This window comes from Actinomadura kijaniata (genome assembly GCF_014138665.1).
Classification (GTDB): Bacteria; Actinomycetota; Actinomycetes; order Streptosporangiales; family Streptosporangiaceae; genus Spirillospora; species Spirillospora kijaniata.
In genome coordinates this window covers 1-55,930 of sequence record NZ_JACJIA010000014.1, presented here as the reverse complement: position 1 = coordinate 55,930, position 55,930 = coordinate 1, and the positions used below count along the sequence as shown (strand labels likewise).

The 55,930-nt window shown below is 73.0% G+C and carries 51 protein-coding genes, 3 pseudogenes and 1 riboswitch (1 of these 55 cut by a window edge); of the genes and pseudogenes, 21 read left to right on the top strand and 33 right to left on the bottom strand.

The features are described from left to right. Positions 1–227: the final stretch of an alpha-amylase family glycosyl hydrolase gene (locus HNR61_RS38025; RefSeq protein ID WP_182847993.1), read on the top strand. It extends 1,894 nt beyond the left edge of the window; only the last 227 of its 2,121 coding nucleotides appear in the window; its start codon lies beyond the left edge, outside the window; the stop codon is at positions 225–227. Here the strand turns inward: HNR61_RS38025 and HNR61_RS38020 are convergent. Further along, complete coding sequence (locus tag HNR61_RS38020; protein ID WP_182847992.1) at positions 217–372, bottom strand: hypothetical protein; 156 nt, start codon at positions 370–372, stop codon at positions 217–219. The genes HNR61_RS38025 and HNR61_RS38020 overlap by 11 nt on opposite strands. Between HNR61_RS38020 and HNR61_RS49610 the strand changes: the two genes are divergently transcribed. Both HNR61_RS49610 and HNR61_RS50585 read left to right on the top strand, forming a co-directional pair. Beyond that, a complete protein-coding gene (locus HNR61_RS49610) occupies positions 371–646 on the top strand; it encodes an FAD-dependent monooxygenase (RefSeq protein ID WP_182847991.1) in 276 nt (91 codons plus the stop codon). The two genes, HNR61_RS38020 and HNR61_RS49610, sit on opposite strands and share 2 nt — an antisense overlap. 186 nt (positions 647–832) lie before the next feature. Then, on the top strand, positions 833–1,069 hold the full coding sequence (locus HNR61_RS50585) for an aromatic-ring hydroxylase C-terminal domain-containing protein (RefSeq protein ID WP_376770300.1): 237 nt from the start codon (positions 833–835) through the stop codon (positions 1,067–1,069). On the opposite strand, the gene HNR61_RS38010 is transcribed toward HNR61_RS50585, so the two are convergent. Both HNR61_RS38010 and metE read right to left on the bottom strand, forming a co-directional pair. Beyond that, entirely contained in the window at positions 1,023–1,832 is an 810-nt protein-coding gene (locus HNR61_RS38010) for a transporter substrate-binding domain-containing protein (RefSeq protein ID WP_182847990.1), read from the bottom strand. The genes HNR61_RS50585 and HNR61_RS38010 overlap by 47 nt on opposite strands. A 105-nt stretch (positions 1,833–1,937) precedes the next feature. Continuing rightward, positions 1,938–3,850 (bottom strand): annotated as a pseudogene (gene metE / locus HNR61_RS38005) (5-methyltetrahydropteroyltriglutamate--homocysteine S-methyltransferase); the annotation flags it as partial. On the opposite strand from metE, the gene HNR61_RS38000 reads away from it, so the two are divergent. Beyond that, the gene (locus tag HNR61_RS38000) at positions 3,839–5,401 is read left to right on the top strand and encodes a recombinase family protein (protein WP_312898299.1); all 1,563 of its coding nucleotides are present in this window, start codon (positions 3,839–3,841) and stop codon (positions 5,399–5,401) included. The pseudogene metE and the gene HNR61_RS38000 sit on opposite strands and share 12 nt — an antisense overlap. A 287-nt stretch (positions 5,402–5,688) precedes the next feature. Here HNR61_RS38000 and HNR61_RS37995 read toward each other — a convergent pair whose 3' ends face one another. From HNR61_RS37995 to HNR61_RS37985, 3 genes are read right to left on the bottom strand one after another with little or no spacing between them, the layout of a single operon-like run. Next, positions 5,689–5,925: a hypothetical protein gene (locus HNR61_RS37995; RefSeq protein ID WP_182847988.1), complete on the bottom strand. Its 237-nt coding sequence runs from the start codon at positions 5,923–5,925 to the stop codon at positions 5,689–5,691. Further along, positions 5,922–6,164 (bottom strand): hypothetical protein, encoded by a 243-nt coding sequence (locus HNR61_RS37990; RefSeq protein WP_182847987.1) that lies wholly within the window; start codon positions 6,162–6,164, stop codon positions 5,922–5,924. Before HNR61_RS37990 ends, HNR61_RS37995 begins: the two co-directional genes overlap by 4 nt. A gap of 33 nt (positions 6,165–6,197) precedes the next feature. Then, positions 6,198–6,407: a hypothetical protein gene (locus tag HNR61_RS37985; protein WP_182848180.1), complete on the bottom strand. Its 210-nt coding sequence runs from the start codon at positions 6,405–6,407 to the stop codon at positions 6,198–6,200. An 89-nt stretch (positions 6,408–6,496) separates the two neighbouring features. Here HNR61_RS37985 and HNR61_RS37980 point away from each other — a divergent pair, with 89 nt between their 5' ends. Next, a complete protein-coding gene (locus HNR61_RS37980; protein ID WP_182847986.1) occupies positions 6,497–7,735 on the top strand; it encodes a helix-turn-helix domain-containing protein in 1,239 nt (412 codons plus the stop codon). 264 nt (positions 7,736–7,999) lie between these two features. Here the strand turns inward: HNR61_RS37980 and HNR61_RS37975 are convergent, their stop codons facing one another. The 3 genes from HNR61_RS37975 to HNR61_RS37965 all read right to left on the bottom strand — a co-directional run bounded on the left by HNR61_RS37975 (position 8,000) and on the right by HNR61_RS37965 (position 14,632). Beyond that, complete coding sequence (locus HNR61_RS37975; protein ID WP_182847985.1) at positions 8,000–8,902, bottom strand: transposase; 903 nt, start codon at positions 8,900–8,902, stop codon at positions 8,000–8,002. A gap of 496 nt (positions 8,903–9,398) precedes the next feature. Further along, the gene (locus HNR61_RS37970; RefSeq protein ID WP_182847984.1) at positions 9,399–14,189 is read right to left on the bottom strand and encodes a tetratricopeptide repeat protein; all 4,791 of its coding nucleotides are present in this window, start codon (positions 14,187–14,189) and stop codon (positions 9,399–9,401) included. After that, on the bottom strand, positions 14,186–14,632 hold the full coding sequence (locus HNR61_RS37965; protein ID WP_182847983.1) for a hypothetical protein: 447 nt from the start codon (positions 14,630–14,632) through the stop codon (positions 14,186–14,188). The genes HNR61_RS37970 and HNR61_RS37965 overlap by 4 nt, the downstream gene beginning before the upstream one ends. A gap of 343 nt (positions 14,633–14,975) precedes the next feature. Between HNR61_RS37965 and HNR61_RS50725 the strand changes: the two are divergent. Beyond that, positions 14,976–15,095, top strand: a pseudogene (locus tag HNR61_RS50725) (IS982 family transposase); the annotation flags it as partial. Here the strand turns inward: HNR61_RS50725 and HNR61_RS37960 are convergent. The 5 genes and pseudogenes from HNR61_RS37960 to HNR61_RS37940 form a co-directional block, all read right to left on the bottom strand. Continuing rightward, a protein-coding gene (locus HNR61_RS37960; protein WP_182847982.1) for an IS5 family transposase occupies positions 15,087–15,984 on the bottom strand; the annotation gives its coding sequence in 2 pieces (ribosomal slippage) (positions 15,087–15,875 and positions 15,877–15,984; 897 coding nt in all). The pseudogene HNR61_RS50725 and the gene HNR61_RS37960 overlap by 9 nt on opposite strands. 333 nt (positions 15,985–16,317) lie before the next feature. After that, positions 16,318–17,682 (bottom strand): annotated as a pseudogene (locus HNR61_RS37955) (replication initiator). 656 nt (positions 17,683–18,338) lie between these two features. Further along, the gene (locus tag HNR61_RS37950) at positions 18,339–18,686 is read right to left on the bottom strand and encodes a uroporphyrinogen decarboxylase/cobalamine-independent methonine synthase family protein (protein WP_182847980.1); all 348 of its coding nucleotides are present in this window, start codon (positions 18,684–18,686) and stop codon (positions 18,339–18,341) included. 119 nt (positions 18,687–18,805) lie between these two features. Beyond that, positions 18,806–19,022, bottom strand: a riboswitch (cobalamin riboswitch). Next, the gene (locus tag HNR61_RS37945; protein ID WP_182847979.1) at positions 19,019–20,311 is read right to left on the bottom strand and encodes an RNA polymerase sigma factor; all 1,293 of its coding nucleotides are present in this window, start codon (positions 20,309–20,311) and stop codon (positions 19,019–19,021) included. It overlaps the preceding riboswitch by 4 nt. A 13-nt stretch (positions 20,312–20,324) precedes the next feature. After that, entirely contained in the window at positions 20,325–20,675 is a 351-nt protein-coding gene (locus HNR61_RS37940) for a YciI family protein (protein WP_182847978.1), read from the bottom strand. Between the two features lie 372 nt (positions 20,676–21,047). Between HNR61_RS37940 and HNR61_RS37935 the strand changes: the two genes are divergently transcribed. The 3 genes from HNR61_RS37935 to HNR61_RS37925 all read left to right on the top strand — a co-directional run bounded on the left by HNR61_RS37935 (position 21,048) and on the right by HNR61_RS37925 (position 24,124). Then, positions 21,048–21,194, top strand: coding sequence for a hypothetical protein (locus HNR61_RS37935; protein WP_182847977.1), 147 nt, complete (start codon positions 21,048–21,050; stop codon positions 21,192–21,194). A gap of 133 nt (positions 21,195–21,327) precedes the next feature. Next, positions 21,328–21,669 (top strand): DUF5713 family protein, encoded by a 342-nt coding sequence (locus HNR61_RS37930; protein ID WP_182847976.1) that lies wholly within the window; start codon positions 21,328–21,330, stop codon positions 21,667–21,669. 301 nt (positions 21,670–21,970) lie between these two features. Beyond that, on the top strand, positions 21,971–24,124 hold the full coding sequence (locus HNR61_RS37925) for a cytochrome P450 (protein WP_182847975.1): 2,154 nt from the start codon (positions 21,971–21,973) through the stop codon (positions 24,122–24,124). On the opposite strand, the gene HNR61_RS37920 is transcribed toward HNR61_RS37925, so the two are convergent. Then, positions 24,038–25,447 (bottom strand): MFS transporter, encoded by a 1,410-nt coding sequence (locus HNR61_RS37920; RefSeq protein ID WP_182847974.1) that lies wholly within the window; start codon positions 25,445–25,447, stop codon positions 24,038–24,040. The genes HNR61_RS37925 and HNR61_RS37920 overlap by 87 nt on opposite strands. A gap of 80 nt (positions 25,448–25,527) precedes the next feature. Here HNR61_RS37920 and HNR61_RS37915 point away from each other — a divergent pair, with 80 nt between their 5' ends. Continuing rightward, positions 25,528–26,142: a TetR/AcrR family transcriptional regulator gene (locus HNR61_RS37915; RefSeq protein WP_220510299.1), complete on the top strand. Its 615-nt coding sequence runs from the start codon at positions 25,528–25,530 to the stop codon at positions 26,140–26,142. On the opposite strand, the gene HNR61_RS37910 is transcribed toward HNR61_RS37915, so the two are convergent. After that, positions 26,132–26,752, bottom strand: a complete 621-nt coding sequence (locus tag HNR61_RS37910; RefSeq protein WP_182847973.1) for a TetR/AcrR family transcriptional regulator — start codon at positions 26,750–26,752, stop codon at positions 26,132–26,134. The two genes, HNR61_RS37915 and HNR61_RS37910, sit on opposite strands and share 11 nt — an antisense overlap. 155 nt (positions 26,753–26,907) lie before the next feature. Here HNR61_RS37910 and abc-f point away from each other — a divergent pair, with 155 nt between their 5' ends. Both abc-f and HNR61_RS37900 read left to right on the top strand, forming a co-directional pair. Further along, a complete protein-coding gene (gene abc-f, locus HNR61_RS37905) occupies positions 26,908–28,515 on the top strand; it encodes a ribosomal protection-like ABC-F family protein (RefSeq protein WP_246444712.1) in 1,608 nt (535 codons plus the stop codon). Further along, on the top strand, positions 28,512–29,393 hold the full coding sequence (locus HNR61_RS37900) for a Vgb family protein (RefSeq protein WP_182847971.1): 882 nt from the start codon (positions 28,512–28,514) through the stop codon (positions 29,391–29,393). Before abc-f ends, HNR61_RS37900 begins: the two co-directional genes overlap by 4 nt. Before the next feature lie 10 nt (positions 29,394–29,403). Here the strand turns inward: HNR61_RS37900 and HNR61_RS37895 are convergent, their stop codons facing one another. Beyond that, positions 29,404–30,717, bottom strand: coding sequence for an MFS transporter (locus HNR61_RS37895; RefSeq protein ID WP_182847970.1), 1,314 nt, complete (start codon positions 30,715–30,717; stop codon positions 29,404–29,406). Positions 30,718–30,918: 201 nt separating this feature from the next. On the opposite strand from HNR61_RS37895, the gene HNR61_RS37890 reads away from it, so the two are divergent. Beyond that, positions 30,919–31,704 carry an RNA ligase family protein gene (locus HNR61_RS37890; RefSeq protein WP_182847969.1) on the top strand — a complete coding sequence of 262 codons (786 nt, stop codon included), beginning with the start codon at positions 30,919–30,921 and terminating at the stop codon, positions 31,702–31,704. Then, a complete protein-coding gene (locus tag HNR61_RS37885; RefSeq protein WP_182847968.1) occupies positions 31,697–32,836 on the top strand; it encodes an AAA family ATPase in 1,140 nt (379 codons plus the stop codon). Before HNR61_RS37890 ends, HNR61_RS37885 begins: the two co-directional genes overlap by 8 nt. A gap of 12 nt (positions 32,837–32,848) precedes the next feature. Here the strand turns inward: HNR61_RS37885 and HNR61_RS37880 are convergent, their stop codons facing one another. From HNR61_RS37880 to HNR61_RS37845, 8 genes are all read right to left on the bottom strand, one after another. After that, positions 32,849–33,664 carry an ABC transporter permease gene (locus HNR61_RS37880; protein ID WP_182847967.1) on the bottom strand — a complete coding sequence of 272 codons (816 nt, stop codon included), beginning with the start codon at positions 33,662–33,664 and terminating at the stop codon, positions 32,849–32,851. Further along, positions 33,661–34,620: an ABC transporter ATP-binding protein gene (locus HNR61_RS37875; RefSeq protein ID WP_182847966.1), complete on the bottom strand. Its 960-nt coding sequence runs from the start codon at positions 34,618–34,620 to the stop codon at positions 33,661–33,663. The genes HNR61_RS37880 and HNR61_RS37875 overlap by 4 nt, the downstream gene beginning before the upstream one ends. A gap of 5 nt (positions 34,621–34,625) precedes the next feature. After that, the gene (locus HNR61_RS37870; protein ID WP_182847965.1) at positions 34,626–35,177 is read right to left on the bottom strand and encodes a MauE/DoxX family redox-associated membrane protein; all 552 of its coding nucleotides are present in this window, start codon (positions 35,175–35,177) and stop codon (positions 34,626–34,628) included. Then, complete coding sequence (locus tag HNR61_RS37865) at positions 35,174–35,608, bottom strand: lasso peptide biosynthesis B2 protein (RefSeq protein WP_182847964.1); 435 nt, start codon at positions 35,606–35,608, stop codon at positions 35,174–35,176. Before HNR61_RS37865 ends, HNR61_RS37870 begins: the two co-directional genes overlap by 4 nt. After that, complete coding sequence (locus HNR61_RS37860; RefSeq protein WP_182847963.1) at positions 35,605–35,856, bottom strand: lasso peptide biosynthesis PqqD family chaperone; 252 nt, start codon at positions 35,854–35,856, stop codon at positions 35,605–35,607. Before HNR61_RS37860 ends, HNR61_RS37865 begins: the two co-directional genes overlap by 4 nt. Before the next feature lie 29 nt (positions 35,857–35,885). Beyond that, on the bottom strand, positions 35,886–37,736 hold the full coding sequence (locus HNR61_RS37855) for an asparagine synthase-related protein (protein ID WP_182847962.1): 1,851 nt from the start codon (positions 37,734–37,736) through the stop codon (positions 35,886–35,888). Between the two features lie 77 nt (positions 37,737–37,813). Next, on the bottom strand, positions 37,814–37,939 hold the full coding sequence (locus HNR61_RS49605) for a lasso RiPP family leader peptide-containing protein (protein WP_182847961.1): 126 nt from the start codon (positions 37,937–37,939) through the stop codon (positions 37,814–37,816). 171 nt (positions 37,940–38,110) lie between these two features. Then, positions 38,111–38,236 (bottom strand): keywimysin-related RiPP, encoded by a 126-nt coding sequence (locus HNR61_RS37845; protein WP_157419907.1) that lies wholly within the window; start codon positions 38,234–38,236, stop codon positions 38,111–38,113. Positions 38,237–38,433: 197 nt separating this feature from the next. On the opposite strand from HNR61_RS37845, the gene HNR61_RS37840 reads away from it, so the two are divergent. Beyond that, on the top strand, positions 38,434–39,441 hold the full coding sequence (locus HNR61_RS37840; protein ID WP_220510298.1) for an LLM class flavin-dependent oxidoreductase: 1,008 nt from the start codon (positions 38,434–38,436) through the stop codon (positions 39,439–39,441). 11 nt (positions 39,442–39,452) lie between these two features. Here the strand turns inward: HNR61_RS37840 and HNR61_RS37835 are convergent, their stop codons facing one another. Beyond that, entirely contained in the window at positions 39,453–40,277 is an 825-nt protein-coding gene (locus HNR61_RS37835) for an AfsR/SARP family transcriptional regulator (protein WP_182847959.1), read from the bottom strand. Positions 40,278–41,342: 1,065 nt separating this feature from the next. Here HNR61_RS37835 and HNR61_RS37830 point away from each other — a divergent pair. Beyond that, positions 41,343–41,963 (top strand): LuxR C-terminal-related transcriptional regulator, encoded by a 621-nt coding sequence (locus HNR61_RS37830; protein WP_182847958.1) that lies wholly within the window; start codon positions 41,343–41,345, stop codon positions 41,961–41,963. Positions 41,964–41,973: 10 nt separating this feature from the next. Here the strand turns inward: HNR61_RS37830 and HNR61_RS37825 are convergent, their stop codons facing one another. Together HNR61_RS37825 and HNR61_RS50580 are read right to left on the bottom strand one after the other, a co-directional pair. Next, entirely contained in the window at positions 41,974–42,774 is an 801-nt protein-coding gene (locus tag HNR61_RS37825) for an alpha/beta fold hydrolase (RefSeq protein WP_182847957.1), read from the bottom strand. Positions 42,775–43,092: 318 nt separating this feature from the next. Then, positions 43,093–43,776, bottom strand: coding sequence for an MFS transporter (locus HNR61_RS50580; protein WP_376770299.1), 684 nt, complete (start codon positions 43,774–43,776; stop codon positions 43,093–43,095). Between the two features lie 163 nt (positions 43,777–43,939). On the opposite strand from HNR61_RS50580, the gene HNR61_RS37815 reads away from it, so the two are divergent. After that, positions 43,940–44,698 (top strand): SDR family oxidoreductase, encoded by a 759-nt coding sequence (locus HNR61_RS37815; RefSeq protein WP_182847956.1) that lies wholly within the window; start codon positions 43,940–43,942, stop codon positions 44,696–44,698. Positions 44,699–44,912: 214 nt separating this feature from the next. Here HNR61_RS37815 and HNR61_RS50235 read toward each other — a convergent pair whose 3' ends face one another. Continuing rightward, complete coding sequence (locus HNR61_RS50235; RefSeq protein ID WP_182847955.1) at positions 44,913–47,564, bottom strand: DUF4132 domain-containing protein; 2,652 nt, start codon at positions 47,562–47,564, stop codon at positions 44,913–44,915. 161 nt (positions 47,565–47,725) lie between these two features. Between HNR61_RS50235 and HNR61_RS37805 the strand changes: the two genes are divergently transcribed. The 3 genes from HNR61_RS37805 to HNR61_RS37795 are packed head-to-tail and all read left to right on the top strand — an operon-like array spanning position 47,726 to position 51,787. Beyond that, positions 47,726–50,338, top strand: a complete 2,613-nt coding sequence (locus HNR61_RS37805; RefSeq protein ID WP_182847954.1) for an ATP-binding protein — start codon at positions 47,726–47,728, stop codon at positions 50,336–50,338. A 41-nt stretch (positions 50,339–50,379) separates the two neighbouring features. Then, positions 50,380–50,949, top strand: coding sequence for a GNAT family N-acetyltransferase (locus HNR61_RS37800; RefSeq protein ID WP_182847953.1), 570 nt, complete (start codon positions 50,380–50,382; stop codon positions 50,947–50,949). Between the two features lie 16 nt (positions 50,950–50,965). Beyond that, positions 50,966–51,787: an RNA polymerase sigma factor gene (locus HNR61_RS37795; protein ID WP_182847952.1), complete on the top strand. Its 822-nt coding sequence runs from the start codon at positions 50,966–50,968 to the stop codon at positions 51,785–51,787. A 13-nt stretch (positions 51,788–51,800) separates the two neighbouring features. On the opposite strand, the gene HNR61_RS37790 is transcribed toward HNR61_RS37795, so the two are convergent. Next, on the bottom strand, positions 51,801–52,748 hold the full coding sequence (locus tag HNR61_RS37790; RefSeq protein WP_182847951.1) for a helix-turn-helix transcriptional regulator: 948 nt from the start codon (positions 52,746–52,748) through the stop codon (positions 51,801–51,803). A gap of 84 nt (positions 52,749–52,832) precedes the next feature. Between HNR61_RS37790 and HNR61_RS37785 the strand changes: the two genes are divergently transcribed. Next, complete coding sequence (locus tag HNR61_RS37785; protein ID WP_182847950.1) at positions 52,833–53,576, top strand: alpha/beta fold hydrolase; 744 nt, start codon at positions 52,833–52,835, stop codon at positions 53,574–53,576. Between the two features lie 50 nt (positions 53,577–53,626). On the opposite strand, the gene HNR61_RS37780 is transcribed toward HNR61_RS37785, so the two are convergent. From HNR61_RS37780 to HNR61_RS37770, 3 genes are all read right to left on the bottom strand, one after another. After that, positions 53,627–54,187: a hypothetical protein gene (locus HNR61_RS37780; RefSeq protein ID WP_182847949.1), complete on the bottom strand. Its 561-nt coding sequence runs from the start codon at positions 54,185–54,187 to the stop codon at positions 53,627–53,629. 402 nt (positions 54,188–54,589) lie between these two features. Continuing rightward, the gene (locus tag HNR61_RS37775) at positions 54,590–55,027 is read right to left on the bottom strand and encodes an STAS domain-containing protein (RefSeq protein ID WP_182847948.1); all 438 of its coding nucleotides are present in this window, start codon (positions 55,025–55,027) and stop codon (positions 54,590–54,592) included. 574 nt (positions 55,028–55,601) lie between these two features. Further along, positions 55,602–55,748, bottom strand: a complete 147-nt coding sequence (locus tag HNR61_RS37770; protein WP_182847947.1) for a hypothetical protein — start codon at positions 55,746–55,748, stop codon at positions 55,602–55,604. Positions 55,749–55,930: the final 182 nt, after the last annotated feature.

Below are 55,930 nucleotides of genomic sequence, written 5' to 3'. Positions count from 1 at the left end.
AGATCGGCGCGACCGTTCCCGGCGGCGGGTTCGACCAGGTGACGTTCGCGGCGCGGGTCGGCGACGGCCCCTGGCGCGTCCTCGGCACCGACGACGCGCGGCCGTTCCGGGTGTTCCACGACGTCGGCGGCGTTCCGGCGGGCACGCGGGTCACCTACCGGGCCGTGGTGCGCGACTCGGCGAGCCGGATCGCCGCCGCGCGGGGCACCGCGACGGTCAGCGGCTGAGCGACGCCGGCAGGCCGTGCTCGAAACGCTCGTCGAAGGAGTCCGCGTCCAGGTGGGCGAGCACCCGGTGGAGCGCCGGGTGGCCCGTTGAGGAGACCGCCCGGGCGAGGCGTCCTTCCGGCGTCGCGGGCCGGGACTTCGGCATGCGCGACCCGGTGTGGCTGTCGCGCTTCGGCAACGCCACCCGCCTGGCCGAGCGCTACCGCCGGGGCCGCGTCCTGCTCGCCGGGGACGCCGCTCACCAGCACTTCCCCGCGGGCGGCGTCGGCATGAACGTCGGCGTCCAGGACGCGCACATCCTCGGCTGGAAGCTCGCCGCCGTGCTGCGCGGCCGCGCCCCCGACGACCTGCTGGACACCTACCACACCGCCCCGTCGACGCCGACCTGGTGGAGGCCGGCCGCGCCCAGGTCGCGCTGATGACGGGCTTCTCCCCGGAGGGGATCAGCCTGCGCACGCCGCTCGGCCGGCTGATCGCCACCGACCCGTCCGTGCACCGAACCCTGGCCGAACGCTTCACGGGCCTCGCCGTCCGCTGCCCGCCACACGACCCGACGGCCCATCCGCTGACCGGCACCCGCGCGCCGGACCTGGCCTTCGCCGGCGCTGCTCGACCTCACCGGCGCGCCCGGCGGGCCGTTCGGACAGTGGGCGCGACCGGGGCTCGTCGCGCGTTCGCGGACGCTCGCCGAGCCCCCGCCCGAGTGGTCGGAGGTCCGCGCGGTGCTGCTGCGGCCCGACGGCCACGTGGCCTGGGCTGGGACCGCCGGCGACGGCACCGCGCCGGGACGGGTCCTCAGTCGCATCCTTCGAACTGGGGGACGTCGACGGTCGACAGGTTGAGGCCGGTCCCGTCGAACCACTTGCGCATCAGGCGGTCCGCCGTGCCGTCCTGGTACATCCGCGTGATCGCCTTGTTGACCGCCTCGCAGCCGGCCAGGTCGGTCCGGCGCAGGCCGATGGCGATGTCCCGCTCGCCGAAACCGGCGTTGAGCAGCCGCACCCAGCCGCCCTCGCGCGCCCGGATCCCGGCGAGGATCACGTCGTTGGTGCTGACCGCGTCGACGCGGCGGTCCCTCAGCATCCGGACGCACTCGTCGTAGGTGCCGGCGGGCACCGCGACGGCCGGGACGCGGCGTTCCTCGATGACCTGCTCGGCGGCCCCGGCCGCGGTGACCGCGCACAGCCGGCGGCCCCGCAGGTCCTGGACCCGCCGGATCCGCGTCTCGTCGGCGCGGACCAGGATGTCCAGGGACGTGCGCAGGTAGGGGCCCGCGAACATCAGCCGCAGCTTGCGGTCCGGCAGCGCCCAGTAGGTCGGCGCGAGGTCGATGCGGTCCTCCGCCAGCAGGCGTTCGCGCTCGTCCGACCGCACCGGTACGATCCGCACGCGCTTGCCCAGCCGCCGGGCCACCTCGCGGGAGACGTCCACGTCGAGCCCCGCCAGGGTGCCGTCCGGCTGCCTGCTCCCGATGTTCGGCAGGTCCGTGCGGACCCCCACCCGTAGCGTGTCCCGGTCCAGGAACGAGACCCGCCCTCCCTCACCGCACGCGGTCAGCGTCCCGCACGCCGCCAGCAGCAAGGCGACGATCCCCTGTCGCTTCATAGGCCGACACTAAGGAATTGTTCAACAATCCACCAGTTCACTTGTTGACCACATGCGGTCGCCGTGATCCGCGCCCGGCAGGTTTGCCGGGCGCGGACCAGGGGGTCAGTCCCTCAGGGTCGCCCGGACGCGGCGGGCGGCGGTGACGAGGTTGCGCAACGCCGCCTCGACCTCGGGATAGGAGCGGGTCTTCAGCCCGCAGTCGGGGTTGGCCCACAGCCGGTCGGGGTCCACTGCCCGCAACGCCCGGCGCAGATTGTCCTCCATCTCCTCGGCCGAGGGCACGCGCGGCGAGTGGATGTCGTAGACGCCGGGGCCGATCCCGCCCCCGTACCCGGCGGCGCGCAGGTCGGCGACCGGCTCCATGCGGGACCGGGCGGCCTCGACGCTGACGACGTCGGCGTCCAGCGCGTCGATCGCCCCGATGATCTCACCGAACTCCGCGTAGCACATATGGGTGTGGATCTGCGTGGTGTCGGCCGCGCCGCCGGTGGCCAGGCGGAACGCGCCGACCGCCCAGTCCAGGTAGGCCGCGTGGTCGGCGCGCCGCGGCGGCAGCAGCTCGCGCAGCGCGGGCTCGTCCACCTGCACCACGCGGATCCCGGCCTGCTCCAGGTCGCGGACCTCGTCGCGCAGCGCCAGCGCGACCTGCCGGGCCGTGTCGGCGAGCGGCTGGTCGTCGCGGACGAACGACCAGGCCAGCATGGCCACCGGACCGGTCAGCATCCCCTTGACGGGCCGGCCGGTCAGCGACTGGGCGTAGCAGGTCCACTCCACGGTCATCGGGCGGGGCCGGGACACGTCGCCGTGCAGGATCGGGGGCCGCACGCAGCGCGTCCCGTAGGACTGGACCCAGCCGTGCCGGGTGGCGGCGTACCCGTCGAGCTGTTCGGCGAAGTACTGGACCATGTCGTTGCGTTCGGGCTCGCCGTGCACCAGGACGTCCAGGCCGATGTCCTCCTGCACCGCGACGGCGCGGGCGATCTCCTCGCGCATCGCGCGTGCTGCTCGTCGGTGAGGCGGCCCGCGCGGTGGTCGGCGCGGACCCGGCGGATCCGTTCGGTCTGTGGGAACGAGCCGATCGTGGTGGTGGCCAGCGGCGGCAGCCCCAGCCGTTCGGTCTGGGCGGCCAGGCGGGCGGCGCGGTCGCCCCGGCGGGTGTCGGCGAGGGTCTCCAGGCGGGCGCGGACGCGGTGGTCGACCGCGGGCGGCGCCACGTCCGGCCCGGCCACGGGCGCGGCCTCGCCCCGGTGCAGGGCCCGGCCGAGCGCGACGACCTCGCCGACCTTCTGCCGGGCGAACGCCAGACGTCCCCGCACCGCCGGGTCGAGCGCGGTCTCGGCGTCCAGGTCCAGGGGCACGTGCAGCAGCGAGCAGGAGGTGCTCACCGCCACCCGCCCGGCCAGCCCCAGCAGCGCGGCGCAGACGGCCTTGGCGCGGCGCGGGTCGGTGCGCCAGACGTTGCGGCCGTCCACCACGCCCGCCACCACCGTCTTGCGCGGCAGCCCGCCGACCGACGCCAGCGCCTCCAGGTTTCCCGGCCCCGCCACCAGGTCCAGCGCGACGGCCTCGACGCGGCAGGCGGCCAGGGCGCGCAGCGCGGCGTCCCCGACCGTTCCGAAGTAGGTCGCCACCAGCAGACGCGGCCTGCTGGGCAGGTCGCCGAGCCGCCGGTAGACGCGGGCCAGGGCGGCGATCTCGGCCGGGGGGCGGTCGGCGACCAGGGCGGGCTCGTCCAGCTGCACCCAGGCGGCCCCGGCCCCGGCCAGCCGTTCCAGCAGCTCGGCGTATACCTCCACCAGGTCGTCCAGCAGGTCCAGCGGCGCGAAGCCGGACGGCGCTCCGGCGGCGGGCTTGGCCAGCAGCAGGTAGGTCAGCGGCCCCACCAGCACCGGACGGGTCTCGACGCCCAGCGCCCGCGCCTCCCGGTACTCGACGAGCGGCTTGGCATCACCCCCGTCCACCAGCCGGAACCGGACACCGGGCCCCACTTCGGGGACGAGGTAGTGGTAGAAGGTGCATACAGGCACCTTTACTTGGAGGCTCCCCCCATACCCCGTCTCGCTGCCGTCCCCGCCGACCTCGTTCCGGTGGTCTCCTACGCTCGCATCTCCGCTGACCTGCGGAAGGACGAACACGGTGTGCAGGATCAGCACAGGGTCAACCGCGAGACAGCCTCCCGCCTGGGCTGGACGGTGGTCCACGAGTTCACCGACAACGACAAGTCCGCCGCGAAGATGGGCGTCGTCCGGGACGACTTCGAAGCCATGCTCCGGGCGCTCATGACGGGCAAGCTCCCAGACGGGACACCGGTACGCGGAGTCGTGGTCCTGGCCAACGACCGGCTTGCCCGTCGCCCTGGGGACTACGAACGCTTCGTGGAGGCGTTCACCTACAACGACGGGTTCGTGTTCGCGGACGCCAAGGGACCGGCGAACCTCTACAGCGAAGACGTCGAGAGCATGGGCCTGTTCGGCGTGGTCATCTCCAAGATGGAGGTGCGCATGCGGAACTCGCACCGCGCGCGGGCCGTCTCGGGGAAGGTGGTCGGCGGCCCGTGCCCGTTCGGCTGGAAGGGCGACCGGATCACGCTGGAGCCGGACGAAGCGGCCCTCCTCCGGCAGGCGGCTCGGGAGTTCATCGGCGGACGTTCCCTGTACTCGATCGTCATGGAGTGGCAGGAGAAGGACGTCCGCACCCCGCGCGGCAACTACTGGCAGACCCGCACCCTGCGGACGGCGCTCGCCAAGCCGCGCATGTGCGGGTTCCGCGAGTTGGACGGCGAAGTGGTGCGCGACGAGAGCGGCAATCCGATCGTCGGCGAGTGGGCTCCGATCCTCACCCCTGAGGAGTGGTACGCCGTCCGTGCGATCGTGGACGCGCGAAAGGGCCGCAACGTGAAGCGTGGCGGGGTCCTCGGCGATGTCCTCCCTGACGACTACCGGGAGCATCGTTACCTACTCACGGACATCCTGCGATGCGGCCGGGTGAAGGCGGACGGGACCCTGTGCAACACGCCCCTACGGATCAGGAGGACCCCTGACAAGCAGCGGCACATCTACTACTGCCCCGACAAGTCGGTCGGTGGCTGCGGCGGCGTGGCGCGACGCGGCGACAAGGTGGACGAGTTCGTGTCGGAAGCCGTCCTCGCCAAGCTCGAAGAACGGCAGATGCGCAGTTCCGAGGTCCCGTCCCTCTGGTCGGGGGATGAAGAGCTCAAGCAGGCTCTGGAGGAGAGGAACGAGCTTGCCCGAGGACTCGCGACGGGTCGGATGACGTCGGAGACCTTCTTCATCGCGATCGCGCCGCTGGAAGAGCGCATCGCCCGGCTGCGCAGCGAGAAGAGCCGTGCGGACGCTGCGGCCGATTCCCAACGCAAGCGTGCGGTCACGGATATCGAGGACGTCCGCCGACGCTGGTACCTGGAAGAAAAGGACGGCGGCCTGCCGATGTCCACGAAGCGGACCTACGTCCGCGAGGTGTTCCACGCTGTGATCGTCCATCCGGCGGGCAAAGGCCGAACGGCCTTCAACCCCGACCTCCTCGAACCCGTCTGGCGCGCCGACTAACCGCGAACGATCGCTGCCCTCGTCCTGACGGGCGGGGCGCGTCGTCAGCCAAGACGCGACCACGTGCCCCCCCTCCCCACGTGGTCGCGTCGGCTACGGGCCACATACGACCCGTCGAACGAGATCGTCGGTGTTGCCGTCGGGCTTCCACACACGCGTCTCTCGACCGCTCGGCCAGACGACCCGCCACCAGCGGTCGTTCTCGGCGTAGAAGGTCCCGAGTGCTTTCCCGGCAGGCTCCGACACCAGAAAAATTCCGTCAGGGGACCGCCAGACAACAACGTCCCTCACCATCGCGTCACTTCGCGATGCGGGGTGAGCGTCACCGCGTGCAGCCGCTCATGCAGTTCATGACCAGAGGTCGCGCGAACGAAGAGCCCCTTGTCGCGCACCGCAAGCCAGATGCCCGCCGCCGCGTCCACGACGAACCCGACATGCGGGAACTCGGCACGCAGCCGAGCGAGCATGGTCGCGGCGTCCGGCGGGCGCTGCTGGACCTCGAACCAGGTGGGCGCGCTGGTCACGGCCGCCCTTGCCGAAGCTCGGCCTTGAGAGTCACCAACGCGTCGGTCGGGTGGTCGGCCTCTGAGATCCAGATACCGCCCCGATAAGCGAACCAGTGTCGGCCGGCGTCGTCGTCACGTTCACGGCACTCCACCACCAAGCCGCGTGAGTCGGGGCCGTCGGTAACCTGGATGCGGTCGCCGTCGAGCAGTTCGACCATGTACTTCTGCCCGCGCAGCAGCCCGGCGAGCGCAGCCAAGCGCGCGGCACGGCGGGGGTCGGACGCTCCTCGTCAGATGACCTCGGCGAGTCGGCGGGCCGTGTCGGGGTTGCAGCGTCCCAACTCCACCAGCACAACCGAACTGGTGAAAGAGCAGATGTCCAGCCCCACCGAAGGGAGCTTGACGCCCGCCAGGTCAAGCGCGTCGTGGAGGGTTTCGAGCGTGGTTCCCGCTTCGTCGAGGGCGGACGTGTCGGCGCGTACCTGTGTCGCTCTGTCCATGCCCCAACCGTTCCGCGTTCGCCGGTTACGCAGAGGGTCCAGACAGGAGGCCAAAGGAGGGGCCAGACTAAGGGCAGGGAGGGGCCAGCGTGGACACAGAACAGCGCAAGCGCTTCGGTCGATACCTTGCCCGGCTACGCCAGGGCACGCGGCTGAGCCAACGTCAGCTTGCCGAACGCCTCTGCGTGATCACTAGCACGGGGTCGATCACGCGGAACGAGGTCTCCCGCTGGGAGCGTGGCGGGCGTGTTCCCAACTCGTGGCTTCCGGCACTGTCGACCGCGTTGGGCGTCTCCCTCTCCGAGCTTGAACGAGCCGCCGCGTGCGCCCGAGGTGAGGCAGCGCCGGATGACCTGCCGAACCCTGCCGAGACCCTCGCGCTGCTGCTCCCGGAGGACGATCCTTTCGGCCCTCTGGAAAGCAGCACCGGACGCCGGATAGGCAGCAGCACCGTCGACAGCCTCGCCGCTCGCGCTCACGGCCTCCGCCTCGCCGACGACGTACTGACCGGCGGCGACCTGCTCGGCCCTGCGCTGCGGGAACTCCGCGCAGCGGTCCGCCTGTACCGCGAGACCAGCCACACCGAAGAGATCGGGCGGGCACTGCTGACCTCTATCGGCGAACTCGCTCAGATCACGGGATGGGTCGCCAGCGACGCAGGACGGCACGACAGCGCCGAACGGATCTACCGCCTGGGGTTGTCGGCCGCCCGCGAGGCGGGGAACCACGCCCTCGCCGGACACCTGGCGGGGTCACTGGCTTACCAGTTCAGCAACACCGGACACGAAGACAAGGGACTGAGCCTCGCGCGGGCGGCCCTCGAAGAGTCCGGGGAAGATGCTCCCGGCAAGGCGCGGGCCCTCTTCCTCAACCGCGTCGCCTGGGCGCACACGAAGACCAGCACCACCGATGCCCAACCCGCCATGCGCGCACTCGGCGAAGCTCACGAGGCACTCACGGAGGACAACGGGGAGGCTCCCACGTGGGCCTACTGGGTCTCGCCGGAAGAACTCGAAGTGATGGACGCTCGGGTCCTCACGGAGTTGCGTAAGCCTCTGCGGGCCGTCCCTCTGCTCACGAAGGTGCTCGACCGCTACGACGTCACGCGCGCCCGTGAACTCGCGCTCTATCTGTCCTGGCTGGCCGTGGCCCTCATCGACGCGAACGAACCAGAGGAAGCCGCGCGGACGGTGCGGAGGATGCTCGACCTCTCGGCCGACCTCACCAGCAAGCGGACCGAAGCACGTTCGCGCGTCGTCCTGGCGAAGCTTGAGCCGTTCCGGGAGGTCCCGGAAGTCGGTGAGGTGCTCGACGCGTATGCGGCGTGAGCGGGCTTCGGCGTTCCTGGCTTCGTGTCGGCACCTCGCTCCATCCGCCGATGGTCTGCCGCCTGTTCGTGATGCCTTGCGCGGGGGCCGGCCTCAGCTTGCGCGATGCGTCGCGGGCGGGCCGTCCACAGCCTTCCGGGGACGCGGACGGCCGTCGCGCTGCGAACGGCCCCCAGGCCGCACGCGCAAAGCGCGGGCGGCCGGTCCGCGTCCCCGGCGCGCTGTGCACGGGCCTAGATCGTTGATGGGAAATGTTGGTGCTGGTCAGTGGTCGTAGGCGGTCAGTGAGCGTTTGGTGGGCTGGTCGGTGAGCCAGTTGTGCCAGATGGCGGCGTTGAGCGCCACGATGGGTTGGCTGATGCGGGCCCACAAACCCTCGGTGGTGCGGGCGTGGTGGCGTTCCAGGCCCAGTTGGTTCTTCAGCGTCCAGATGACCGCCTCGATGCGCTGGCGCAGCCAGGCGGGAAAAGCGTGACCAGGACTGGGGTGCGGCTCATCGTGGCGGCGGGGACGGATCAACCGGTATCCCAGCCGGGCCGCGGCCGCTTCGATGCCCGCCCCGGCAAAGCCCTTGTCGCACACGATCGGGCACGGTCCATCGGCGGGCGGGCGCACCTGCAGCAGGTGCAGGGCTTGTTTGCGTTCGTCCAGTTCTTTGGGGTGGGCCAGGCTGAACGCCGTCACCGCACCGTCGGCGGTGGTGACCAGCATCAGCTTGGCGCCCCAGGAGAAGGCGTGATGGGAGGTGTCATGGCCGTAACCGGCGATCTCGCCCAGGCTGGAGCGGTTCACCGTGACCCGGGAGGCGCCGCAGCGTACCGGGGTGCCATCCATCAGCCGCAACCGCTCGTGCCAGGTGGGGGTGGCCCGAGCCAGCCAGCAGGCCACCGCCACCCACACCGGGCCCAGATCGCGCAGGTGCCGGTTGTACTGGGCCTGACACGGCAGCCGGGGGAACAGGTGCCCGATCCGGGCCGGGGCCAGGCGCAGCCAATGGCGCTCGGTATCGCAGCCCAGCAGCACCTGGGCGACCGCGACACAGACCAACTCGGCATCAGTCAACACCGAAGGCCGGCCCCGCCGGGGCAGTGGTTGCCGCAAGGGCAGGACGTGGTCGTCCAGGTGGACATAGAGTGCGGTCACAAGGGCGTCCAGGTTTGTTTTCACACACCGACCATGGGCGCCCTTCCCCATGCCCGCACCCGGTTCAGCAATTTCCCATCAACGATCTAGGTGCGCGGTGTTGCTGATGCGGAGGTTGGTGGGGTTCAGGTCGGTGTGCAGCAGGGTCTGGCCTGCCAGGCAGGGCAGTTCCCGGGAGGCGGGCGCGTAGCTGGACCAGCGGGCCTCGAAATCAGGTCAGGAGCACATCGGCCGGGCACTCGATGCGGTCCAGCTCGGCCAGGGCGTCCAGGATGTTGGGGATGTCGGGTGAGTCGGGGCCGTAGTTCGCGCGGGCGCCCTCGATGTACTCGAGTGCCAGCAGCGGCCAGTCAGCGGCCTCGACTCCGGCGACCAGTTCGGGGGCGATGGCGCTGACGTAGAAGTGAGCCTCGCCCAGAGCGTATGACCAGAAGAATTCAACATCTCCGTGGAAGTGAACTCCCTCAAAAGAAGCATCGACGACGGCGATAACAGGCGGATCTGACGATCCGGGGCCGGGCTACCTGCTGCCGGACGAGGGATTGTTTCGTGCTCGTTCCCGCGTGAGGCGCTCCACTCGCTGTGCCTCATCCGTTTCTCCCAACGCGGTCAGGATCGAGGCCAGCAGGCGGCACGTCCGGATGCTCATCGAGTTGTTCGGTCCCAGACGGTCGTCCAGGTCGGTCAGGAGGTCCCGGGCCTCGTCCTCGGCCACTTCGTGCTGCCCGAAATCGTGGAGCTCGGTGACCCGTTGGAGCCGTTGTTCCAGGTCGCGGAGGGGATGGAGACGGCTGACCTTCGGCGGCGGAGGGATGGGCGGTGCGGCGGGGCCGAGTGGTTCGTTGGGCGATCTGCCGCGCCGCAGCGCTCGATTCACTTCGATCGAGCGATGGCGGTCGGCCGGGTCGCGGCGGGCGCTGTACCGCAGCCGGAGCGCGTAGCGGAGGTTCCTCATGTCGCCCGGCCAGAACCGATGATCGGGCGGATACACGGCGACGGTGCCCTCGAAGATCTCGACGGCCTGGTCCAGGAGTTCGGCGTTGAGGGTGGTCTCCGCTTGGCGCAACAGGTGGACGCCGACCCGTCCCCAGTGCTCCGGCCCGATGAACTGATGGTCAACCGTGACGCCGCGCTCCAGAATCGGTCGTAGCTCTTCGGGGACGAGGTTTGGCTCATGTTGCCCGACCCGCGCGAAAAGCAGCAGCGCAGCCTGGAAGTCGTTGATCAAGTCTTCGCCGCGGGTGGCCCGGTACCGGCACCAGTGCAGCCAGGCCAGGGCGTGCAGCGCCTCCACCGATGTCCCGCCGAGCGACATCCCCGCTCGCCACAGAGGACCCGCGTCGGCGAGTACCCCGCGCCCCAGAACGGCGTTCCGGTTACGCCATCTTCGATATCGGTTCACGCGGGACACGACAGATTCGAATGAGGCAGATATATGCCGTTCTGATCGGTGTGGCAGGTCCGATGAGCCCGCGGTCATCGTGGCGTCACTGGTCCGGGACGAAGGCGCGCCGGGGAGCACCTTTCGAACGTGTCGGGAGGCCACATCGTGGGCCAGCATACACAGTTCATACAGGCGGGCGTCGTCGTTCGGGATCGCTGCGAGTCGGGCCAGTTCGCGGGGACCGATGCGGCCGAGCGGGCGTTGCAGAATGGCACCGAGATGATGCAGGTCGTGCAGCTCGTTCGACCACTCCAGGGAGCGTCGATGGTCGAGGTAGCCGCTGAAGGCGACGAACCGGCCGTCAGGTGAGCTGAGGAACGTCTTGAGAAACTGGGGGTTCGGCCTCACGCTGGCCGGAACGGTGGCTGGTACCAGGGTGGACGAGTCGAAGAAGTGGATGTGGTCTTGGCTGTGTGCCTTGCCTCCGACGATCCCCCAGGCGGGAACGGCGAACAGATTGCGCAGGACGGGAGTGTCCCGCTGGATCCTGAGCAGCGGCCGGGTGCCGTTCAGTTCCCACAGCGCCAGGCCGCCGCGCCGACCGGAGACGAGCAGAAGGTCCTCGTCCGCGAAGGTCATGCTCACGACCTCGCCTAGCTCGGAGGGAACCGTGGCGGCGGCCAGGAGCGTGCGCAGCTCGGCGTCGGCAGCGATCAGGCGGCCCCCGTCGGAGATCACCAACCGGTCGCCGGACGGAGTTACGGTCAGCAGGTCGCCCCGGAGCAGCCCCCAGGCGGCGAGGTCCACGTCGCGCGCCTCGTACCGTTCGTCGTAGACCAGCGCGCACGGGACGAGGCGGAGGCCGACGACGCATCCAGTGGCGGTCGACACGACGTGGGCTCCGGCCAAACGGGTTCCGCGCGCCAGGACTGATGTTCCCCTTGCGGTGTGCCGGACGAATTCGTGGTGGATTTTGCTCTTGCCGTGAGCGCGGAAGGTGACCACCTCTGTGGGGCCGAGGCAGGCGATCGAGGAGCAGTCGGCTTCCTCGCCACGGTGCAAGGTCACCAGCCGCCCGTGGCCGATGTCGAAGCAGTGGATCGCCTCCCGCTGGTCGCGCTCGACCGTGGCGACCACCAGCGCCGCGCGGCCGTGTGCGAAGGCGGAGTAGTCCTCGTGCAGGAAGAGCCGAGTCGGCAGCCGGATGGTCGCCGCATGAGCGGCACGGTTCACCAGTGTCTCGGTGCGGCGGACGTTGGTGGCGGCCAGCCGCGCCATCAGTTCGCGGTCCCCGTCGTCAGAGGGGCTCCACCTCCGCCGTGGGATGCGCCGGGCCAGGCGGATGGCGTCGGCGATCGGGACCGAACAGACGAGTTCCCAGTACGACGGCCAGTCCTTCGCCTTGGCGAGACGGGTGGCCAGCGCGTCGAACTGTGGCGGTGGCGATGGCTTCTGGGCCGACGTCGTGGGGTCCCACCCGCGGGGGTGAAGCGTGATGGCGGGTTGATGGCGGGTGAGGTCTTTCAGGGAGATCTTCTTTGATGACGCGTCCACCTCGGGGTCTGGTGGCAGGCCGGCGGCCCGGAGCGCGTCGTTCTGCCTGCGCAGCGCACCGAGCAGGGACGGCTGGTAGGTTTCCGGGGCTTTTTTGACGAGTTGCCGCCACACCGCCACGGCCTCGGCCGCGGCGGCGACCGCCTCGTCGTGCCGACCGGCCTCCGTCAGGCTGCTGCGGAGCAGGTCGAGAGCGACGGCCAGGAGATCCAGGTACGCCGTCGGGTGGGCCTGTGCCAGCCCCTTATAGATGGTGACGGACTCCCCGATCGCGGAGATCGCCTCGTCGTGCCGATCGGCGGCGGAAAGGTGAGTATGCAGATGGGCCAAGGCGGCGGCGAGGCCGTCCTGGCAGGTCTCCGGATCGGTCTGTGAGAGCTGACGCCAGATCGCGACGGCTTCGCTGACCGCGTCCGATGCGTCCTCAGGACCGAGCAGCGTCAAGGCGCCGACGTTGGTCAGCGTGATCGCCAAGTTCTGGCGGTACCGGGGGTTGCGCAGCGCGAGCCGGCGGTAGATCGCCAGCGCTTCCCGGTTGGCCTGGTAGGCCATGCTCAAGCGGCCGGCCCGGTCCAGGTGATTGGAATGGTTCGCCAGAGCGGTGGCGAGGTCGAATTCGTGGTCCTCCGGGAGGTCCCGCGCCAGCCGTCGGAAGATCGCCAGGACTCTCTCCTGGGCGGCCACCGCCTCGTCCTGGCGCCCGACCTCACTGAGGCGATTGGCGAGATTGGTGAGCGCACGACCCACATCCGCGTCGTACCGGCGCGCGTCGGCGGCGGCGAGATCCTCGAACAGCTCCACACCTTGTTCGGCGGCGGCGAGGGCCTCCTCGTAGCGGCCAAGGGTGCGCAGGTCGTTCCCGTGATCGACGTACAGCCGGGCGTGCGCGGCCGGGTCGTCGGTCCTGGCCAAGCGGTGCTCCAGCAGACGGATCTGCACGGTGGCCTGCCCGGTCGCCATGTCGGGAGGGACCGGGACGGGGATGCGGCTCGCCACGTCTTCCAGCACCTCCGGTGGGATGTCGGCGAGTTCGGCCAATGCCGCCAGCGCCGCGCCACCGGCGGCGACGGCCACTCCGGGATCGGCGGCCAGCAGCGGATAAAGACACTCCCGGCCGACGTGGGGCCAGCGAGCGGCCGCGACGGCCAGCGCGATCACGGGCCGCCCGGGCCTGGCCCCATGCCGGATCGCGGCGGCGGCGGTGTCTGAGGACCAGGGCTGGGCCGGGTAGTCGGCGGAGTGTCCCGGCATGGTCAAGGCGACGAAGTCCTCGGCCAGCCGGTCAGGGTAGAGAGGTTCGAGAACGGTCCCGGCCTCAGGCGGTGGATAGCAGACGGCATGGTCGACGAGAACCGAGGCGCTCGGGTGGCCGAGATGCAACGACTCCAGGAGTTCGGAGCCGGTTTCCTTCGGCTGGGCACCGGCGAGGCAGGCGACGAAGACGGCGCGGTTCATCACCGGCGGCGGCGTGTTGATCCTCTCGGGCCCTCCGCCTTGGTGCAGGCGGGCCCAACCGAGATGCTCTCTGTCGAGCAGGTAGACGGTCAACCCCGCCACGTCCTGCGCGGCTGTACGGCCGGTCGCCAGGGCGTCGACCGCGACCAGCGCGGCCATGTGCACGGTCAGCGTCAGCCCGAACCCGGGATCGTCCAGATCGACCCGCTGGTCGGGGGGCGTGATGCCGTAGCGGTCGGCGAAGCCATCGCATGCCGCCCGGAACATCTGCGCACGTTGCCCATCATTGGAGTCGTCCAGCGGCGCGAGCGCCTGGGTCGAGGCCGACACCTGCTGATTGGCCAGAGAGGCTCTCAGCGCGGGCCAGGGATCGACGCTACGGCCCAGTAGCAGCACCCGTGTCGGCATGTCCGGCTGATGCAGCAGCGCGTTGCTGAACAGCCAGGTCAGCGTGGTGAACGGCCACCGGTCGGCGTAGTCGATCAAAAGCAGCAGCCCGGCGGATCCCGCCGTCCGCAGGTCCTGGCTGCCGGGCGGCGGCAGGACGCTGCCCCGGCCCTCGGTGGCGATGGCCACCTTCCAGCCCAGCGCGCTAACCTGCCGTGCGAGCTCGTCGGCCAACCGGCTCTTGCCCTGGCCTCCGGGGGCGTGCAGCCAGCGGGCCGCGCGCAGCGGGCCGCTAGTGCACCAGCTCCGCACCTCCGCCAACTCTTGGCCGCGACCGGTGAACTCAACGACCGCGAACCGGGCGTTCAGCATCCGGCTGGGCTGTTCGCGGAGCCACTCCGCGTCCGTCTCGGGAGGCGGACGCCAGTTCTCCAACACATACAGTGGAGAGCCGTCACCAAACACGTGGATGTCGGCCCCGATGACCCCGTACGCGAACCCGCCGGTAGCCGTGACGTGCTGGGTGTTCACGACGGTTCGTCGGACTCCCGATGGATGATCACGTTCCCGAACTGTGCGGCGAACACCCGGGCATGATCGCTGGCGACGACGTGTTGGACCCGGTGCTGCTCGGGACGAGGCAGCACGGCAATCGTCCGCTCCGTGAACGCGCGCACGTCCTCGGCGGCTTCGGGATGCTCCCGCAGGAACTCCTCCAGCCGCAGCCGCCAGGCAGGCAGCAGACTCTGGCGGGCCGACTCGGCGTCCTGGGCCCCGGCGACCAAAGCGGCATCGGCGTCCAACCGGGCCACCAGCCCGGGCTGTTCTTCAGGGGCCTTCGAGGTGCCCGTACCGAAAAGGCGGAGCACTCCGCTCCGAGCGACATGCCAGGCGTCGGTGGCCATGGCCCCGACCAGCGCTGTCGACCCTGCGGCGGCCAACGCCACCAGTGATTCAGTCAGCATCCGTCCCACCGTTCACCCGTCCTTGAGCCGAATGTAGCCGGTGTTGCGACGAAGCTCTACGTCATGCGGCACCTTCATCAAGTCGCTGGGGTCGGTGCCGCGAGCCGTCGGAGGGACCGGCCCGGGACTACGCCAGGCTCACTGAGTGTTTTTCATCCTGATAGGACTGGGTTGCGATCACAGGTTGGTCCCAGGGCATCGGTCTGGTGCTGAGCGCAGCGAAGCCCCTGGTAGATGGGTTGAACGACCAAGAACAAAAGGGAACCAAACCCCGACGCCAAGCCTGAGCCGACTACCCACAGCAACCATGGATCTATGAACGCGGAGGTCAGACGTTAAATGACAAGCTAAGGACGGCGACCACCACGCCTTCTTCTGGGAGGTCAAGCTGATGCTGGTCACCACTGCTGAGGGCGCGGTGTGCGTCGTCAGCCTGGCCCACCCCACGCAACTAGGGCGTGTTTCAAAGGCAGGTCAGGAGCCAGTCGTTGATGCAGGCGATGTGCAGGACGGCTTGGTAGCGGACGGCGAGTTTGTCATACCGGGTGGCCACGGCGCGGTGGCGTTTGAGGCGGTTGATGCCGCACTCCACCGCGTGCCGGGCCTTGTAGTCGGTGGCGCAGAACGCCGGTGGCCGCCCGCCGGCGCTGCCGCGCCGCTGGCGGTGGCCGATCTGGTCGGCCGGTTGCGGGATGGTCGCGCGGATGCCGCGACGGCGCAGGTAGGCGCGGTTGGCGGCCGAGGAGTAGGCCTTGTCGGCGCGCACCCGCACCGGTCGGGTGCGGGTGCGCCCGGGTCCGAGCCGCGGCACCGCGATCGCCTCCAGCACGGCCTGGAACTGGGGTGAATCACCGCGTTGTCCGGCTGTCACCAGCAGCGCCAGCACCCGTTGGCCCTGCTCGCAGGCCAGGTGGATCTTGGTGGTGAGTCCGCCGCGTGAGCGTCCCAGCCCGTGATCGGCCGGCTCGGGCGCACCGGTCCCGCCCGGTGGCTGCCTCACCGGGCTGGTGCGGGCGCCGGCGGCGTGCTGGTGGGCGCGGGCGATGGTGGAGTCCACCCCGACCCGCCAGTCGATCAGCCCGTCGGCATCGGCACGGGCCTGCAGGCTGGTGAGGATCTGGGCCCAGATCCCGGCCCGCTGCCAGCGGCGAAACAGCGAATAGATCGCCTGCCAGGAGCCGTAGCAGGCGGGCACGTCCCGCCAGGGCGCCCCGACTCGCACTCGCCAGCCGATGCCGTCGATGAGCTGGCGTTTGGTCCACTGCGGCGGGCGACCTGGGCCTTTGGGGGTGGTTGGGGGTGGGCAGCAGCGGTTCCAGGATGGCCCACTGCGCCTCGGTCAGGTCAAACCGCCTCGTCACCGCTAGGGTGGGCACGAGGTCTCCGGTGGTGCTGGTTCTTCTTGGTCGTTGAACTTGCTACCGGAGACCTCTTGCGTTGGCGGTCACGACACACCGCCACACATCAGACTTCGAAACAGGCCCTAGGTCGAAGCGGCTGCCTTCAGATGAGCGCTCTCGCTCGTTCTTCATCGGTTGCTGTCCAGGCCTGGGCGGTCGGCCGACGCGGCGGGGCGGGACCGGACGGAACAGGCCGCACGCCCGGCGCGCCGGGGCGGGCGGCCGCCTGGCGGGCCGCGTCAGCGGACCGCCCTTGACCCTGTAATGAAACTTCTCGACGTCGGGTGGTCCGGGCTAGCTGGCCTCCTGCTCCTGGTCACGCTCGGTGACCTGATAGCGGATGCGTCGGGCCTTCTGGATGCGGTCGCGGGTCTGCTCTGCCCAGAAGTGTTCGCCGTTCAGCAGTCCTGAGCCGACGTAGGTCCATCGGCCGGTCGTGACGGTTGTCCTGTCGGGGTCGGACTGGGGTTGTCCCTCGTTCTGGTGGGTGGCGTAGTCGGCGCGGGCCTGGCGGAGTTGGGTGAGGGTGACCGAGTAGCGGCGGGACTTGGTGGAGAAGTGTCCGCCCTAGCCGAGCATGTGGACCCATTTGCGTAGCCGGAGCGGTTTGTACTCGGGTAGATCGGCCAGCGCGAAGCAGGTCCAGATCATCCGGCGGGCGTGCTCGGACACCTCCAGGGTCCTGATCTGGTTGGGGTAGCGGATCGGCCGGTCTACCGTGCCGGAGTCCTCGGCTCCCTTGGTGGCGTACTTGGCGATGTAGCGGGCGACGTGCTTGTCGGCTATGCCGTCCAACTCGGCGGCGACCTGGATCGCCTGCACGTCCACCTGCCTCCCCCACTGCGCCGAGTAGGGCAGGCTCTGCCCGTCCGGGTGCGGGACCGGTACCGACACCTCGGCGACTGCGGTGCGTAGGGCCCGCTCCAGCAGGTCGGAGGTCGCCCACGCGGGCGGGGCCTCGTCGGGACCGTTGGGGCCGTCGAGACGCACGACGGCGTGGAAATGGATCAGTCCTCGGCGCTGGTACTCGATCACGCGGGCGTAGGAGATACGGGCCTGCTGGCGGAACGCCTTGTGCGTGATCCCCAACTCGGCGGTGATCTTCCGGGGCACGGCCAGCGTGAGCCGCCGCCACAGCTCCGGCGCGTGGGCGTTCCACAGCACCGCGCGCGGGTAGTCGTAGCAGTCCCCACAGATCGGCTGCCCGAGCATCGGATCGTCGGCGGCATGGCGCAGGCCGCATCCCTCGGGGCGGCCGTGGGGGCACAGCGGGCGGTCTCGGCGTGGACGGCACGGCTGCGCCTGTCCGGCCTTCTCCCGGCGGGCGTGCACTACTCCGAACGATGGCGCGGTCAGGGTCAGGAACACGCGGGGATGCCTGCTGACCTGTTCGGGTACTCCCTTGCCTCCGGTGAGACCGGAGATGATCAGGTGATAGGTGTCGTCGCGGTAGACCTCGGCGCACGCGGCGCAACGGGAGGCGCGGCGGTTCCCGCATGCGGTGAGCAGGTAGCCGGTCGGCTCGTCGTCGGTGCTGTAGGACTCGATCAGCTCGCCGGTCTCACCGTCCACGGTGAGGCGCTCACCGCGTAGCCGGATCGGCTGCTCGCAGCCTCCGGCGGCTTTGATCATCTCGTGCCAGCGGGCGAAGTCCGGCATGGCCGCGCGCTCCACGGCGGCGGTGAGTTCGGGCGGTAGCCCTGGAACGGCGGTCATGCGGCATCCCGCCGCGTCTCGGCAGGCTGCTCGTCGGCGGCCTGGTCGTCCTGGGCGTCTGCAAGGGCTGCTTGGAAGATCCTCGCGACGCGCTGCCACTTGGCGTCGCTCCACGTCGGTGACTGGCTGGCCTGGCGCTTGCCCCACTCGGCTGCTTCCGGGCTCGGCGTCAACCCGGTACCCCTCTCCTCTGAACGGAAGAGAGCACGCGCGAACGACGAGAACCGAAGATCAGGAATCCGCGCAGGCTATCGCCTGGGCCCTTCACTCCCGGCGAGTGTTATCCGATCAGATTCGTGGAGAGCTTCTCCAGGTTGTTAGCGGGTTCTCCCGCCTGGCACCTACCCATGCCGGTCGCCCTAGCCCCGGCTCAACGTGGTTCGACTGTTCGCTTTGGTGTGTGAGGTCGTACGGACCTCCGGGCGGCAGAGCAGCCGTCACTCTGCCTTTCACTCGCCATCCTCGAAGTCGCTGGATGCGGCTCCGGTCCCAGGGTTACCCGCCTGAAGGTCAACTTGAAACCCTTCGGTGGGCGTTCCGGCGGGTTATCACTCTGCGTTACTGGTGGCTGCGCCAGAAAAGTTGCCTGGGTGCACTGACTAGTAATAGTTGGTGTCGAACCACTTGGCCATCTCCAGTGCCGGGACGTCGCGGGTGCCGCGTGCCATCGCGAAGTACCGGCCCAGGCCGGTCAGGTGCCGGTAGCGGTCGGGGACGGCGTCGACCATCACGCTGGTGTCGAGGACCTGGTCGTAGAAGGAGAACGTGTTGGAGGGGATCGCCTCCAGACCGGCGTCGCGCAGCTCCCGCCAGACGTCCGCGCGGAGTCGCGCGCCGACCCCGGCCAGGGCGGTGGCGTCGGCGCGTCCCGCCCAGTAGTCCTCGGTGGCGGACTTCAGCTCCCGGTCCGCCCCGATGCGGGGGTATCCGAGGATCGTGGTGTGCATGGCAGCTTCCCTCGCCGTGCCATCGTGCGGACGCGCGAAAGGGGGAAGGCGGCGCACGGCCGGTGAACGGCGCGGCTCGTCCCGGGCCCTCCCGCGAGGCCGCGGACCACCGCGCGCCGGGCGGCGCGCGGGCGGAGGCAGGTCTTCGGACTCACGGGCACCGCTTCTCGTCGAAGCGCCCTACTGGCCGTCGCTTCCCGGACCCTTCGGATCCAGTGCGTGTGACGGCGGTCGTTCCCGTTCACCGCTGCGGGGCAGTCCCGGATTCGCACCGGGTTCCCTCTTGCGACGCCCGTGTCCGTGGACACGGGCGAACCTTCCGCGCGGGCAGTCTACGATCTTGCGGGCCCGTCCGGCGGACGGGCCGTTCGGTGGTGGTCGGTGACCTGTGTCAGGCGGCGTCGCAGGAGTTTCCGTTCGGCGTCGGTCCCGGCCAGGTCGAGGGCCTGCCGGTAGGCGTCGGCGGCCTCGGCGCGGCGGCCCAGCCGGTGCAGCAGGTCCGCCCGCGCCATGGGATAGGGGTGGTGGCCGCGCAGGCGCGGCTCGTCGGCCAGCTCGTCCAGCAGCGCCAGGCCCGCCCGCGGGCCGTCGCGCATCGCCACCGCGACGGCCCGGTTCAGCGCCACGACCGGGGAGGCGGTGAGGGCCAGCAGCACATCGTAGAGCGCGACGATCTGCGGCCAGTCGGTGGACGCGGCGTCGGCGGCCTCGTCGTGCAGGGCGGCGATGGCGGCCTGCACCCCGTAGGGGCCGGGCGGCCCGCCGGTCAACGCGACCGGCACCAGCCCCAGCCCCTCCTCCACCATCGGGCGGTCCCAGCGGGACCGGTCCTGCTCGTCCAGCAGCACCGGGGACCCGTCGGGGGCGGTGCGGGCGTCGCGGCGCGCGTGGACCAGCAGCATCAGCGCCAGCAGCCCGGTGACCTCGCGTTCGGCGGGCAGCAGGCGGTGCAGGATGCGCGCCAGCCGGATCGCCTCCTCCGCCACGTCGGGGCGTTGCAGGTCCGGGCCCGAGCTGGCGGCGTAGCCCTCGGTGAAGACCGAGTACAGGACGCCGAGCACGCCGGGCAGCCGTTCGGGCAGCTCGTCGGCGCCGGGGACGCGGAACGGGATGCGCGCCTGCCGGATCTTCTTCTTGGCCCGCACGATCCGCTGCGCCATCGTCGCGGTGGGGACCAGGAACGCCCGCGCGACCTCCGGCGTCGTCAGCCCGGCCAGGCACCGCAGCGTCAGCGCGGCGCGGTCCTCGGCGGGCAGCGCCGGGTGGGCGCAGGTGAAGAACAGCCGCAGCCGCTCGTCGGGCAGGTCGTCGCCGATCTCGGGCGGCGGGGCGGGCGCGGCGCGGTCCGCCTCCACCTGCATGACCGCCAGGCGCGCGGCGTAGGCGCGGTCCCGGCGCAGCCGGTCCACCGCCTTACGCCGCGCGGTGGTCAGCAGCCACGCGCCGGGCCGGTCGGGGACCCCGTCGACCGGCCAGTGCACCAGCGCCGCCTCGACCGCCTCCGAGGCGACCTCCTCGGCCAGGTCCAGATCCCCGAACCGGTGGACGAGGGAGGCGAGCAGCCGCCCGTACTCCTCGCGGAACATCGCCTCGACCGAGGCCCGAGCGGCCGCGCGCTCCCCCATCGCCGGACCTTCCTCAGTACTCGTCGCTGACCGGGCGGACCACGACCGAGCCGTCGCGCGCGCCGGGGCAGCGGGCCGCCCAGTCGAGCGCGGCGTCCAGGTCGGGGACGTCGATGACGTAGTACCCGCCCAGGTACTCGCGGGTCTCGGCGAACGGGCCGTCGGTGGTGATGTGGCGTTCCCCGGCGGCGTCCACGCGGACGGTGGTGGCGGTGGTCAGGTCCGCCAGCGAGTGCGAGTCGACCAGGATCCCGGAGTCCCGGACCGACTTGTCGTAGGCCATCCAGTCCTCGACGGTGCACTGGGAGTCGATGGCGGTCGGGTCGGAGGTGGGCGGGGTCTGGATGAGCAGCATGTACTTCATGGTCCGTCTCCTGTCTTCGGGTGCGGCGGGGTGCCGCACATGATGACGACGAGCGGCCATCCGGGAAATCGACACCCCAGCGAAGATTTTTTCTCAGGAGTTTCCCGCAACGGCCGTCCGACGCGACGCGGACCGTGGGCGGGGGGCGATCGCGGCCGACGCCTGCCGGTCATCCTCGGCGTCCCGAGAGCCTCCTTGCGAACCTGCGGAAGACGTCGCACGTCATAGGACCATGCGGGTGGAGCGTTCGAGGCAGGGCTCCACGGCTCGTTCACGGAGCCGCCGGTCCGGTGACGGAAGCCCCGGAACCGAGGCCACGCAGCCGCGGGCCAGGCGCGGTTGCGAAGCGAGGGCGTGCCGACCGTCGCGCGCGTGAGAAGCGTGAAGGGCGGGAAGGCCAAGGCCTCGTACCGCTTCGCCGGCCGGTCATGGACGATGGGCCTCCCGCACCGCCAGGACCGTCCCCCGCCGGCGCGCCCCGTCTTCGCCACCGGCCAGGCGGGCGGGCAGAGGCGCTGACCCGCTCCGGGCGGCGGCGTCCGGTCCCTTCCCGGCACGTTCACCGCGTCGATCCGCCGTCGTCGCGCGCCGGAATTTCGTCGGTGGCGCCGTGCAGCATTCAGAACGCCGCCACCGACGGGCGAGGAGTTCCATGCCGCTCATGAACCAGCGGGCAGCCGGCCACGCGTTCCTCAAGGGGATGTACGAGGACGGCTACTACCCCGGCCACGTCGTGGACAGGGCCAAGGCGATCCTCCTGCGCCTCTGCGCGCGTATCGAGGCCGAGCGTCCCGCCGACCTCGCGGCCCTGTACGCGCTCACCCACGCCGCGACGGAGGAGTCCAACGAGCTGGAAGCCGATTTCCACGCCGCGGGAAGCGAGATCGAGACCGTCGCCCGGGACCTGATCGGCGAGGACTTCTGGTTCGTCGCGACCGCGTACGGCTTCCCCGACGCCGACCATGAGGAGCTGATCGCCACTCGCGACTGGTGACGTCGATCGCGTCGACGGCGGACGCCGGTCCCGGCGCGCGGTGCCGGCCGCCGCGAGGGGTCCCGCGCGGGCGCGTTCCCGTGCCGTGGCCGACCCCGCAAAGATCAAGGAGGAACCGCACAACCCTCGGTCAAGTGGGACGCGTGGCGAACGCCCGGTTCGCCACGATGCAGTGGGAACCCGGTGTACTCCGGCACCGGGACCATGTGAACACGGGGGTGACCATCGTGGCCGAGACGATCGGCGACAGGGTACTCGACCAGAGGGGTCGCAGGCCGTCGCGGACGGCGGTGGGCGGGACATGAACGCGCCCACCGAGGGCACGCGTCCGGATCCGGCGGCCGAGTTCCGGCTGCCGGACCTGTCGCTGCCGTTCCCCACACCGCCGCCGCGCGCGGACGCCGCCCGGCTGCGCGCCGCGACCTGCGACTGGGCACTGGAACACGGGCTGATCGGTCCGCGCGGCCGGGAGCGGCTGCTGACCTCGCGACTGCTGGACCTGGGCATCGGGCTGACCGGGACCGCCCCACCGGACCGCGCGGCGGTGCTGATGGGCTGGTTCCTGTGGGTCCTGCTGCTGGACGACCGGATCGACGACGGGCCCTGGGCCGGGGGCGGCGTGCTGGAGGGGTTCGCCGGGGCGGCGGTCTCGGTGGTGTGCGCGCAGGACGGGCCCTCCGCGCCGGACGCCGACCCGATGCTGCGGGCGCTGGCGCGCGACCTGTGGCCGCGCACCGCGCGGCTGGCCGGGCCCGAGTGGTGCGAGCGGTTCGCCGAGCACTTCGCGCGCCACCTGTGGGCGCAGTGCGTGGCGGTCCGCCACCGCGCCGACGGCGACGGGCCCGACCTGGCGGGGTATGTGCCGCTGCGCCGCGACCTGTTCGGCGCGGACCTGTTCTTCGACCTGATCGCGCTCGTGGACGGGCTCGGGGTGGTCGGGTCGGACGGGCTGCGCGAGAGCGCCGCCGACGTGATCGCCTGGACGAACGACATCTTCTCCGTGGAGAAGGACCTCGCGTTTTGGGAACGTTCCAACCTCGTGCTGCTGCTGCACGACAAGCACGGCGGCTCCTGGCAGCGGGCCATGGACGCCGCCCGCGACATGGTGGAGGACCGGGTCCTGGACCTGCTGGCGGCGGGGGCGAGGGAGGAGCATCCGCAGTTCGCGGCGCGGCTGGGACAGGTGGCGCGGGCCTCGCTGGACTGGCACCGTTCGGTGTCGCGCTACCACTGGCAGGGCGGCGAGCGCGTGGACACCCGGCGCACGCCGCCGAGCCTGCTGTGGCCGGGGTTCGAACGCGACCCCTACCCGCTGTACCGCAGGCTGCGCGAGGAGTTCCCGGTGGTGCGGGACGAGCCGCTGGACGCCTGGCTGGTCAGCCGGTACGCGGACGTGCGGGTGGCGTTGTCCGACGCGCGTTTCACCCCGCGCAACTACGGCTGGCAGCTGGAGCCGATGTTCGGCCGGACGGTCCTGCAGATGGAGGACCGTGAGCACGCGGCGCACCGCGCGTTCCTGACGCCCGCGTTCCGGGGGCGTGCCATGGACCGTCTGACCGCCGCCGCCATGCGCACCGCCGCCCGGCTGGCCGACCGGCTGCGCGACCGGCCCGTGGTGGACCTGGCCGCCGACTTCTGCCGCCTGCTGCCCGTCCACGTGGTGGTCGCCGCGCTCGGGCTGCCGAGCCTGGACGTGCCGCGTTTCCAGGGCTGGTACCAGGCGGGCTTCTCCTACCTGGGCAACTACCGGCAGGATCCGGCGACGCTGGAGAGGGGCCTGGTCGCGCGCGACGAGCTGTACGCCTACCTGGAGCCGCACGTGGCCGAGCGCCGGGCGCGGCCGACCGGCGACCTGTTGTCGGTGCTGTGCGCGGTGGAGGTGGATGGCGCGCCGCTGCCCGACGACATGATCAAGGGGTTCTGCGGGACGCTGCTGGGCGCGGGCGGCGAGACCACCGGCAAGGCGCTGGCGTCGCTGCTGGCGAACCTGCTGGACCACCCGGAGGTCCTGGCGCGGGTGCGCGCCGACCCCGGGCTGATCCCGGCGGTGTGGGCCGAGTCGCTGCGCCGCAACCCGCCGGTCCACGTGGTGCTGCGGGAGACCTCCGCCGAGGTGGAGCTGCCGTCGGGGACGGTCCCGGCGGGGGCGACGGTGGCGTGCCTGGTCGGGTCGGCCAACCGGGATCCCGCGCGGTTCGCCGACCCGGACCGCTTCGACCCCGGCCGCGCCGACGGCCGGGTGGAGCGGGAGTTCACCGGGGCGGCGACGCAGCTGACGTTCGGGGCGGGGCGGCACTTCTGCCTGGGGTCGCAGGTGGCGCGGATGGAGGCCGAGATCGGCCTGCGGGTGCTGCTGGCGGCGCTGCCGTCACCGCGCTGGGCCGACGGGTTCTCCCCCGTCGAGACGGGCCTGCTCACCCGCGCCCCCGAACGGCTGCTGGTCGCGACCGGCTGAGGGCAGCGCGAGGGCCAGCGCCGCGCAGGCCGCCAGCAGGCCCGCGCACGCCAGGAACGCCCGGCCCGGGTCGGCGGTGTCGGGGGCCAACGCGGTGAGGGCCGCCAGGCCGACCGCGCCGCCGACCTGTTTGGCGGTGTTCAGCAACCCCGAGGCCACGCCCGCGTCGGCCTCGGGGACGCCGGAGGTGACCACGGCGGTGAGCGGGGTGGTGAACAGCCCGCCTCCCACCGAGATCAGCACGGCCGGGCCCAGCACTCCGGTCAGGTAGCCGTCGCCGGGGCCGATGAGGCTCTGCCACCCGAACCCGGCGGCGGCCGCCAGCGCGCCCGCGACGATGAGCGTCCGGTCGCCGGCGCGCCGCATCAGCGCCGGGGTGACCCTCAGCCCGACGAGCAGGGTGAGCAGGGTATGGGGCAGGAACGCCGCACCGGTCTGCATGGCCGTGTACCCCAGCGCGTGGTGCAGGTACAGGCTGAGGAAGTACCACAGGGGGATCTGGAAGCAGGCCCCGGCCAGCAGGGTCACCAGGTTCCCGACGGCGACCGCGCGGGAGCGCAGCAGCCGGGGCGGGACGAGCGGGCTCGGCGCGTGCCTCTCGGCCAGCGCGAACGCCGCGAGCAGGAGCAGGGCGGCGGCGGACGCGGCGACGGGCGCCGGGTGGTCCCATCCGCGCGCCCTGGCCTGGGACAGGCCGTACACCAGGCAGGTCAGGCCGGTGGTCGCCAGGACCGCGCCGGGCAGGTCCAGCCGCCGGGAACGCCGGGGGGCGTCGGTGAGCAGGCGGGCCGCGACCGGCAGGGCCAGCGCGCCGACCGGCACGTTCACCAGCAGGATCGCGCGCCATGACAGCGTCTCGGTCAGCGCGCCCGCCAGCAGGTTGCCCGCCGCGCCGCCGGTGAGGCCGACGGCGGCCCAGGTCGCCAGCGCGCGGACGCGGGCCGGGCCCTCGGGGAAGGCGGCGGTCAGGACCGTCAACGTGACCGGTGCGAGCACGGCCGCGCCGAGCCCCTGGACCGCGCGGGCGGCGACCAGCGGGGCTCCCCCGCCGGCCAGGCCGCCCAGCAGGCTGGCGGCGGTGAACAGGGCGAGCCCTCCGAGGAACGTCCGGCGGTGTCCGTGGATGTCGGCCAGGCGGGCTCCCAGCAGGAGCGTCCCGCCGAAGGCGAGGGCGTAGGCACCGGCGATCCAGGGCAGGTGCGCGGCGGGCAGGCGCAGGTCGGCCTGGATGGCCGGGAGCGCCACGTTCACCACCGACACGTCCAGCACGACCATGAACTGGGCGGCGCACGCCACCGCCAGCACGCCGTTCGCCCTGTTCATCGCGCCTCCATCAAAGCAATGTGATTACATTGAATTGATCGAAGGCTATCTCGATGTGACCGCATTGGAAAGGTGGGGCGATGGCGCGGCGCACGCGCGGGGTGGGGGCCGAGCACGAGGAGCGGCGCGGTCAGATCGCCGACGCGGTGCTGGCGGTCGTGGCCGAACGCGGGCTGGCGGCGGTGTCGTTGACCACGGTGGCCGCGCGGGCCGGGGTGTCGGCGGGACGGGTGCAGCACTACTTCCCGACCAGGCAGAGGCTGGTCGAGGCCGCGTTCGACCGGGCCAACGCCCGTAGCAGTGCCCGGATCTCCGCGCTGGTGGGCCCGCATCCGGAGGGCGTCCCGGCGCGGCGGGTGCTCACGGTGGTGCTGACCGAGCTGGTCCCGCACGACGAGGAGAGCCGGCTGCATCTGCGGGTGCGGCAGGCGTTCACCGCGCTGGCACTGGCCGACGAGTCCATCGCGGCGCGGCTGCGCGCCGACTACGCCGTCCTGCACGACCGGATCGCCGCGCTGCTCGCCCGTGACGAACGGGTGGACGCCGCCGACCCGCACGCGGTCGCGGTGCGGCTGGTGGGGCTGGCGGAGGCGCTGGCCTACTACACGCTCATCGGGGTCAGCACCCCCGAGGACGCGCGGCGGCAGGTGCTCACCGCGATCGGGCAGGTCTACGGCGGGCCGGTCACGGAGTGAGGTAGACGCCCGCCCGCGCGGCGGCGAGGGCGGCGTCGGCGGCGCGGTCGGCGGCGGCCTCGTCCACCGGCTCGCCGCTGACGAACAGGCGGTAGTAGACCGGGGCGACGGCGGCGCGGACCACCTCGGCGGCGTCGGTCCCGGCGGGGATCTCGCCGCGCTCCACCGCGCGGGCGACGATGACGGCGGACTGCTCGTGGCGGCTGGTGAAGAACGCGGCCAGGGAGCGGGCGGCGTCGGCGTTCTGCAGGGCGGCGGCGATGAACGCCGTGGCGACCGGCCCCTGTTCGGGGTCGGCGAAGCCGGTGCGGACGAGCTGGGCGAGGGCGCGCAGGTCGCCGCGCGCCGAGCCGGTGTCGGGGATCGGCCAGGGCTCGGTGGCGGCCAGCTCCAGGGCGTCGGCGACCAGGCCCTCGGCGCCGCCCCAGCGGCGGTAGACGGTGGTCTTGTGGACGCCCGAACGGGCGGCGACGTTCTCGACCGTCAGCCCCGCGAAGCCGCGTTCGGCCAGCTCGGCGAGGGTGGCGGCGCGCACGGCGGCGCGGGTGCGGGCGGTGCGGCCGCCGGGGCGCACCGTGCCCGGCCCCGTCGGGGACGCGGAGGAGGTCATCGGGAATCTCCACTTGCGGGATGGCCTTGAGGTTCGGCATACTCATCTTAACGCAACAAAGGTTGCATTACCTAGGATCTGGAGGAGAGCAGCCGACATGGAGCAGGCACCGAGCACCGCGACCGCCCGTCACCGCCGCGATTCGGAGGCTGCCCTTGTCCGCCCAGCTCACCGTCAGGAACCTCGTCAAGTCGTTCGGGACGCGCACCGTCCTTGACGGACTGTCGTTCACCGTCGCCCCGGGCGAGCGCGCCGGGATCGTCGGGGAGAACGGCTCCGGCAAGTCCACCCTGCTCCACCTGATCACCGGGCGGGAGACGCCCGACTCCGGCGAGATCACCGCCACCGCCGACGGCGGGATCGGTCACCTCGACCAGACCCTCGGGCTGCCCGCCGACCACACCGTCCAGCAGGCGGTCGACGCCGCGCTGGCCGACCTGCGCGCCATGGAGGCGCGCATGCGCGAGCTGGAGGCCGACCTCACCGAGGACCGCCTCGCCGAGTACGGCGACCTGCTCGGTGCCTACGAGGCGCGCGGCGGCTACGAGGCCGACGCCCGCGTCGACAAGTCCCTGCACGGCCTCGGCCTGGCGCGGGTCGGGCGCGACCGGCGGCTGGGCTCGCTGTCGGGCGGCGAGCGGGCCCGGCTCGGGCTGGCCTGCCTGCTGGCGGCGGCGCCGGAGGTCATGCTGCTGGACGAGCCCACCAACCACCTGGACGAGCCGTCCGTGGAGTGGCTGGAGGACCGGCTGCGCGAGCACCGGGGCATCCTGGCGGTGGTCTCCCACGACCGGGTGTTCCTGGACCGCGTCGCCACCGTGGTCCTGGAGGTCGAGGGCGGTGCGGTCACCCGGTTCGGCGGCGGCTACAGCGGGTTCCTGGCCGAGAAGGCCGCCGCGCGGCAGCGCCGGCGGCAGGCCCACGAGGACTGGCGCGAGGAGGTCGGACGGCTGGAGGCGTTCGCCGCCACCACCGCGCGCCGCGTCGCGCAGGGCCGGGAGATGCGGGACAACAACAAGATGGCCTACGACCGCAACGCCGGGCGCGTGCAGTCGTCGGTCGCCGGCCGGGTCCGCAACGCCCAGGAGCGGCTGCGCCGCCTGAGGGCGGACCCGGTCCCGCCGCCGCCCGAGCCGCTGCGGTTCCGGGGCGCGTTCGCCGGACGGGCCACCGGCGTCCTCGCCGAACTGCGCGACGTGCGGGTGGGCGAGCGGCTGCGGGTGGAGGAGCTCACGGTGCGGGCCGGGGACCGGATCCTGGTCCACGGCGGCAACGGCGCGGGCAAGACCACGCTGCTGACGGTGCTGGCCGGGCGGGAGCCCGACGCCGGGACGGTGCGGCGGCGCGGACGCGTGGGCCACCTGCCGCAGGAGGTGGAGTTCGACGACCCGCGGCGGACGGCGCTGGCGGCGTTCGCCGCGGGTCGGCCCGGCTACGCCGAGGAGCACCGGGCGCGGCTGCTGTCGTTCGGGCTGCTGCGGCCCGAGACGCTGGAGGTCCCCGTCGGCGCGCTGTCGGTCGGGCAGCGCCGCCGCCTGGCGCTGGCGCGGCTGCTGACCGGCGAGCACGACCTGCTGCTGCTCGACGAGCCCGCCAACCACCTGTCGCTGACCCTGGTCGAGGACCTGGAACGGGCACTGGACCACTACCGCGGCGCGCTCGTGGTCGTCTCCCACGACCGCGCCCTGCGCGACCGGTTCACCGGCACGCGCCTGGAAATGGAGAACGGCCGCATCACCGGCCGGGGAAAGGACGTCGCTTGACCATCATCCAGCACGAGCACAAGGTCTCCGGTCCCGGCGCGGGCCCCTACGGGATCACCGCCGGGCCCGACGGGGCGCTGTGGTTCACGCTCGTCCACGAGGGCGGCGTCGGGCGGTTCACGCCCGGCGGCGAGCTGACCGTCCACGCGGTGGGCGGCGACCCCATGAACATCGCCGCCGGTCCCGACGGCGCGCTGTGGTTCACCGAGTTCCGGCACCACCGCATCGGGCGGATCACCGTCGACGGCGAGGTGACGCGGTTCTCCCCGCCCACGCCGGAGGCGGGGCCGGTCGGGATCTGCGCCGGGCCGGACGGGGCGCTGTGGTTCACCGAGATGAACACCGACCGGGTCGGCAGGCTGACCGTGGACGGCGCGTTCACCGAGTTCGCGCTGCCGGTCTCCGGGGCGTACCCCTCGATGATCTGCGCGGGGCCCGACGGGGCGCTGTGGTTCACCCTCAACCAGGCCCACGCCGTCGGCCGGATCACCGTCGGGGGCGAGGTCACGGTGCACCCGCTGCCCACCGGGACCGCCGCGCCGGTCGGGATCTGCGCCGGACCGGACGCGGCGGTGTGGTTCGTGGAGATCGGCGCCGGGCAGGTCGGGCGGATCACCCCCGGCGGCGAGGTCGCCGAGTACCCGCTGCCCGACCGCGCCGCCCGGCCGCACGCGATCTGCGCGGGGCCCGACGGCGCCCTGTGGTTCACCGAGTGGGGGACCTCGCGGGTCGGGCGGATCGACACCGGCGGCCGGATCGAGGTGCACGCGCTGCCGAGCGCGGGCGCCGAGCCGCACGCGATCTGCGCCGGGCCGGACGGCGCGCTGTGGACGGCGCTGGAGGTCGGCGCGCTGGCACGGATCGCCGTCCGGCCCTGACGGGTCCCCGCTACCTGGCCATCTCCGCGACCGGCTCGTCCGGGGCGGTCGCGGAGGTGCCGTGCCCTCGCGGGATGACCACCGCGGCCGCCAGGCTGATGGTGGCGACGACGGCCAGGTAGGCGGTGATGGACGCCGAGGTGCCGGTGGAGGCGAACAGCGACGCCGCCACCAGCGGGGTGATGCCGCCGCCCAGCAGCGACGCGAACTGGTAGGCCACCGAGGTGCCCGAGTAGCGCACGGCCACCGGGAAGAACGACGCGGTCAGCGTGCCCTGCGGGGCGTGCGTCGCCGCCAGCACCGCGCCCATCACGACCATGAACACCGCGATCACGGCGCGGTTGCCGGTGTCCACGACCGGGAGGATCGCGACCGCGCCGGCCAGCAGCACCACCGAGCCCCAGGTGAACAGCGCCCGCAGGCCGTGCCGGTCGCCCAGGTGCGCCCACAGCGGCGCGGTGACCAGCCACACCGCCGCGCCGCCGATCACGCAGGTCAGCAGGAAGGTGCGCGACAGGTCCGCCTGGTCCTGGCCGTAGCCGAGGATGTAGACCATGAAGATGTAGGCGAGCGCGCTGTTGCCGACGATGACGGCGATGGTGTGCAGCACCTGGCGCCAGTGGTCGCGCAGCACGATCACCACGGGCAGCCGCGCGGGCTTGCGGCGTTCCACCAGGCCCTCGTAGTCGGGGCTCTCCTCGATGCGCAGCCGCAGGTACATGCCCACGCCCACCAGCGCGATGCTGAGCAGGAACGGCACCCGCCAGCCCCAGGACAGGAACGCCTGCTCGCTCAGCAGCGAGGAGGTGCCGAGGAACACCAGGTTCGCGCACAGCATCCCGGCGGGCGTGCCCATCATCGGGAACGCCCCGAACAGCCCGCGCCGCCCCTCGGGCGCGTGCTCCATGGTGAGCACCACGGCCCCGCCCAGCTCGCCGCCCAGCCCGATGCCCTGGGCGACGCGCAGCAGCACCAGCAGGACCGCGGCCCAGATCCCGATGCTGGAGTAGGTCGGCAGGAGGCCGATGAGGGCGGTCCCGATCCCCATGATGAGCAGCGACGCCACCAGCGTGTTGCGCCGCCCGATCCGGTCGCCGAAATGCCCGAAGACGATGCCGCCCAGCGGCCGGGCGAGGAATCCGACGGTCATCGTTCCGAAGGAGGCGATGGAACCCGCGACCGGGTCCATGGACGGGAAGAACTGCTTGTTGAAGACGAGGGCGGCGGCCGTCCCGTACAGGAAGAAGTCGTACCACTCGATGGTGGTCCCGATGAAGGCCGCCCACGACACGCGGCGGGCCGCGCGGCTCCGGTCTGCGTCCATCACGCTTGTGCCCTCCCATTCTGGATTGCCGCCAATCATGCACTCGGCCGGTATTCAGGACGAATACTTAAAATCGGGGCAGTTATCAGCGGATGAACATATGACGCACCGGATATAGGGGCGTCGGGAACCGCTATACGGGCACCGGACGGGCGGAAAACGGGTTGGCGCGGGCGGGACGGGTTCGCTAGAACGGTCGGCATGCTCCGCAAGTACCCCCGTACCCCCCACATCCAGGGCTCCCGGTTGCAGCCCGGCGACCAGGACCTGGCCGCCGCGCCGTTCCGGGAGATCGCCGGGCGGTACCTGGTGGTGGAGGAGAAGCTGGACGGCGCCAACGCCGGGATCAGCTTCTCCCCCGACGGGCGGCTCCGGTTGCAGAGCCGGGGGCACTACCTGGCCGGCGGGCCCCGCGAGAGGCAGTTCGGCCCGCTCAAGGCGTGGGCGTCGGCACTCCAGCACGTGCTGTGGGACCGGCTCGGCGACCGGTACGTGCTGTACGGGGAGTGGCTGTACGCCAAGCACACCGTCTTCTACGACGCGCTCCCCCACTACTTCTGCGAGTTCGACGTCCTCGACCTGGGGGACGGGACGTTCCTGTCCACCACGCGGCGGCGCGAGCTGCTGGAGGGCACGCCGGTGGTGTCGGTGCCGGTGCTGCACGAGGGGCCGGTGAAGGACCTGGCGACGCTCACCTCGTTCGTCGGGCCGTCGACCTGCCGCACCGCCGGCTGGCGCGAGGCGCTGCGCGAGGCGGCCGTGGCGGGCGGCGCCGACCCCGACCGCGCCGTCGCCGAGACCGACTCCTCCGACGCCATGGAGGGGCTGTACATCAAGGTCGAGGAGGACGGCAGGACCGTGGGCCGGTACAAGTGGGTGCGGCCCGACTTCCTCACGGCGATCCTCGACTCGGGCACCCACTGGCAGGACCGGCCGATCATCGCCAACGGCCTGGCCGACCCGGAGGTGATGTACGCCCATGGCTGAGACCGCCGTCTCCGTGTTCGAACGGCTCTGCCCGGCCCCGCCCGACTGGCGGGTGCCCTGGCCGGAGATCGAGGCGATGTTCTCCTGGGTGCGGCGGCTGGAGGGCGTCGGGCAGGACGCGGTCCACCACGCCGAGGGCGACGTCCTCACCCACACTCGCATGGCGTGCGAGGCGCTGGCCGGGCTGCCCGAGTGGCGGGCGCGGCCCGCCGACGAACGGGTGCGGCTGTTCACCACGGTGCTGATGCACGACATCGCCAAGCCCGACTGCACCCGGATCGACGACGACGGCCGGATCACCGCGCCCGGCCACTCGCGGCGCGGCGACCTGATGGTGCGGCGCGTGCTGTGGGAGATGGGCGCGCCGACCGCCTGGCGGGAGCACGTCGCGGCGCTGGTGCGGCACCACCAGGTGCCGTTCTGGGCGCTGGAGCGGCCCGACCTGCAACCCATCGCGTTCCGGGTGAGCCTGCTGGCCCGCAACGACGACCTGGTCACCCTCGCCAAGGCCGACGTCCTCGGCCGGATCTGCGGCGACCTCGACGAGGTGCTGGAGAACATCGAGCTGTACCGGGAGTACTGCGCCGAGCAGGACTGCCTGGACGCGCCGCGCCGGTTCCCCTCCGACCACGCGCGGTTCTGGTACTTCCGCAAGCCCGGCCGCGACCCCGACTACGCCGCCTACGACGACACGCGCCTGACGGTGACGGTGCTGTCGGGCCTGCCGGGGGTCGGCAAGGACCACTGGATCGCCGCCCACCGCCCGGACCTGCCGGTGGTGAGCCTGGACCGGCTGCGCGCGGAGATGGGGGTCCCGCCGGGCGGCGACCAGCGGCCGGTGGCGGCGGCCGCCTACGAGCGGGCGCGCGAGCTGCTGCGGGCGCGCGAGTCGTTCGTGTGGAACGCCACCAACGTGTCGCGGCAGCTGCGCGAGCAGTGCACCGGGCTGGTCGCCGACTACCACGGCCGGGTCGAGATCGTCGCGCTGGAGGCCCCGCCGCCGGTGCTGCACGCCCGCAACCGGGCCCGGCCCTCCCCCGTCCCCGAGGCGGTGATCCACCGGCTGGTCGGCCGCTGGGAGCATCCCGACCCGACCGAGGGGCACCGCGTCGACTGGATCACGACGGGCTGACCCGGCCGCCGGTCACGGGCGGCGCTGGAAGCCGCGCACCGCCACCGCCGCGGCGGTGGTCCCGACGGCGGCGCTGACGGCGAGGGCGATCGCCACGCCGCCGGGCGTGGCGACGCCGAGCACCAGGTCGCGGGCCGCCTCGATCCCGTAGGTGGCGGGGTTGACCCGCACGACCGCGCGCAGCCAGCCGGGCAGGCCGCCGGCCGGGACGAAGGCCGTCGAAGCGAAGATCATCGGGAAGGTCAGCAGCCCCGCGACGCTCTGCACGAGCTCGGCGTTGCGGATCCAGCAGGCGAGGGCGACGAAGATCCAGCCGAGGCAGCAGCCGACGGCCAGCGCCAGCGCGCCGGCGGCCAGGGCGCCGACCGGGCCGCCCGGCGGGCGGAACCCGAAGACCAGGGCCGCCAGCACCAGGATCAGCAGCAGCTGGAGGCCGCCGCGGACGAGGTCGGCGAGGCTGCGCGCCAGCAGCACCGATCCGGGCCACAGGGGCATGGCGCGCAGCCGGGTGACGATGCCGTCGCGCATCTCCAGGGTGAGCCCGACGGCGGAGCCGAACGCCTGCTGCATCGCCGACGTGATCAGCAGCGCCGGGACCAGGAAGTCGACGTAGCGCACCCCGGCGGGGAAGCCGGGCGCCCGGGCGAGGCTCCCGAGCATCTGGCTGAACATCGTCAGCATCAGCAGCGGCCCCAGCATGTTCGCCACCAGCAGGCGCGGGTCGAGCAGGTAGGCGCGCAGCACCCGCGCCGTGAGCACCCACAGCTGCGTCCCGAGGCCCGCGCCGTGCCAGCGCGCCGGGCCGGCCGGCGCGCCGACCGCCGTCATCGGACAGCCGCCCGGGGCGGCGCGACCGGCTGCTGCGTCAGCGACAGGTACACGTCGTCGAGGGTCGGGGACGTCACCGACAGCTCGTAGGCGTCCGCCGCGTGGGCGTCCAGGACGCGCGCGACGTTCGCGAGGTCGCGAGGCCCGGTGACGGGAACGGCGAGCACGCCGCGTCCGGGGTCGTGCTCGGGGCCGAGGCCCTGCTCCAGCAACGCGCGCATGACGGCGGGGACGGCGGCGGCGGAGGGCAGCCTCGCGGTGGCCACCCGCCCTCCCACGCGGGCCTTGAGCTCGGCCGGGGTGCCGGTGGCGACGATCCGGCCGGAGGCCAGCACGCAGATGGTGTCGGCGAGCCGGTCGGCCTCCTCCAGGTACTGGGTGCTGAGCACGACGGTGGTCCCTTCGCGTGCGAGGCGTTCGACGATCCGCCAGGTGGTGATCCGCGCCGCCGGGTCCAGGCCGGTGGTGGGCTCGTCGAGGAACAGGACCTCGGGGTCGCCGAGGGTGCTGGCCGCCAGGTCGAGGCGGCGCCGCATCCCGCCCGAGTAGGTGCGCACGACCCGGTCGGCGGCGGCGGTCAGGTCGAACGTCTCCAGGCGTTCGGCGGCGTGCCGCCGGGCGGCGCGGGGGCCGGCGCCCAGCAGCCGGGCCACCAGCAGCAGGTTGTCCCGCCCGGAGATCCGCTCGTCCAGGGCCGCGAACTGGCCGGTCAGCGCGATCCGGCGGCGCACCTGCCGGCCCTGGCGGACGGTGTCGAACCCGGCGACGCGGGCGGTGCCGGAGGTGGGCGGGCACAGCGTCGCCAGGATGTTGACGAGGGTGGACTTGCCCGCGCCGTTGTGGCCGAGCAGGCCGAGGACCGTGCCGCGCGGCACGCTGAGCGTGACGTCCCGCAGGGCGTGCACGGCGCCGAAGCGCTTGCCGACCCCCGCGGTCTCGATGGCGAGGTCTCCCACGGCGGTCACCCCGCGTCGCGGGCCGGGGCGAGCAGCCGCTTCATGATCGCCGAGACGAGGCGGTCGTACCAGCGGGTGAACCCCCACGCGCCGAGGGCCCCGGCGGCCAGGGCGAGCGCCACCGGGACCGGGCCGCCCGGGGGCACCGGCGCGCCGAGGACGACGCCCGGCGCGGCGATGCCGAGCAGCAGCAGGTTCCGGACGAGCATCGCCTGTCCCATCACCGATCCCCTGGACCCGAAGCAGCGGCACTCGGCGAACACCCCGGTGCGGACGGCGCGCACGACGACCCCGACGAACACGACGAGCAGGGCGGACGCCAGCGCGAACCCGACGCGGGAGGTGCCGGGTGCCAGCAGCAGCACCGCCGCCAGGCCCTCCCCGGCGACGACCGCCGCGGCCACGGGAGTGGCGGCGCGTTCGGGCAGGAGGGTTAGCTGGCGGACGGAGGAGACGAAGCCGTGGAACCGGGACGCGGAGCGGACCTTGCCGACGAACGCGACCGCGAACACGCCCAGGATCAGCGCGCGGCAGACCAGCAGGAGATGCCCGGTCATCGGCGCTTCCGGGCGTGCGCGCGGGCGGGGACGGTCATCGTCTTGACGAACGCGCGGACCTCGTCGTGCTCGCCGACCGGTTCCCCGTCGACCTCGACCCAGGCGTGCGCGCGGAACGGCTCCATGCGCACGCCCGTGCACCAGTCCGGCCATCCGCCGCCGGCCCGGCACAGCAGCACGGTCGCCAGGGAGCGTTGCAGGCAGCCCTGCCCGGCGCACCGCACGCTCACCGTCACCACCGCCTGCCGGGCGGCCAGCGCCCGCGCGGCGGTGGCGGGGCGCGACCCCCGCCGCAGCGCGGTGAGCGCGGCGCGCAGGCGGCGCGGCGGCAGCAGCATCAGCAGCCGGGCGAGGCCGACCGCGACGCGGGCGGCGGCCCGGCGGCGCAGGGGGACATGGGCGGCGGGCTCCAGCGCGACCGGTATCGTCATGGGACGATCACCTCGGCGTCGCGGAGGGACCGGACGAACGCCTCCACGTCGGCGGTGACCCGCTCGGCGGAGTCCGGGTGCCGACGGCGCAGCGTGCCGACGGCGTCCTCGACGGAGTCGCCGTCCAGCAGCATCCGCAGCACGGCCGCGCCGGTGGCGTTCAGCGTCCAGTACCGGCCGGACGCCTCGTCCAGCAGCACCATGCCCTGTTCGGTCTCGGTCAGCGTCATGTGGGGGCGAAGCGGCATCGCGTTCCTCCGGTTCACAGCGGATGGGGTCACAGCGGTCCGCCGGCGGCGACCGACCGGGCGGCCTCGACCGAGCGCAGCCAGGTCTCGCACGCGAACGTGCTGATCAGCGGGGTCAGGGCCAGCGACGAGGGCGGCAGCGCCTCCAGCACCGACCGCACCCGGGCGGCGTCGACCAGCCCGAGCCGGGCCAGCCGCATGTCCGCCCCGCACAGCTCCAGCAGCTCGGCGCGGCGGCGGCGCAGGCTGTCGTAGGCCTCCGCGCTGTACTCGGCCTTGGTGGCGCGGCCCCGGACGGCGTCGGGGAGGACGCCGCGCATGGCGGTGGTCAGCGCGGGCTTGTAGCGGTCGGGCATCGTGGTGTCCTCGATCCTGATCGCCAGGGCCGCCTCGACGACCCGGTCGTCGACGAACGGCGCGTGCCAGCGCACCCCCGAACGCGAGGTCAGGCGGTCCACCCGGCGCAGCGTGTCACCGCACAGCCGCACGTCCTGGAGCGTGGCGTGCCGGCCGCGCTGCGGGGCCAGCGGCTCGGGCCCGGCCGCGCCGGTCCGGCGCAGGAGCCGCCGCACCGCCGCCACCGCGTCGGGGGTCGCCCACGGCGGGAGCCGGTAGCCGATCCCCCAGCTGAACGACGGCGATCCCCCGGTCTCCCGTACGGGATCGGTGAGGGTGCCGGCGGACGACACCAGCCAGCTGCCGAACGAGCCGTTCTCCAGCAGCCCCCGCACGGTCGGGACGAGCCGCCAGCGGTACATGGCGCGGTGGGCGCGCAGGTGGCGGATCGCGCCGGCGCGGCGGGTGCGCGCCAGGGTGTGCAGGTCGAGGGGGGAGCTCATGAACAGCTCGTCGCCGCCGTGGCCGGTGAGGTGGTCGGCGGACCCGGCCGCGGCGACCTGCCGGGCCATGTGGGTCAGCCGGGAGCGGGTGCGGATCCACGCGAACGGGCCCTCGATGTCGGGGTCGGGTTCGGCCAGGTCGGCGAACCAGCTCGGCGCGGTCTCCCGGGGCAGCACGAGGTGGCGCGCGTCGGGGAGGTGGTCGGCGGCGAGACCGGCCCAGACCTGGTCCTCGTCGGTGGGGTTGACCGCCTCCCAGCGGGTGGTGACGAGCCGGTCGACCGCGTCGGCGGCCAGGAAGCACAGGCTGGTGGAGTCCATGCCGCCCGACAGGTCGGCGCTGATGGTCGCGGCGCCGCGGGCGCGGACCGCGACGGCCTCGCGCAGCGCCTCCCGGACCCGGGCCGCCCCCTCCTCCAGCGGCAGGTGCGGCTTCGGGGGGCGCCACCAGCGCACGTGCCGTCCCCGTCCGGAGCGGTCGAGTTCGAGGAAGCAGCCGACCGGCACCGTCTCGACGCCCCGCCACAGCGGCCGCTCGCTGAACGGCCACGGCGGCCAGGGCGCCAGCAGGCGGCAGGCGAGCAGCTCCTCGTCGAGGTCCGTGTCGTCGAGGTCCCCGACGAGCGGGGTCGGCGCCGTGGCGGCGACGGTCACGCCCGCGCGCCGGGTGTGGAAGACCCGGCGCGCGGCGGAGACGGTGCCCTGGACCCGCACCTCGCCGGCGATGGAGGCCACGAGGTGGAAGCTGCCGGAAACGCGCGCGCACAGCGCGTCCAGGTCGCGCACCGAGCGGGCCCGGCCGACGGCCTCGCGCAGTTGCCCCGCGCTCACCGAGGCGGGGCCGAACAGCGCGACGCGGTCGTTCCCGGCAACGGCCTCCACGACGGTCTCCCCGGCCCAGTCCCCGACGATCCAGGGGCGGCCCGACCCGTGCGGGAGGGCGTTCGGGAAAGGCGTGCGGCCCGTCCGGTCCGGCGTTCGCGCCAACTCGCCGAAGACGGCCGTGGCGCCGGGCGTGTCCGGCAGGACGAAGAAGTCCACAGTTTCCGTATCCCTTGCTCAGCGTCGACGTGCCCGGCGCGTGGAAATGGCCTCGGTCGCGGTTTCCCGCCGGGTCGTCAGCAGTACATGATGCACAGCCAGTCGGAATCGAAGCCGCCGAGGCTGGAGCGGCCGAGGGTCGTCCGGGCGAAGTCGCCGACCTGCGTCAGCGTGGGCGGTTCGTAGAACTCGGTCGTCCGCACGGGAGACTCCTTTCTCGTTCCGATCGATCTTCTCCTGAACAGCACCCTAAATGCTTCGTCCTTGCAGTTGTGTTTCAGCAGCCGTGCACTTGGCTTCCGTTCGGGAAAACGGCCGGGCCGGCGCCGCGTCGCGGCGCCGGCCCGGCTTCGTCACGAGGTCCCGACGAACCGTCAGCAGAACATGACGCAGGTCCAGTCGGCCTCGAAGCCCCAGCTGGGACGGCCGAGGGTGACCTGGGCGAAGTCGCCCACCTCCGTCAGCGTGGGCGGTTCGTACATTTCGATCTTCCGCTCCATGTGAAACGCCTTTCAGTGTCCCGGGGAGAGTCCGGACGATTCTCCACCTGACCGGAAGCCTAGGCGACCCCTCCTTGCAGTTGCATTTCATCTTCCCTGCACTTCCCTGGCGGCAGCGTTTTCGCGTCCGCGGACATATTGAATTCGCCCGCCCGGGAAGCAAGGATGCACAAAGGGCAAGGGAGAGGAGATTGACGTTGACCGTTCTTTCGATTCTTGACACCGCGCCGGTGTGGCAGGACTCGTCCCCGGCGCGGGCCCTGCGCGAAACGCTGCGGGCGGCGCAGGAGGCCGAGCGCATGGGCTACCACCGCTACTGGGTCGCCGAGCACCACAACGCCCCGTTCATCGCCAGCTGCGCGCCGCCGGTGCTCGTGGCGCTGGTCGCGGCCGCCACGTCCCGGATCCGGGCGGGGTCCGGCGGGGTGATGCTGCCGAACCACCCGCCGCTCGTCGTCGCCGAGCAGTTCGCGACGCTGGAGGCGCTGCATCCGGGGCGCGTCGACCTCGGGGTGGGCCGTTCGCCGGGCACCGACATGGCCACCGCGCGGGCGCTGCGCCGGGTCAGCAGCCCGCCCGGCTCCGACGCCTTCCGCGAGCAGGTGCGCGAGCTCGTCGGCTACTGCTCGCCCCGGGAGGGGGACGAGATCGTCGCCGTTCCGGCCACCGACGCCCGCCCGCCGGTGTGGCTGCTCGGGTCGAGCGTCGACAACGGGCGCTTCGCCGGTGAGCTCGGGCTGCCGTTCGCCTTCGCCCACCACATCCGCCCGGAGAACGCGGCGGACGCGCTGCGCGCCTACCGGGAGGCGTTCCGCCCCTCGGCGGCGCTGGCCGAGCCGTACGCGCTGATCTCCTGCGCGGTCATCGTCGCCGACACCGACGAGCGCGCGCGATGGCTCGCCGGCCCCTCGAAGGTGGTCGTCGCCGAGTCGTTGAAGGGCACCCGGAACACCCCGAACCCCACCCCGGAGCAGGCGGCGCGGGTGCGGTGGACGAGCGCCGAGGAGTCGGTGCTGGAGGCCCGGACGGCGCACCACCTCATCGGCGCGCCGGACACCGTGCGCGATCGCGCCGCGAGGCTCCTCGACGACACCGGCGCCGACGAGCTGATGGTCATGACGCTGGTCCACGACCTGGACGAACGGCTGCGGTCCTACGAGCTGCTGGCCAAGACCCTGGAGACGGAGGCCGGGAAGGCGGGATGAACCGGGACGCCTCAGGCGACGCGGGGGCCGGTGGCCCACCCGCCTCCGACCGCGCCGAGGCCGGAGGCGGGCAGCACCCCGCGGTCGTCGCGCAGGATGGCGACCTGGAGGTCGCGCAGCTCCAGGGTGGGGTCCACTCCGAACTCGTCGCGGAGCCGCGCGCTGATCCGCCCGTAGGCGTCCAGCGCCTCCACCCGGCGGCCCGACCCGTACAGCGCCAGCATGAGCTGCCACCAGAACCGCTCGCGGAACGGATACCGGACGGTCAGCGTCCGCAGCTCCCCCACGAGCCGTTCGTACCGCCCCAGCGCCAGCTCCACCTCCGCCCACCACTCCACCGTCCGCAGGTACTGCTCGGTCAGCCGCAGGGCCCTGCCCCGGTGCAGCGACTCGGAGGGCACGTTGGACAGGGCCGGCCCCCGCCACAGCTCCAGCGCCGCCCCGAGCGCCGCCGCCTGCGCCGCCGGGTCCCCCCGGTCCCGGGCCGCGGCGGCCGTCCCGGTCAGGTCCTCGAAGCGCGGCAGATCCAGATGGCGCGGATCGATCTCCATGACGTAGCCGCCCGACGAGGTCGCCAGCAGCCCGGCGGCTCCGGGGGCCTGCCGGTCGAGCCACTGCCGCAGCCGGGAGACGCAGCTGTGCAGGGCCTCCCGGGGCCGGTCGGGCTGCCGGTCGCACCACAGATGGTCGAAGACCTCCTCGACCGGGACGACCTGGGACGCGTTGAGCACCAGCGTGGCGAGCAGGGTCCGCTGGCCGCTCTTCGGCAACCGCGCGCGCCGGTCCCCGAAGTACGCCTCGAACGGCCCCAGCACCTTGAAGGTCACAGCCTGCACCTGGCCCTCCTCCGGTGAGCGTTTCATGCTTCGCTCGTGACAGCCTGCGTCCCGGCCAGGGCTTTGTCATGACGGTCGTTCGACGGTCACTCTCCGCGACGGTCACTCTCCGCACACGGACCCTTGCGCCGCGGTCAACCTCCTGGTTAACCTCGCTCCTACGCGCCCAAGTCCATCCAGATCACAGGGTGACCACACGCTCCCATGGTCCAAGAACTCCCCCCATGCCCCGGCCCGCCCGCATGCGCCCCGGCCCGCCCCACCGCCGTCCACCACGGGAGCACACCGACCGCGACCATCACGGCGGCGACCGGCGAGGACATGAGAATCTCCCCTATCGGGCAGCCGAAGCCCCCGGCGACCACGATCGCGCCGGCGGCATCCGCCCGGCCCCGGACCAACGCCACCTGGAAGCCAGTGCCCGCGAACGAGCCGGACGCACCACCCGGCAGGACACGAATCCCCATCCCACAAGCGACACCTGCCTGCACAGTCCGGAAGCCGCCGCGCCGCACCGAGGCGATCGACGCGCGCACGGTGGACACACCGCCCAGCGGAGGGCCGACGCCGGCACGACGGGCCACGGTGCCCCGCGCGGTCCAGAAGCCGCCACACCACTCGAAGACGATCAACGTGTCCGCAGAGGGCGCACCACCCGGCGGAACGCGGGCGCCGGTCCCGCGAGCGACGGGGACCCGAGCGGTCCGGAAGCCACCGCGTCGCGCCGAGATGATCAATGCGTACGTGGTGGACGTGCCCCTTGGCGGAACGTGGTCCCCAGCGGAACGAGCGGCGGTGGTCGGCGCGCGCGTGGTGAGGACGCCGACCGGCAGGGTGCGCATGCCGGCTGGGCGGCCGGTGCGCCGTTCCGGTCGCTTGGGCGTCGCGGTCGGTCGGGAACGGGGGCGCGTTCGGTGGGGCGGTGGGGTGGGGCCGCCTGGGCCGCCTGGGCCGGCGATGGTCGTCGGGGCGGGTGGGGGTACCCGCGTCGTTCTGCGCAGGTCCCATGTCTGAGTCCTCTGGCGCGTCGCCGCGCGGGGGCGGTGCGTTCGGGGTGGAGGCGCGATGGCGACGCCGGTGACCGTCGCCGTCGTCGACGACCACGACGTGGTGCTGTCGGGGGTGCGCGCCTGGCTGGAGCAGGCCCCGCACCCGATCGAGGTCGTCGCCGCCGCCACCGACCTGGACGGCCTCGACCCCACCGCCGACGTGCTGATCACCGACCTGCGCGTCGGCGGTGAGCTGGTCCTCGACCGCATCGCCGACCTGGCCGCCGCGGGTCGCCGCGTGGTGGTGTTCTCCCGGCACGCCGAGGCGCCCCTCGTGCGCCGCGCCGAGCGGGCGGGGGCGCTCGCCTACGTCTGCAAGGAGTCCCCCGAGGGCCGGGAGCACCTCGTCGGGGCCGTCCTCGCGGCCGCGCACGGCAAGCCCTACACCGCGCCCTCCCGCGCCGGGGCCACGGCCGCCCACCGCCCCCGCTTCTCGGAGCAGGAGCTGCGCACGATGCGCCTGTGGCTCGGCGGCCTCACCCGTGCGGCCGTGGCCCGTCAGATGGGCATCAGCGAGCACACCGTCAAGCAGTACCTGGAGCGCGCCCGCAGGAAGTACGCCCAGGCGGGGCGGGAGGCCCCCACGCGGATCGACCTGTACCGCGAGGCCCAGAGGGACGGCATCGTCGGCCTGTGATCCCGGCGGGTCAGCACGCGGTCCGGAAGAACTCGACCAGGGTGGGCGCCAGGGCGTCGGCCTCGAACTCGTGGTTCTGCCCCTTGATCAGGGCGTGCCGGACGCCGGGCATCGCCTCGCGGACGCGGTCGGCCGCGTGGTGCAGCACCTCCATGGTCTCCTCGCCCTCCATCAGCAGGACGGGAACGGTCAGGTCCGCGAACTCCCCGGGGTGCAGCAGCCCGTCCCCCAGCGCGCAGGCGTCGTAGCGCAGGGTCGGCGCGATCTCCGCCACGCGCGGCCACCACGGCTCCCGGCGGATCTGCGGCATGGCCTCCTCCGGCGCGCCGGTCATGCGGATGAAGCGGGCCAGCGCGTCGTCCTTGCGGCCCTCGGCGATCAGCTCGCGGATGTCGGCGTAGTAGTCCAGGTGGGCGCGCGACTCCTCCTCGGTCCGCCCGTAGGGCGGCTCCCACAGCGCGACGCCGGCCGCCGGGACGCCGTGCGCGGCGGCCCGCCACGCCAGGATCGCCCCGGAGGAGGCGCCGAACAGGCAGGCCCTTCCCCCGGCGGCCCGGACGACGGCGTCCAGGTCGTCGAACTCCTGCCGGGCGGCCCGGTCCATCGGGTCGTCCAGGGAGCCGTTGTCGCCGCTGCCGCCGCGGCCACGGCGGTCGTAGTTGTAGACGGTGAAGTGCTCCGACAGCAGGGCCGCCAGGGGGTCGTGGGCGTGCCGGTCGCACAGCGCGCCGGACACCAGGACCACCGCCGGGCCGCTCCCGGTGCGCTCGTAGGCGATGACGGTGCCGTCGGTCGAGGTCACGGTCTCCATGACTCCTCCTTCGTCCTCCCCCATGGTGACCCTCGCCACTGACAGAACTCATCGCGACGGCCTCCAGCGGGCGGCCGGTGCTGCGCGGCCCCAGGAGCGCCACGTCCAGGGCGGCGACGGCGAGGGCCACGGCCGATCCGGCGAACACGGTGGTGGCGCCGAACCGGTCCAGCGCGGTCAGCGCCACGAACGGCAGCACCGCCGCGGTCAGCCGCGACAGCGAGTAGGCGATGCTGATCGCGCCGCTGCGGATGCCGGTCGGGAAGATCTCGGCCTGGTAGGTGTGGAAGGCGTTGGAGGACACGTTGGAGGCGACGGTCAGCGCGAACCCGGCCGCCACGATCGCGGCGGGGTGCCCGACGGCCCCGAAGACCAGGCCGAACGCCGCCATCGCCGACGCCGAGACGAGACGAGACGACGAGCAGGGTGCGGCGTTCGACGCGCTCGATGACCGGGATCGACAGCGCCGAGCCCAGCGGGTACCCGGCGAAGATCACGGCGGCGTAGCCGAGCGACTGGACGACGTCGTAGCCCTTGTGGTGCAGCACGACGGGGGCGAGCGAGCCGGAGCCGTAGTACCCGACGGTCTGGAGCACCTGGAAGATCCACAGCATGGTGGTGCGGCGGGGGTGGCGGCGACCGGCGGCAGGGGGCCCCGCTCGGCGCGGACGGCGTCCTCGAAGCGGGCGACGACGCGTTCGGCCTCGGTGAGGCGGCCGCGCGCGGCCAGCCAGCGCGGCGACTCGGGCAGGCGGCCCCGCAGAACCCGACGGTGTAGGTCCAGGCCAGGCAGCGGCCCCGGACGCGGCGCGGCATGAACTCGCTGACGTAGGTGTCGACCAGGGTGAGTTCGGCGCCGAGCGCCAGCCCGCACAGGAACCGCGGCGCCACGAACCAGGCGAGGTCGGGCGCGAACGCCGTCAGCAGCGAGAACAGCGAGTACAGGCCGAGGTTGACCAGGAACATGCGGCGGCGGCCGAACCGGTCGGCGGCGGGCCCCAGCGGGACGGCGGGAGCCGGTCCAGCCGGGCGGCCAGACGCGCGGCGGTGACGGGGGGTTCGCAGGTCATGGGCGGGACGCTAGGGACGTGCGGGTGGCCCCGGCCAGGGACGGTGGCAGACTTCGCACCCGGAGGCCAGGAAGGTCGGAGGGGAAGGTCAGGCCATGGAGAGCACGGGCGGGGTCGCGGTGGTGACCGGCGCGGGGTCGGGGATCGGCGCGGCGGTCGCGGCGGCGTTGCTGCGGGACGGGTGGCGGGTCGCGCTGGCGGGGCGGCGCGCGGCGGCGCTGGAGGAGACCGCCCGGGAGGCCGGGGCGGGCGACCGCGCGCTGGTGGTGCCCGCCGACGTCACCTCGCCGGAGTCGGTGGAGGCGCTGTTCGCGGCGGTGCGGCGGCGGTGGGGGCGGCTGGACCTGCTGTTCAACAACGCCGGGAGGTTCGGCGCGGCGGCCCCGGTGGAGGAGTTCTCCCTCGACGAGTGGCGGTCGGTGGTCGACACCAACCTGACGGGGGCGTTCCTGTGCGCGCGGGAGGCGTTCCGGCTGATGAGGGAGCAGGATCCGCGGGGCGGACGGATCATCAACAACGGGTCGCTGTCGGCGCACACGCCGCGCCCGCACGCGGTCGCCTACACCGCCACCAAGCACGCGGTGACGGGGCTGACCAAGCAGCTGTCGCTGGAGGGCCGCCGGTACCGGATCGCCTGCGGGCAGATCGACATCGGCAACGCCGCCACCGAGATGACCAGCGGGTTCGGCGCGGGCGCGCTGCAGGCCGACGGGTCGGTGTGCGCCGAGCCGGTGATGGACGTGCGGCACGTGGCGGACGCGGTGCGGTACATGGCGGGCCTGCCGCTGGACGCCAACGCGCAGTTCCTGACGGTGATGGCGACGGCGATGCCGTCGTTCGTGGGCCGGGGCTGACCGCCCGTGCGGCGCGGACGGGGCATCCGCGCCGGCCTGGCCCGTGCCGTCGAGGAGACCTTCGCCGTCGCCCCGGACGCCCCCGCGCTGTCCGCCTGACGACCTGATTCCGGGCGTGACGGGGCGTCACAGCGGGTAGGCATCCGGTGCCGGGAGCGCCGCCGCACTGGTTCCCCACCGAACGCGGTCGGCGTTTCCCGGCCCCGCCGCCCGCCTAGTCCTTCGCGTGGTCCACGACGTTGGCCATCGTGAGCAGCAGCTCGGACGCGGTGATGTCGTCCAGCTCGGCGAACGTGGTCTCCGAACCGCTGATGCCGTAGCCGTAGGCGTCGTGGTCGGCGATCCAGAGCCTCTCCAGCGTCTGCTCCTCCCAGCCCGCCGGGGACGTGGCGGGGAACCCCGGGTAGACGTCGAGGATGACCGTCAGCCCGTTCGGCGTGTCGAACCGCAGGGAGCTCTGCACACCCCCCTCCCCCGCGAGGCCGCGCCGCCACCCCTCGCGTTCCAGCCTCAGCAGCGCGCCGACCCCGACCTGAACGCCGGAGAAGCGCTCGATGCCGCCGCTCGCGCGCTCCTCGGCGGTGAGCGCGTCGACCGGCCTGCCGAGCTGCGGGAACGGCTGGAGGATCTCGTAGTCGGCGAACAGCCCGCTCCAGGCGGGGACGGCCTCCCCCAGCCGGAGGGGGTGCGCGACCAGGACGGAGCCGGAGCCGGGCGGGGAGAGGACCTCGTCGTCCACGTCCGCGAAGGAGCGGTCCTCCGCGACGCGGAACGCCGTGACCGCGCCGCCGTCCTCCTCGTGGAGCCAGACCAGCCGCCGCACGAGGTGGTGCACCAGCGGGTGCTCCACGAACAGCCGGCGGAAGTCCTCGGCGCTCCAGCGGCGCTGCCGCGTCATGGCCCGTTCCATCCGCCGGACCAGGTCGGAGGCGATCCCCCGGACGTCCTTCTTCAGCCCGCCGAACGCCCGGTGGGCGGCGGGCGCGAGCTCGGGGTCGTCCTTCGCCCCCGGTTTCGGCAGGGACTTGAGGAGCCTGCCCCCGCCGTCGTACACGACCGGGCGCAGTCGCTCGTCGAAGCCCACCCGGAAGGAACGCGGGCCGTAGTCGAGGACCATGCCGCCCGCGCCGTCCAGGCCGAAGTCGGGGACCATGCGGTCGGCGAGCTGCTCCAGGGTGAGGCCGCGCGCCCGCGCGACCTGGTCGAGCAGCTTGACCGCCTTGTTCTTCAGCCGCTTGGGCCGGGCCTTCTCGGCGACGAGGTGCAGTTGCAGGACGGCGACGTCGGAGCCGGACGCGGCGAGCACCTCCAGGCCGTTCAGCGGCGCCCTGAGGTGGAGCTGCCCGGTGGCGGCGCGGGCCAGCGCGCCGAGGCGGCGCATGGTCTCGTCGTCCCCGGTCCAGCAGAGCTGCGCCCAGACCATCCGCGACTCCTCGCCGGCGGACCGCCCCAGTTCGAACAGGGCCCAGCCGAACCGTGCGAGGGACACCGGGTCGAGCGCGTCCAGCGCCTCCCTCAGCGGCGCGGACGGGGCGCGCTTCGGGCTCGCCTTGCCCAGGGCCGCGAGCAGGTTCGCGGTCGCGCCCTCCGGCAGCGCCAGCGCGCTTCCCCGCATCAGGATCTGCGGAAGCAGGGCCGGCGGGGCCCACGGCGGGGCGCCCTCCTTCGTGCTCTTGCGGAGCGCCTTCGGGACGGCGGTCGCGGGGGCCTCCGGCAGTCGCGCCGCCCCGGCGGCCTCGATCGCCGCGCGCGCCCGGTCGTCCGGCTCCACCGGCCGGGCCCGCAGCTCGGGGTGGGCCCGCAGGTGCGCGGCCAGCAGGCGCGCCACCCGTTCGGAGCCCTCGGCCCGCCCGGAGAGAACGCGCAGGGCGCGTTCCGGGAAGCGTTCCATCATCGCGGTCAGGGCCTCCGGCCCGCCCTGCCGGTCGAGGGCGTCGGCCACGATGGTCAACGCCTCGTCGCCCGGCAGCAGCGAGAGCACCTGGAAGATCGCCCTGCGCGCGGAGGCGTTGAAGCCCGTCCCGTAGATGTAGTCGCGGACGTCCTCATCGGTCTCCTTCAGCGCCGCCGCCAGGTACGGGGCGACGGCCGGTCCGATCCCCTCGGCGGCGGTGAGCAGGACCTCCAGCGTCACTTCGTGGTCGTCGAAGCGCACCTGGCCGGTCTCGCCCAGGCGGGCGAGCTGCTGGGGGGATCCGAGGGAGCACCAGAGCAGTCCCGACACGCCGGGCTCCTGCCCGGGCCGTTCGCGGATGCATTCGTCCACCCACTCCCGCCGCGACGGGACCAGGAACGCGACCACCAGGCGCTGCCGCCGCGTGGCGCGGTGCCCGGCGAGCCGTTCGACGGCCTCGGCGTGGTCGGGCTCGTCCGCGGCCGCCAGCAGCGCGCGCATCCGCCTCCCGGCGGGTCCGGCCGCCCACGGCGACCGCTCCCGCGACCAGCCGTCGGCCTTGAGGAACTCGTTCCCGCCCAGCCTGTCCACGCCGACGGCGAGGCCGTCGGCCTCCGCGCAGGCGCAGGCCGCGAACGCGAGCCCGTGCCCGACGACCCACGCGTCGATCCAGGACTGCGGGTCCCGGGCGTCGGACACGTGCGTCGCGACGAGGGCGACGGCGGCCGCGCCGCGCGGGTCCGGGCCGCCGTCCAGGTACGCCCGCGCCGCGCTCACCGCGCCGGGGTCGCTTCCGGGACTGTCCAGCAGCCGTTCGACGGAGGCGCGCGCCTCCGCCAGCCGGTCGCGCACCCGCCGGGCGGCGGACGGGTCGGGCGCCGGGGGCGGGTCCGGCAGCGTCCCGCCGCGGCGCGGCAGGAGCTCTCCGCGCAGCGCCTCGGGGATGGTCAGAAGGTCTTCGTCACCGGGCACGGGGGGATGATCATTCATGCGGGCCAAGGGTAGAGGGGCCCGCCGACAACGGCCCCACCGCCGCACGAGCGCGACCATCACCTCAGTCACTTTGTCGGGGTTCGCCGACTTCGGCGGGAAAGGGATGGCGATCTGCGCGAGTGCGGTGTCACGATGACGCGGTGGGCGGGGACCTGTTCGAACGCGCGGTCCCGTTGGGCGCGCTGCGCGAGACGGTCGAGCGCGCCGCGTCCGGGTCTTCGGGAGCGGTGGCGCTGGTCAGCGGCGAGTCCGGGGTCGGCAAGACCACGCTCATCGGCGCGTTCCTGAGGGAGCTGGCCGCGCGGGGCGCGGACGGGCCCCGCGTGCTGACGGGCGCCTGCGACGACCTGCTGGCCCCGCGCGGGCTGGGGCCGTTGCGCGACGCGATGGCCGGGACCGGCGGTCCCTTGGAGGCGGCGCTGGACGGCGACGCGCCCGCCACCGAGATCCCGGCGGCCGCCGCGCGGGAGTTCGCCGGGCCGCGGCTCGACGTGCTGGTCGTGGAGGACGCGCACTGGGCCGACGACGCCACGCTGGACGTGCTGAGCTACCTGGCGCGGCGGCTGGCGACGTTGCGTCTGGTGGTGGTGCTCACGTTCCGGGACGAGGCGCTGGACGACGCCCACCCGATGCGGGAGCTGCTGGGGGTGCTGGCGGGCGCGCCGGTGCGCCGGGTCCGCCTGGAGCCGCTGTCGGAGGCGGCGGTGGCGGGGCTGTCGGCGGGAACGCGGTGGGACGCGGCGGCGCTGCACGCGCTGACCGGCGGCAACCCGTTCTACGTGACCGAGGTGCTGGCCGCGCCGGGCCAGGAGGTCCCGGCGACGGTGACCGACGCGGTGCTGGCGCGGCTGCGGCGGCTGGACCGGCGCTGCCGCACGGCGCTGGAGCAGCTGTCGGTGGTGCCGACGCGGGTGGGGTTCCCGCTGGCCGAGGCGCTGCTGGGCGACCTGGAGGTGCTGGACGAGGCCGAACGGCGCGGGGTGCTGGAGGCGCGGGCCGGCGGGCTGGCGTTCCGGCACGAGCTGGCGCGCCGGGCGATCGAACGCGGCCTGCCGGCGGTGCGGCGGCTGACGCTGAACCGGGCGGTGCTGCGGGCGCTGCGCGAGCAGGACCCGCCGGATCTGGCGCGGCTGGTCCACCACGCGGTCGAGGCGCACGACCCCGAGGCCGTGGCCCGGTACGCGCCGGAGGCGGGACGGCAGGCGGCGCGGGCCGGGTCGCGGCGGCAGGCGATCGCGCACTACGAGGCGGCGCTGCGGCACGCGCACCTGCTGCCGCGGGCCGAGCGGGCGCGGCTCACCGAGGACCACGCCTGGGAGCTGTACAACACCCACCGCTACCCCGAGGCGGTGCGGGCCGGGCGGGAGGCGGTGGCGCTGTACGAGGAGCTGGACGATCCGGTCGCGTTGGGCGAGGCGCTGGTGCGGCTGTCGCGGCACGTCTACATGACCGGCCGCACCGACCAGGCCGAGGAGGCGGTGGACCGGGCGGTGCGGGTGCTGGAGCCGACCGGGTCGGCGTCGGCGCTGGCGCACGCGAGCGTGTACCGGGGCGCGATGTACGCGCTGACCGAGCGGTCGGAGGCGGCGCTGACGGTGCTGCGGCAGGCGCGGCGGCTGGCGGTGCGGGCGGGGCGGCAGGACCTGGTGGCGCTGTGCTCCAACTACCTGGGCATGGCCGGGGCGGACGTGTACGGGGCCTCGCGCGGCATCCGGCTGCTGCGCGCCAGCCTGGCGCAGGCGCGGGCGTGCGGCCACCACGAGTACACCGCGCGCGGCTACACCAACCTCAGCGAGCTGCTGTACCGCTACGGCCGCTATGACGAGCTGGACGAGTGCGTCGCCGAGGGGCTGGCGTTCGTGCGGGAACGCGGCATGCCCTCGCACGCCTACAACCTGGAGACGCACCGCTGCCTGTCGTTGACGCGCAAGGGCCGGTGGGCGGAGGCCGAGGAGGGGTTGCGGGCGCTGGTGGAGGAGAGCCGCGATCCGGGGATGCTGTACGTCTACAGCGTTCCGCCGTACGCGCGGCTGCTGGCGCGGCGCGGCGACGAGCGGGCGGCGTCGCTGCTGGCGCAGGCGTGGGAGCGGGCCAGGCGGCAGCGGTCGCTGCTGGGGATCGCCTACGCGGGCATCGCGTACGTGGAGTGGGCGTGGCTGAACGGCCGTCCCGAGCTGGCGGCGGAGGTCGGCGCGGTGGTGGCGCGGCGCACCGAGCGGCCCGGGGAGGCCCCGTTGCGCGGTGAGCTGCTGCGGTACCTGCGGCGTGCGGGGCTGGAGGCGCGGCCGTTCGCCGGGTGCCCGGAGGAGTACGCGGCGGGGCTGCGCGGCGACTGGCAGGCGGCGGTGGCCGCGTGGGAGCGGATCGGCGACCCCTACGAGCGGGCGCTGGAGCTGGCCGAGTCGGGGCGGGCGGCGGGGCGGCAGGCGGTGCGGGAGCTGGAGCGGCTGGGCGCGGTGGCGGCGGCCGGGGTGGTGCGGGCCCGGTGGGGCGACGCCGCGCCGGGCGGGACGGCGCCGGGGGCCCGGGCCGCGGCCGGCGCCAACCCGGCGGGGCTGACCGCCCGGCAGGCGCACGTGCTGGCGCTGATGGCGGAGGGGCTGACCAACGCCGAGATCGCCGAGCGGCTGGCGCTGTCGGTGCGGACGGTCGACCACCACGTCTCGGCGGTGCTGGGCAAGCTGGGCGCGCGCACCCGCCGTGAGGCCGCCGACGCGGCCCGTTCGCGCGGTTATCTGACCGCCGCGGGTTGATTACCGATTGCGTCTGGGCGTACGCCCTTTAGGATCTCGGTGTGCTGCGTCCCCGATACCCTCTTGAGACCGAACGGCTGCTGCTTCGTCCGTTCGCCACCGGCGACCTGGAGGAACTGCACGCCTACCAGTCGTTGCCGGAGGTGGCGCGGTTCCTGTACTGGGAGCCGCGCACCGTGGAGGAGTCGCGGGTGTTCCTCCAGCAGAAGATGGCCGCCACCGCCCTGGAGAAGGAGGGCGACTGGCTGGTGCTGGCCGTGGAGCAGCGGGCGACCGGAGCGCTGATCGGCGAGGTCAACCTGCAGTGGCGCAGCCAGCAGCACCGGCAGGGCGAGATCGGCTACATCTTCAACCCCGCCTACCACGGGCGCGGCTTCGCGACCGAGGCGGCCGGGATGGTGCTGCGGCTGGGCTTCGAGCTCATGGACCTGCACCGCGTCTGCGGGCGGCTGGACGGCCGCAACGAGGCGTCGGCGCGGGTGCTGGAGCGGCTGGGCATGCGCCGCGAGGCGCACCTGGTGGAGAACGAGTTCGTCAAGGGCGAGTGGTGCGACGAGGTCGTCTACGCGATGCTGCGCCGCGAGTGGGACGCCCTGCGCGACCCCGGCTGATCCCCTCCCCGGCCGGATGTCCGTTCCGGCGCCCCGGCTCCGACGTCCCGGTCGAACGGCGCCGCGGAGCGTCGGCGACACGCTCGTGCTGCTGGTGCTGTGCCGCCATCCGGCGTTGTCGCAGGCGTCGGAGGCGAGCGTGACGCGGCGGATCTCCCGGGCCAAGCGCGCGATCGCCGGCAGCGGCGTGCCGTTCCGGACGCCGCCGCGGGACGAGCGCGCGCGGCGTCTGGCGACCGTGCTGCACGTGCTCTACCTGATCTTCACCGAGGGGTACGCGGCCACCTCGGGCCCGGACCCGCGACGGGTGGACCTGACGGCCGAGGCGATCCGGCTCACCGAGACGGTGTGCGGGCTGCTGCCGGACGACGGTGAGGTGATGGGGCTGCTGGCGCTGATGCTGCTGACCGACGCGCGCGCCCCGGCACGGGCCAACGCGCGCGGGGAGCTGGTGCCGATGCGCGAGCAGGACCGGTCGCTGTGGAAGGCCGGCCCCATCCGGCGCGGGGTGGAGCTGGTGGGCGGGGCGATGACGCGCGGACCGGTGGGGCCGTACCGGTTGCAGGCCGCGATCGCCGCGCTGCACGCGGTGGCGCCGAGCGCCGCCGCGACCGACTGGCGGCGGATCGTGGAGCCGTACCGGCTGCTGGTGAAGTTCTCCCCCGGCCCCGACGCGCGGCTGGAGCACGACCACCTGCTGCACGCGGCGCGGGCGCACCTGCGGGAGATGTCGGGCGACCGTGACGGCGCCCGGGAGGCGTACGCGCTGGCCGCGCGGTGCGCGGGCGACCCGCGGCATGCGCGTTACCTGACCGCGCGGGCGCGGCGCCTGGGGTGAACGGTCGGCGCGCTCAGCGGTCGGCGTGGGCGCGCAGGGTGTCGGCCAGGGCGCGGACGGCGCCGCGCAGCTCGTCGGGGCGGCGGACGGTGAACGGCCAGCCGAGCCCGGCCAGCATGCGGGCCATGCCGTCGAGGCTCTCGGCGCGGACGGTCAGCAGCACTCCCCCGTCGGCCCCGGTCAGGGTGGCGGTGGTGGCGGGAACGCGGCGGCGGGCCTCGGCCAGGGTGGTCTCCAGCAGGACCTCGACCCGGTGGGTGTAGGGCACGTTGGCCAGGGAGCTGACCACATGCCGCACGGGGTCGGCGTCGTCGGGGGCCTCGAAGGCGGCGCCGGTCTGCTCGACGTGCCGGACGCGGTCCACACGGAAGGTGCGGACCTGGCCGCTGCGGTGGTCGTGGCCGGTGACGTACCAGCGGCCGGAGTGGAACACCAGGCCGTGGGGGTCCAGGTCGCGTTCGGTGTCGTCGCCTTTCCAGGAGCGGTAGCGGATCGTCACGCGGCGGCGAGCGCGGGCGGCGGCGGCCAGGGCGAGCAGGGTGGCGGTGGTGGGGGCGGCGGCGTCGCGTTCGGCCAGCGTGAAGCCCAGGGTGTGCTGGAGGTCCTGGACGCGGTCGCGCAGCGCGGCGGGCAGCACGCGCTGCACCTTGGCCAGGGCGCTCTCGGTGGCGTCGCCGGGCAGGCCGAGGCGGCGTCCGGCCAGCAGCCCCAGCACCACGGCGGTGGCCTCGTCGTCGGTGAGCATCAGCGGGGGCAGCTTGTAGCCGGGCATCAGCCGGTAGCCGCCGTGGCGGCCGCGTTCGGCGACGACGGGGACGCCGAGGTCCTCCAGCCGGTGGGCGTAGCGGCGCACGGTGCGCTCGTCGACCTCCAGCCGCCGCGCCAGCTCGGCGCCGCCCATGCGGTGGTGGGCCTGGAGCAGCTCCAGCATCGTCAGGATCCGGGTGGTGGGATGCGACACCGATACCTCGTTAAATCCGGGCGAGTTCTGTCCGGTAATGGGTCTACGGTAGTCCCATCGGTTCCCGAGGAAGGGTGTTCGAAGATGGCGACTTTCGTCCTGGTCCCCGGTTTCTGGCTCGGCGCGTGGGCGTGGGAGCGGGTCACCGACAGGCTGCGCGAGGCCGGGCACCAGGTGCACCCGGTGACGCTGACGGGACTGGCCGAGCGCGCCGGCGAGGCGACGCCCGAGGTGAACGTGGACACCCACACCGCCGACGTCATCGCCGTCATCGAGGACAACGACCTGCACGACGTCGTCCTGGTGGCGCACAGCGGCGCGACGCTGCCGGTCACCTGCGCCGCCGACCGCATCCCCGAGCGCCTGGCGCGCGTGGTGTACGTCGACACCGCGCCGCTGCCGTCGGGCATGGCGCAGATCGACTTCCACGAGCCCGAGGAGCGCGCGGCGGTCGAGCGGCAGATCGCCGAGGAGGGGCGGGGGATGTTCGTGCCGCCGCCGCCGTTCGACCCGGCCGCCGACCCCGACAGCCTGGCCGGGCTGTCGGAGGAGGACCTGGAGCTGCTGCGGTCGCGGGCCACGCCCGAGCCGGTGGGCGCGGCCACGCAGGGGCCCGAGCGTCCCGAGCGGGCCCCGGACACGCCCAAGACGCTGATCAGCACGACGATCCCGCTGGAGTTCGTCGAGAAGATGGTGGCGGACGGCGTTCCGGCGTTCGCGACGCTGGCGGGCCCGGAGTGGACCTTCCAGCACCTGCCCACCGGCCACTGGCCGATGTTCTCCCGGCCGCGCGAGCTGGCCGACCTGCTGGCCGCCCAGGCGTCCTGAGGCGGCGGCGGGCCGACCGGCCTCACGGCGGAGGCCGGTCGGGCCGCGCCTCACACCAGGGTGAGGGCATCGGTTCCCCCGGCGACGAGGATGTCGTAGCGGTCCCCGCCCTCCTCGAAGCCGGGGTCCGTGAACACGTACCGGGGCCGGGCCGTGGCGAACCGTCGCCCGCCGATCGTCAGGCGGGTCGAGCCGCCCGTCACGGCCAGCCGCACCGGAACGCCGGCGGGACGCCGGAAGGTGAGGTCGACCGCGCCCCCGGCGACGCGGACGGGCACCCGGCCGTGCGGCTCGGGCAGGTCCAGGTGCACGTGCTCGACCCCGCCCTGCAGGTCGAGCCCGGCCAGCCGCAGCCCGCGCAGGTCGGCGCGCACGCGCGAGGCGCGGCCCCGCACCTCCACCTCCCACGACTCGGCGGCGTCGAGCACGACCTCGCCACCGTTCCGCCGGTCGCCGACGTGGAAGCTGCGCGGGAAGTCGACGACGACGCCCCCGGTGACCGGCCACACCTCCGGCAGCACACCGTCGAAAGCCAGCTTGTACGGCTCGGACATGCCCGGGTCCGCCCGGAGGACGAGGTCGGCGGCGCCGGGAACGAACGCGATCTTCATGGCTGCTCTCCTGTCGTGTCGTCGCTGGTCACGACGGTACGGAGAAGCCGGATCCGAGTAATCGGTCATCTGACGGTCCGCTGCGACTTAAGAGCCTGTTTCCGAACCCATCTGCCCAGGTGAGCGGCAGTCCGGCCGAGGGCGGTCAGCGCGGCCCGTTCGTCGCGGCGTTGCGGTGACGGCCGTCCGAACGGCTCTCAGGGACGCCAGGCGAACCAGACCGTGGATCATCACGGATAGCCGTTTCAGGAACCAGACATACCGGGACACGTGAAACGCCTACCCGTTGGGCATCGCCGACGATCTCCGATGTTCGGAAACAGGCTCTTACCGGCATCACCGCGAACGGCTGCCTGACCGTGGCCCTGACCTTGGCACCGACAGGTGGTGGCCGGCCGGGAATCAGGGTCGTGCCGAGGTCAGGCGGGTGTGGCCGGTGTCCAGCCAGCGGAGGGCCTCGCCCACGTCGGGGCGCTGATACAGGGCCTGGTCCAGGCCGGTGAGGGCGAAGGTGCGGGCCAGCGGGTCGCTGGCGGCGCACACCACCAGGCTCATCCCCTGGCGCTCCAGCTTGTGGTGCCAGCGGACGAACACCTTCAGGCCGCTGGAGTCGCAGAACCGGACCGCCGCGATGTCCAGCAGTACCGCCGCGCGGGTCAGTTCCGCCACCTGCTCCAGGGCCTGGTCCAGCAGCTGGCCGGTGGTGAGGTCGATCGTCCCGGCCGCTGTGACCACCGCATATCCCGACCGCTGGGTGACCTGCACCTGCAGCCCGCCCAGCGTCTCGCCCGGCAGGCGGTTCGGCGGCGAGGTCGACCCAGATGTCCCGTTCTGTCCCATGCGGGAAATTGTCACGGACTGCCACTGGTCGGACAAGTCGGCCGCGGGGCGCGAGGAGCGGACGAACGAGAATCCGCGCTACGCCGCTTGCCCCGGTCACGGCCAGAGCCCGCCCGGCGCCCCGCGCTTGTCTTTGTCTACGTCTACCGCTCGCGCGCCTGCACGTGGAGCGGCGCGTAGACGTAGACAAAGACGAAGACGAGTGCGCCACGGGGCCGCGACCGGCGCCTGTGGGTGGAACGCCGGGGCGCGGTCGCGGCCCCGTGGCGGCGCGAACCGAGCATGGCCCGCGCGGCCGGTCTCCCGGTGTCCCCCCGAGAGGCCGCGCGGGCCTGGTGGCGTCGTTGAGGAAACCCACCGCCTCCCAGGATCCCCGACATCACACCAGCCTCAGAACCGATTTCAGATAGCGAGAAAACACCAGATCACCAACACGACAAGCAACACCAACGACAACAACCACAAGCAAGATCACACGACCATCACCACAACTGAGAACGCTCGCTTAGTTGTCAGCGATGTGCGCACGAAGTTGTCAGTGACTGGCTGGAGGTTGAGGCGTGGACGGGGTCGTTCAGGTCGGAGTGACCTTGAACTCTCGGTAGAGCGCAGCGAAGAACTCCCGAAGCACGCCCTCGGCAGAGCGGACTTCTTCGAGTTCGGCAGTGCCGAAGCGGAAGACCTCATACCCAGCGAGCTTGAGGCTGCGGTCGCCGCGCATCGTGCGCGCGTACTCCTCCCGGTCGGGCTTGGCATCCTTCCCGTCCTCGTCGACCTCGGTCGAGCTGTAGTGCTGGATCCCATCGACCTCTAGGTCGTGTCCGGCAGATCTTGGTGTTTGGCTGAGGTTGATCAGTGGGCCGGGTTGTGATGGTGGCCATGGTGCGTCGTCATGAGCTCACC

What these genes read in the sequence shown, in the direction of transcription:
- HNR61_RS37950 (WP_182847980.1), bottom strand. Translation starts at nt 18,686, where the DNA reads ATGCACACCACGATCCTCGGATACCCCCGCATCGGGGCGGACCGGGAG.
- HNR61_RS37770 (WP_182847947.1), bottom strand. Translation starts at nt 55,748, where the DNA reads ATGCGCGGCGACCGCAGCCTCAAGCTCGCTGGGTATGAGGTCTTCCGC.
- HNR61_RS37890 (WP_182847969.1), top strand. Translation starts at nt 30,919, where the DNA reads ATGCTCCGCAAGTACCCCCGTACCCCCCACATCCAGGGCTCCCGGTTG.
- HNR61_RS37785 (WP_182847950.1), top strand. Translation starts at nt 52,833, where the DNA reads ATGGCGACTTTCGTCCTGGTCCCCGGTTTCTGGCTCGGCGCGTGGGCG.
- HNR61_RS37795 (WP_182847952.1), top strand. Translation starts at nt 50,966, where the DNA reads ATGTCCGTTCCGGCGCCCCGGCTCCGACGTCCCGGTCGAACGGCGCCG.
- HNR61_RS37780 (WP_182847949.1), bottom strand. Translation starts at nt 54,187, where the DNA reads ATGAAGATCGCGTTCGTTCCCGGCGCCGCCGACCTCGTCCTCCGGGCG.
- HNR61_RS38020 (WP_182847992.1), bottom strand. Translation starts at nt 372, where the DNA reads ATGCCGAAGTCCCGGCCCGCGACGCCGGAAGGACGCCTCGCCCGGGCG.
- HNR61_RS37865 (WP_182847964.1), bottom strand. Translation starts at nt 35,608, where the DNA reads ATGACGATACCGGTCGCGCTGGAGCCCGCCGCCCATGTCCCCCTGCGC.
- HNR61_RS37925 (WP_182847975.1), top strand. Translation starts at nt 21,971, where the DNA reads ATGAACGCGCCCACCGAGGGCACGCGTCCGGATCCGGCGGCCGAGTTC.
- HNR61_RS37985 (WP_182848180.1), bottom strand. Translation starts at nt 6,407, where the DNA reads ATGGACAGAGCGACACAGGTACGCGCCGACACGTCCGCCCTCGACGAA.
- HNR61_RS37870 (WP_182847965.1), bottom strand. Translation starts at nt 35,177, where the DNA reads ATGACCGGGCATCTCCTGCTGGTCTGCCGCGCGCTGATCCTGGGCGTG.
- HNR61_RS37880 (WP_182847967.1), bottom strand. Translation starts at nt 33,664, where the DNA reads ATGACGGCGGTCGGCGCGCCGGCCGGCCCGGCGCGCTGGCACGGCGCG.
- HNR61_RS37885 (WP_182847968.1), top strand. Translation starts at nt 31,697, where the DNA reads ATGGCTGAGACCGCCGTCTCCGTGTTCGAACGGCTCTGCCCGGCCCCG.
- HNR61_RS37815 (WP_182847956.1), top strand. Translation starts at nt 43,940, where the DNA reads ATGGAGAGCACGGGCGGGGTCGCGGTGGTGACCGGCGCGGGGTCGGGG.
- HNR61_RS38010 (WP_182847990.1), bottom strand. Translation starts at nt 1,832, where the DNA reads ATGAAGCGACAGGGGATCGTCGCCTTGCTGCTGGCGGCGTGCGGGACG.
- HNR61_RS37895 (WP_182847970.1), bottom strand. Translation starts at nt 30,717, where the DNA reads ATGGACGCAGACCGGAGCCGCGCGGCCCGCCGCGTGTCGTGGGCGGCC.
- HNR61_RS37775 (WP_182847948.1), bottom strand. Translation starts at nt 55,027, where the DNA reads ATGGGACAGAACGGGACATCTGGGTCGACCTCGCCGCCGAACCGCCTG.
- HNR61_RS37945 (WP_182847979.1), bottom strand. Translation starts at nt 20,311, where the DNA reads ATGGGGGAGCGCGCGGCCGCTCGGGCCTCGGTCGAGGCGATGTTCCGC.
- HNR61_RS37825 (WP_182847957.1), bottom strand. Translation starts at nt 42,774, where the DNA reads ATGGAGACCGTGACCTCGACCGACGGCACCGTCATCGCCTACGAGCGC.
- HNR61_RS37910 (WP_182847973.1), bottom strand. Translation starts at nt 26,752, where the DNA reads ATGACCTCCTCCGCGTCCCCGACGGGGCCGGGCACGGTGCGCCCCGGC.
- HNR61_RS37930 (WP_182847976.1), top strand. Translation starts at nt 21,328, where the DNA reads ATGCCGCTCATGAACCAGCGGGCAGCCGGCCACGCGTTCCTCAAGGGG.
- HNR61_RS49610 (WP_182847991.1), top strand. Translation starts at nt 371, where the DNA reads ATGCGCGACCCGGTGTGGCTGTCGCGCTTCGGCAACGCCACCCGCCTG.
- HNR61_RS37940 (WP_182847978.1), bottom strand. Translation starts at nt 20,675, where the DNA reads ATGAAGTACATGCTGCTCATCCAGACCCCGCCCACCTCCGACCCGACC.
- HNR61_RS37830 (WP_182847958.1), top strand. Translation starts at nt 41,343, where the DNA reads ATGGCGACGCCGGTGACCGTCGCCGTCGTCGACGACCACGACGTGGTG.
- HNR61_RS37920 (WP_182847974.1), bottom strand. Translation starts at nt 25,447, where the DNA reads ATGAACAGGGCGAACGGCGTGCTGGCGGTGGCGTGCGCCGCCCAGTTC.
- HNR61_RS37860 (WP_182847963.1), bottom strand. Translation starts at nt 35,856, where the DNA reads ATGCCGCTTCGCCCCCACATGACGCTGACCGAGACCGAACAGGGCATG.
- HNR61_RS37845 (WP_157419907.1), bottom strand. Translation starts at nt 38,236, where the DNA reads ATGGAGCGGAAGATCGAAATGTACGAACCGCCCACGCTGACGGAGGTG.
- HNR61_RS37915 (WP_220510299.1), top strand. Translation starts at nt 25,528, where the DNA reads ATGGCGCGGCGCACGCGCGGGGTGGGGGCCGAGCACGAGGAGCGGCGC.